Here is a 57,671-nt window from a genome sequence, read left to right as displayed (position 1 = left end):
CTCTCAGGGCGTCACCAACGATGATGGCGATATTATTTCCGAGCTGTTTCCTAACGAAGCCCAGGCGCGCGTTGAGTTGCAGGAAGAGAAAGGCGATTACAGCTCCGGCACAGTGCGCTTCCTGCGTGGGGCAGTGAAAGCCTGTCGCAGTGGGGTACGGCGCTGCCATCTGATCAGCTATCAGGAAGATGGCGCATTGCTGCAGGAACTGTTCTCCCGTGACGGGATCGGTACGCAGATCGTAATGGAAAGCGCCGAGCAGATCCGCCGCGCTACCATTAACGATATCGGCGGGATTCTGGAGCTGATCCGCCCGCTGGAGCAGCAAGGCATTCTGGTACGTCGCTCCCGCGAACAACTGGAAATGGAGATCGACAAATTCACGATTATTCAGCGCGATAACCTGACCATCGCCTGCGCCGCTCTGTACCCTTTCCCGGAGGAGAGAATTGGCGAAATGGCGTGCGTGGCGGTGCATCCGGACTACCGTAGCTCATCGCGCGGGGAAGTATTGCTGGAGCGGATCGCCGCGCAGGCCCGGCAAATGGGACTGAGCAAGCTGTTCGTGCTGACCACGCGCAGCATTCACTGGTTCCAGGAACGTGGTTTCACGCCGGTGGATATCGACCTGCTGCCGGAAAGCAAGAAAGAGATGTACAACTATCAGCGGCGGTCAAAGGTGCTGATGGCGGATTTGGGGTAGTGGTCGTTGCCGGATGCGGTATAAATGCCTTATCCGGCAACGAATTTTATTGATTAAACAACGCCGACAATCCGCTGCGACGTTCGGTGCGGGTGGCAATGGCGTTACTTAATATCCGCTCATCGGCATACAGTGACAGACGCCGGCGCGCGCGGGTGACGGCGGTATAGACCAGCTCGCGGGTAACCACGGGTGAATGCTGGCTGGGTAAAATCAACGCCGCATGGTCAAACTCAGATCCCTGCGATTTGTGCACGGTCATCGCCCAGGTGGTTTCATGTTCAGGTAAGCGACTGGGCTGGACTGATTTGATAGAACCGTCCGGCAGCGCAAACCACACCCTCAGGCCCTGTCCACGATCGAGGGCAATGCCGATATCACCGTTAAATAATCCCAGCGAACTGTCATTGCGCGCGATCATCACCGGTCTTCCCTCATACCAGCGGCTATGCGTTGAACGATGAATTTTACGTTTTTGCGCCATCACCTGCTCAAGGCGTTCATTCAAACCACCCACGCCAAACGGACCTTCACGCAGGGCACACAACAGCTGATACTCATTGAAGGCCTGAATGACCGCATCCGGCTCAGCGCCCTCTCGCAGTAAATCCAGATAGTGCCCATAACCCGCCAGCGCCTCATCCAACATCGCGGCGTAATCTTCGCTGCTATGTAGCGTGCGTTTTTCGATGTCGCTAAACCCCTGCTGGAAGACCGTTTTGAGCGCGGCTTTGTCACCACGATTAATCGCAGCAGCCAACTGACCGATTCCGGAATCGCTACCGAAACGGTAACTCTTTTGCAGCAGACATAAACTGTCGCGCAAAGCGGCTGCCTGAGTTCCCAGACCTGCCGGAATAGCGCTTCCGGTCAGACGACTGAGCTGGCGGGCACGTTCCGGGGTAAACCCGTCACCGACGAAAGCACAGATATCCCCCAGCACCGCCCCCGCTTCGACGGAAGCGAGCTGGTCACGATCGCCAAGAAAAATCACCCGCCCGTGCGGCGGCAGCGCATCGATAAGGCGCGACATCATCGGCAAATCAATCATCGAGGCTTCATCCACCACCAGCACATCCAGATGCAGCGGGTTTCCCGCATGATGGCGCAGGCGCTGACTGCCTGGCTGAGCGCCTAATAATCGATGCAACGTACTGGCGTCATCGGGAATGCGTTTCTTTTGCTCTTCGGTTAACGGCAGTTCTCGTAGCGCTGCGCCCAGCGAGGCAGTCAGGCGCGCTGCCGCCTTTCCAGTAGGAGCCGCCAGGCGAATACGGCAGCGTTCTCCCTCCGCCATCTGAATCAACGCCGCCAGAAGCCTCGCAACTGTTGTCGTTTTTCCGGTCCCCGGCCCGCCGGAGATCACCGATATACGACGGGTCAACGCCACCGCAGCGGCCACTTTTTGCCAGTTAACACCTTCCGCTGGTGGAAACAACGCCGCCAGCGTGTGGGTCAGCCGTTGTTCATCCACCTCAATGGCGTGGTTAACTTCACTGAAAAAGCGAGCCACCGCCCGTTCGTTATGCCACATCCGGTTCAGATACAAGCGATCGCCGTGCAGCACCAGCGGCGTGGGTTGCTCACCACGGCTTACCGCCCCGGAGGCCAGCAGACATTCCGTCCAGTCTTCTGGCTCCCCCACTTCAGCGAGCCAGGCGCTTAAAAGGGGATGGGCATCCTCGCTCAGGGATAACCGTGAAAGTGGTAAGCAGACGTGCCCTTCTCCTGCTTCACGACTGAGCAACGCCGCCGCCAGCGCAACGGCAGGGTTGTCATTTCCGGCAACCGCCAGCGCAAACTGGGCATCCAGAGGCCGGAGCTGTTTTTGCTCCACAGCTTCCAGTAATCGTTTCTGGATTGTCATGACATCTCCTCCAGTGGCGCACCGACAAACATCTCGTCCATCAAGGCGATTAACTCCCCGTCTGGTCGGGTCGCGTAAATTCCCTGTTGCGGATTTTCACTGTCAATGCCACGCAAGAAGAGATAGATAACACCGCCAAAATGGCGTTCATAATCGTAATCAGCAATGCGATGGCGCAAGTAGCGATGCAGCGCCAGGGTATAAAGTTGATACTGCAGGTCGTAGCGATGCGCCTGCATGGCAGAGGCCATCGCCTGCTGCGTATACGCTGAGCTGTCTTCCCCCAGCCAGTTCGATTTGTAATCGAGAAGGTAATAACGCCCCTGGTGGCGGAAAACCAGGTCAATAAATCCTTTCAGCATGCCGCGTACCTGCATAAATTCCAACGCAGGACACCCCGCGGAGAGCGGATCGTATTGGCGAATTAACGCATCAAGTTGGCTGGCCATCAGCGGCTGCGAAATCGGCAGGTAAAACTCCATCTCCACCTGTTTTTCACCCGCGGAAAGATGGCTCAAACTCACGCCCGTCTCGTTGAGAGGCGCCTGCAAAATGGCATCCAGCCATTCGGTCAAAACCGGCGTCCAGTGCGTGTCATAACCGCCCAACGCCAGTTTTTCCTCGACCCAACGCGGATCTACCGGTTGAGTAAAGTCGAGATCTTCAAACAGGCTATGCAAGAATGTCCCTGGCGAAGCGCCGCGCGGGAACTGATGCGGTGTAAGCCCTGACTCTTCAATAACCTCACCAACGCCTGCGGCATCAATATCCAGTCGCGGGATCAGATCCTGCGCGATTCCATGCCCACGCTGTTGCAGACCGGAATAACTGGTCACGCGCCAGCTATCGCCGGGCGTACGCTGCAGTATTTTCGCACTCAGTTCGCAGCTAACAGCCTGCGCAACTTGCCAGCGTTCACCGTCAGGCTGCGCAGGCGTCTGGCAGGCAATATCGTCGCTGCACAGCGCTTCAATCGCACTACGCAGACCCGCGGCATCCATCGGCTCACCTTTTTGCAACAGGCGACCAAGGGCGCTGTGATGTACATCGGTATCCCCTTTTTTATCGCCCCGACGTCGCACCAACGGCGCCACGCCAAGGCTGCAGTGCCATACCGAACGGGTTAGCGCGACATAGAGCAAACGCAGGTCTTCCGCCAGACGTTCCGCTTCAGCCAGCTCAACGCTCTCCTCGGCATCGCTGAGATCCAGCACGGCTTCAAAAGAGCTGCGATCGTGGTAGAAAGCCTGATCCTGGACGCGGAAATTCGTGATAAACGGCAGCCAGACCAGCGGATACTCCAGCCCTTTAGATTTATGGATAGTGACGATTTTGACCAGATGCTTGTCGCTTTCCAGCCTGAGCTGCTGGCTGGATGCGTTGCTGTCGGGTTCAAGAATATGCTGGGACAGCCAGCGCACCAGCGCATGCTCGCTTTCCAGCTGCGAGCCTGCTTCCTGCAACAGTTCGCTGATATGTAAAATATCGGTCAGGCGGCGTTCGCCCCCCGCCGTCGCCAGCAGGTTTTCCGCAATCTGGCGGGTTGTCATCAGCGCGCGCAGCATCGGCATCACGCCGCGTTTATGCCAGATCTGACGATAGCCATCAAACTCTTCGACCACCGCATCCCAGGCATTTTCATCGTTATTTAACGCTTCAAGATCCTGCGCATTCAGCCCCATCATTGAAGTCGCCAGCGCGCTACGCAGCGTGTTCTCACGCTCCGGCGTCATCACCGCCTGCAGCACCCACAGCAACTCCCGCGCTTCCAGCGTTTCAAATACGCTGTCACGGTTGGAAAGGTAGACGGAGGGAATTGCCAGCTGCGTCAGCGCATCACGGACCAGTGCCGCCTCCTGGCGGCTACGAACCAGTACGCTGATGTCCGACGCGCGTACCGGACTGGATGTTTTACCACTGACCAGTTGCGCAGCGCCAGACTGCCCGGCCTTAAGCCAGTCGCGAATTTGCGTGGCGCACACCTGGGCCATGTAGTTCTGGTAATCGCCTACGCCGCAGCTTTCCCCTTCCATCAGCCACATGCTCATGGCTGGCTGTGTCTCACCGTGTAAAACAAACCGAAACGACTGGTTTTTTTCTGCAAATTTTACCGGGCTAAAGGGGATTTCGCGGAACATAAAGGCGTCATCCATCTGGCTGAAAAGCGTATTTACGCTATTGACCATGCCGGGGGCCGAACGCCAGTTGGTATCGAGCGTATAGTGTGCGCTGACCTCGCTGCGCGCCTTCATATAGGTGAAGATATCCGCGCCGCGGAACGCGTAAATCGCCTGTTTTGGGTCGCCAATCAGCAGCAGTGCGGTATCCGGCTGATGCTGCCAGATACGACGAAAAATACGGTACTGCTGCGGATCGGTATCCTGAAATTCATCGATCATCGCGACCGGAAAACGGGTACGAATAGCCGTCGCCAGCGCATCACCGCTTTCACTGCGCAACGCCGCATCCAGACGGCTGAGCATATCGTCAAAGCCTAGCTCACCGCGGCGTCGTTTCTCCTCGGCAACCGCTGAACGGATCTCCGCCAGCGCCCGGGTGATCACCAGATCGCGGAGAGTTAACGGTTCGCTAAGCAGTTCATCAATAGCGACAAACAGCGGGTGCTGAGGGGTTATTCCGCCCGCTTTGGTGCGTTCTTCCAGAAAACGCTGTGAGAATTTCTCCAGCGCGTCAGGAAGCTGATAACTTTGGGTTTCTTCTTGCGCCCATGCGCTGATCTTTTCGATCCACTTGCCCTGGTTACCACGATTAAATTTACGCCGGTCAATCCCGGAGGCTTCCAGCAGGCCATCCAGCTCATCAACGGAATCACGCCATTGCTGCTTGATCTGGTTAATGCGCGTGAGAATTTGTTCGTGCCGGGAAGCCAGCGTTTCGTCATCAGACGGCGGAGCCTTGATGACCGGCGCTTCCCCCTGCAGATAGCGATCGATGTCTCTCAGCAGAGCCTGCGGTCCTTTCCACGTTTCAAAAATCACCTGCGCAATGTCGCGGGGTAGTGGATAGCAGTGTCGACGCCAAAAGTCCGCACAGGCCTGATAGCGCAGCAGCGATTCATCTTCTATCAGTTGCTGTTCGAACAGCATGCCTGATTCAAAGGCGTTGAGGCTGAGCATACGCTGACAAAAGCCGTGGATGGTAAACACCGCCGCTTCATCCATCTGTCTTTCAGCCAATAGCAGCCACTGAGCGGCCTGTTTTTTATCGGCGATTTCATCTAACAAACGGGCATATAGCGGGTTGTCGGTTGTTTCACGCAGGCAGGCAATTCGCAGTTCATGAATGTTGCTACGAATTCGACCACGCAACTCTTCGGTGGCCGCCTCGGTGAAGGTGACCACGAGCAGTTCTTCAACGGTCAGAGGACGAGGAAAGGCGGCAGAGCCGCCCAGTCCAAGCAATAAACGTAAATACAGGGCGGCGATGGTAAAGGTTTTACCGGTGCCCGCAGAGGCTTCAATCAGGCGCTCGCCCGTCAGGGGCAAGCGCAGTGGATCAAGGGACTCAGCGGCATCATTCATTCTTATCACTCATCAGGGGTAAGGTTTGCTGCAACGCGCTGACGGTCTGCCACACTTTCCAGCCTTCCGGGTGCACATATTCTGCTTTCCCGTTCTGACTGCCGGAAACCTGTGACAGTATCGCCATGCCTTGCGGCTCAACCACCGCCTGATGGAAGAAGTCGGCAAGTTTTTGCGGCGTCAGCAGTTTAATCTGAGCCACTATTTTATCACGTGAATCGAAGCGCATATTGCCGCGATCAAAATCTTTGCTTAACTGTGAGGCTTCTTCCCCCAGCGTTTGCGGCGCCTGCAGCATTTGCGCAATAATCGCCTGCTGAATTTGCGCAAACTCTTCAGGTTTCATCGCCCGCAGCTTCGCTTCCGCCGTCGGGAAGAACGCTTTATAACGCTCCCAAAGATAAGACGGCTGCTTATCATTGCTTTGCAGCAGGAACCCCATTCCCCACTGACGGCCGATACTCATCGGGAAAGCAAATACAGCGTAGCCTAACTGCTCTTCAGTACGCAGTTGATTGTAGAACCACGGCTGAACAATCTGCCCTAACATGGCGCTGTAGGCTGAACTGGCGTATTCATCGTATCCGGTTGGCACAAATACCGCCGCCAGCGCGGAGTCCGTGCTACTGCCTGCTTTTTCAAAGATGACGGACTGCTTCTTGTCCACAACCACATCTTTATTGCGACACCACTGTGACCCGTTAGCGCCAAGCTGTTGTTGGATATCCCGCGCCATAGTCGTCGCCTGAGCGGCGCTCATATTACCTATTACCAGGAATTCAGGCCGCGCACCGGTTTTTAAGGCGTCGCGGTACGCCATCACCTCTTTCAGGGTGATGGAAGGCAGTAGCTTACGGCGCTCATCGCGTGAGAAGTACGGCACCTGAGAAAGCATTTGCACTGGCATAATTGCCTGATCGTAGGCTTTACCCTTCTCTGCAGAATCCATCATCTGGGCATACCAGGATTTCGCCTGTTCCAGCTGTTCATCCGTTGAGGTGTAGCTGAAATAGCCGCTCAGCAGCGCCTGAAAAAGCTGCGGCAGACGTTGGGTATAGCCGTTGGCGTTAAGCATCAACCCATTGTTAGCGTTGGTAGAGAAACCAATTCCACCTACCGACGCCTGGTTGCTTAACTGATCGAGCGCAATCCCCGCCAGGTAATCGTTAAGTGCGAATAATACCTGGTTGCGAGCGCTGTCCATGGCCTTCGGGTTACGCAGGATCACGCTGACGTCAGCCTTCGGCTCACTGGCAAAATACTGGCTCGGCGCATACACCACGCGTAGATCCGGCTCATCAACGATCAGTTCCGGGTGCGCGTATTTTTTATCCGTTTTAATCAGCGTGAAATCATCCGGAATGTAGGGGTTCAACTCCGGTAACGACAGCGCAATGCCCTGCGCTTTTTGCTGCCAGTCGGCAAAGGTTTTGTCGCTGATTTTATCCACCTGGTAAGGCGCATCGACAAAATAAGCGGTTTTATTATGCGGTTCTTTCGCACTGATATACCAGATACGCGCATTCTGTGGCGTCATCATTGCCAGGCGTTGCTCAACGGCTTTCACATCGTACTGGTCGGCAATATTCACCGCATCCAGCGTATGTTCGACAGGAACGCGGATCATGGTATCAGCCAGCCATTCCACGTAGTCCATATCACGGGTGATGGAGGGATAACGGAAATCGAGATCCAGTACGTGCGCCAGTTCGTCAAAATAGCGTTTATCGACGCCTTTATCGCGTAACAGATTGAGATAACTGAAAATTGCCGCAACAACTTCATCGCGATTCGCCAGCCCTTTGTCGGTTAACGTCGCGGAAATGGCTAACACGCCGCTGTTCCCATTGACCACCGGATCGGAATCCGCACGAATACCTTCAACCAGTCCCTGCTTTTGCAGCCAGTCAGACAACGTGCCAGGGCTACGATTACCAATCAGATAGGTCACCAGCTCATCGGTTTTACTGCGGAACTGCGCGCTGTTGTTATCGATACGAAACTCGACGCGCAGTACTTTACGCGGCATTGCCGGAACATAGTGGATGATGACGCCCTTTTGCGCGTCGGTGACTACCGGTACGGTAATTTCAGGCTTTACGATATTTCTGTTCGGTACGCGTCCAAAGGTGTCAGCAGCTATCCGCGCCAGCTCTGGCAGCGGCTTATTGCTATAAATCACCGCCTTCATCAGGTTCGCGGAGTAGTACTTTTCATGAAATTTTTGTAATGCCTGCACCACCGGGTTTCCCGGTTTATCGCTTAATGTCTCGAGATTTCCGCCGGAGAAACGCGAGCCAGGGTGCGCCGGGTTGATGGTCTCAGCACTCACCTGCGCCATACGCATCCCGTCTCGGGTACGCGCCAGCGTCAGCTCGGAGTTAACCGCGTTACGCTCACGATCGGCATATTTTTTATCCAGCAACGGAGCGGCAATAGCGTCCGCCAGGCGATCCACCGCCCCCACCAACGCGTCGTTTTCGACTTCAAGATAGAAGGCCGTACGGTAAGGCGCGGTGCTGGCATTGTGGCTGCCGCCGTGCATTTTCAGGAATTCAGCCAGACTGTCCGGCTGTGGGTATTTTTTCGAGCCCATCAGACACATGTGTTCGAGATAATGCGCCAGCCCCTGATGCTCGTCCGGATCTTCCAGCGAGCCCACGGGAACCACCAGTGCAGAAAGGGATTTCACGGCCTGAGGATCGGATACCAGCAACACGACCATGCCGTTATCAAGGCGCACGGCCTGATACTGGCGGGTGTCTTTATCGCTTTTACGGATGGTTTCAGCTAAAGGCTGCCAACCGGTATCTGCCTGACTTACGGGAACCCAAAGGGCGACGAACAACAGTAATGCGCTGAACCAGGTGCTGCGGGGCATTCACAAACCTCATCATTAACGTATTCACCTGTTCACAGCAAAGCACGCATAAATACGTGGTCTGAACAGGGCAAGACTATGTGCTGAACGAGCCAGCATCCTCTCTTTGTAAGAATCAGTCCGTGACAGAATGCGCATCATAGTGGAAGCCATCGAGCTGCGCAATTTTTATACAATCATCATGACTGATTAAAGCGAAAAATCGGTAACAGGTAGCGCTGAGACTGTAAAACAATAGTCTCCAGCGTAGCCGCATCCAGCTGACGCCAAAGACGCTGATACCAGATATCATCACCTTCACCCCGTACCATCATGTTGCCTTCATAGGCCTGCAGAAACTTACTGCGCGCTTTTTGCAACGTTGCATCGTCATCTAACATGGCATCATTTACGGCGTCATAACAGGTTTTTATCCAGGCGCCGCCGCTTTCGGACAATACCAGCAATGGTGACGACATGCCTTCCCGATACCCGTCAATGAGCTGCGACAGGTACAGCAGCGCCTGCTCTGCATCCAGTGGCGGAAAACGCCATTCCCCGTCTTTACGCAGGAACAACCGGCTCTCTCCCGTACCGCCACTGGCACAATAGACAAGATGTTCCAGCCAAAGTTGCACACCCTGCGCAATGCTTATCAAAGATGGGCGCCAGCGCAACAAACCGTCCTCTTGCACCTGTGGCAGCCAACCGGTGATTTGCACGCCGTTACAGTTAAGATCGATTTCCATACTCTGGCAGGGCTGACGACAGGCGATAATGCGTTCAGCCAGCGACTGCATCTCCTGACGCTGCGTATCCCACAGAATTTCGCCAAATGGCCCATAGGGAAGCGTGCCCGCCGCACGAAAACGGCGAAACAGTTGTTCAGCATCCTTCTCTTCAACCAGCGTGTTAAGCAATTGCTGATTAAGCTGATAGCGGGTTAATCCTTCAAGAGTGAACGGTTCCGTTTCCGGGATCTCACTTTCTTCAGAGCGGAAGTTGACCCTCAGCCGCATCTGGAAAAAAGCCCTTACCGGATGAGCCCAAAATCGCTGCAGCGTTTCCAGCGTCAGCGTTTCAGGCATCTCAAAGGGAAGCGTCTGGACAAAATCCGTGTGCGCTTTTCCTGACAGGCTCGCCGCAGGCAGCCATTCCCGGGCATAGCTTTGCTGTTCGCCCGGCAGATAGTTTTGTGCATCAAAGGGCATACGGGTATGCAAACGGGTAATGTGTGCTTTTACCCGGGCTTCGCTTTGATCGCAGGTCAATGATTCATCGCCCGGCAGATAGTGGCTTTGCCCGATGTAGTCCATCAGTTCCTGCACCAGTACCGACGGGAAGCGCTCGCTGTTGTCCTGAATGGAGCGGCCAATGTAGCTGATGTAGAGCGTTTGCTGTGCTGAAATCAATGCTTCAAGAAACAGGTAGCGGTCATCATCGCGACGGCTGCGATCGCCCCTCATCGGTTTTTGACTCATCAAATCAAAGCCCAACGGTGCAAGCTGACGCGGATAAACGCCATCGTTCATACCCAGCAGGCACACCACCTTGAAAGGAATAGAGCGCATCGGCATCAGCGTACAAATGTTAACTGGCCCCGCCAGGAAGCGCTGGCTAATGCGCTCCTGGTCAAGACGCTGGGCCAGCTCATCACGCAATAGAGAAAGCGGTATGGCATCACCATACTCAGCCCCCAGACCTTCAGTGATAATGGCCTGCCACTGCTGTTCAATCAGCGTCATCGCCGCTTCGGTATCTGCATCCGGCAGGAAGAAATCATTAAGCATGTCCCGACAAACGGGCAGCCATTCTTCCAACGGGCGCTCCTGCGCTAACCCTCTACGCCAGAGATTGAGCTGCATCAGCAACGAGGCCAGATGCCCTACCAACTCGGCAATCAAACCGTTAGACTCATCGTATGGCAATACCGATTGCCACTCGCCCTGCGCGCTTTCCATCGCGTAGCCGAGCAGCATGCGCGTTAAACCAAATTGCCAGGTATGCTGACCTGTAGGCGGAAGTTCCAGTTCACGCACGTTATCGTCGTCAATTCCCCAGCGAATCCCGGATTCATTGACCCATAACCGAAGATAGCGCAGCCCTTCTTCATCGATATTGAAACGCGCCGCCAGCACGGGCACATCCAGTAATGCCAGCACATCCTCTGAGACAAAACGGCTATCCGGCAGCGACAGCAGGCTAATAAAGGCCTGTAAGACAGGATGAGACTGGCGCGCCCGACGGTCGGAAATCGCATAAGGTAAGTAACGCTCAGTTGGTGCGCTGCCAAAGACCGACTGAATAAACGGGCTGTAGCTGTCGATATCCGCCACCATCACAATAATATCGCGCGGCGTCAGCGTGGGATCCGCTTCCAGCATTGCCAGCAGACGGTCATGAAGAATTTCTACCTCGCGCTGTGGGCTATGACAAACATGGAAAGTCACGCTGGTGTCGTTCAGCTCAAGCCGTCGTTTATTATCGCTACGCGAATACTCTTCCAGCGTAACGCCCGCCACGGCATGACTTTCAAGTTCCAGAATATCCGATTGAATATTATGCAAAAGATTGTCAGGCGTAATATCGACAAACGCATCCAGCTCCTGACTATTTTCCAGTTCTGAAAGCAGATAAATGTAATCGCGCCCCAGTTTGCCCCACGAGGCCAGCATCGGGTTGCCCACATCCTGTTCACCATCGCTGTTAAACACCCCTTCGGCTTTCTGACTATCGCGAAACAGCGGTAGATGGCGTTCTTCAAAGCTGTGCCGACGCTGACGCGCCATCAGCTTCGCCAGCCAGGCGGGATCTTTTATATCTCCCCAGTAGTAGCGACAAGGGTTGGTAAACAGCAGATGAATATCAATGTGCTTGCCCAGCGCCTGCAATGCCTGCAAATAAACCGGCGGCAGCGCCGAAATGCCGCAAATAAAGACGCGAGAAGGCAGTCCCTGCGGGCACTCGGACGAGCTTTCCAGAGTCTGAATAAATCGTTGGTATAAATTGGCGCGATGCCAGCGCGGCTGGCCCAATTCCTCGGTGTGTTCCACCAGCGCTTTCCACAACGGCGCCTGCCAGGCCTGAGATTCGCCGAGTCCCTCAACCAGTCGCCCGGCTTCCCACTGGGTCAACCACTCAGGGCGATAGACTAAATACTGGTCAAAGAGGTCAGCCGCGCGCGAGGAAAGCTGAAACAGCTTACGTTTATCGGTGTCGTCCGTCAGATAGTGGCGCAGCAATGCGAAGTCATCGCCATCCAGCAATTGCGGCAACAGCGTCATCAACTTCCAGCTCATGCTCTGTTTGCTGAACGCGCTCTCTTTCGGGATATCCGGCAGCACGCGCACAAACATATCCCAGATAAAACTCGCGGGCAGCGGAAAATCGATGTTGGCGGCAATACTAAACTTCTGTGCAAGGGTCATTTGTAGCCACTGCGCCATACCGGTACTTTGAACCAGGATCATCTCAGGTTCAAAGGGGTCGTCCAGCCGCTCGCGCTCAACGATAAATTCCATTAACGCTTCCAACACATCCAGACGATTGGAGTGGTAGACCCTTAACATAGCGACTCCTGACTACTGACGATTCGGGCAATGCAGACGCGTCATCTGACCCTGCCTGCCCAAGGGTGAAGAAATTTTAACGTTGATGCTGACACATCCCGCGCTCATTGTCTGCATTCGGTTAACCTGCCAGTTCAAAGGCGATGAAAACTGATACAGCTGGGTTTGCTGCCAGGCGTGACGCCAGAGTTGCTGATACTGGTTTCTGATGATAAAGCTGTTCATTAGCGCCCGCTGGTATCCTGACAGCGCGGTCACAATCATGATCATCAGCACCATTGCCAGCATCACTTCCGGCAGGCTAAAGCCACGCTGTCTGTTCAGGGGATCTGACATAATGCCTGCTCCTTTAGCGGACAAAAATCGCTCCAGCCGTGCGCCGAGTATTCGATATTGTCATCAATAATCGCCCCCTGCCGCCATAACGATACCCCTTCATAATGGACTATAAGCAGCACGGAATTATTAGTGAGCTGTCGCAGACAAACCGCGGCATCCTGCGTGGTATAACGCCGACACTGTGCAGCGAGTTGTAAGCGCCAGGGCTGCATACGCCCCCATTCCATCGCAGATTGCACCACCGCCTGGCGCTGCAGAGCCTGACTTTGCGTGACCACTCGCGAAGCAAAACGGGACTCCTGCCTGCTAACGCCTTGCAGCAGAAGGCTACCGAGCACCAGCAGTAACAGGACCATCGCTAAAGATGAAACGCCCCACTCACGGTTCACAGGTTGAATCCTGTCACGCTGTAGACTGCTTCAATAACCTTTTGTGGTTCGACATTGTTCACTCCGCGCAAACGCAGCGTAAGGAGCGGGGAATATCCGCTGATATTCAGACGTTCGACCTGAAATGCCTCAATCTGTATCGTGGCTGGATCGGTCATTTTCTCCCACCCTTTTCCATTGCAGTCCGTTACTCCCCGCAGGGTCTCCAGTACCTTGTCCTGTAAACGAAATCCAATCGTATCGGCCTCTTTCGCGGGACTGCTCTCCCAAATGCCGTTGCTATTGGCATCCCAGCGCGCAATGACACAGTCGCCCTTAGCCGATATCTCCAGCCCTTCTCCGACACAGTTTCCGCGGCAGTACCCTGCCCGCTGAAGATGCTTCGCCACGGTGTATACCCGCTGCCATATTTCATCTTCAAGCGCTAACTGTCGCGTGTTGCGCAGGATCTCTCGCTGCAGCGCGGGTAAAAATCGCGCTGAGCTAAGCAATAAAACGCTGCTAATCGCCATAGCAATCAGCACCTCCAGGAGTGAAAAGCCCCGTTCGTTTACTGACATAGCCTGGCCTCACCTTTCTCGCAAAGCCTGATTCGCCCCCAGCCTGACACCACCACGCGCCATTCCCCTGTCGTATTTTTCAGGCGAATATGTCCAGCCCATGCCGTATTGCGCAGACCGAAAAAGGCCAGTGAAGGCGTTATCTCTGCCATTTCGACATCGTCCCAGGGCGGTGTAAAAACCAAGGGCGAAACAGGTCGACACGTGGTTTGCACAGCAACAGAGCTGACAAAACACCAGGATGTGCCATCCCGAATCACGCTGATGACGTGATCGCGGTTACGCCAGTTAGCATCTTCACGCAGTTGCAGCAGGTAATCTCGCACCTGAATGGCGGTTTGCCATAGCCGCTGTTGCTGCTGCCAGCGCTGCCAACCATACAGCCCCGAGGCGCCAAGCGCCGCGACGATCAGCATCGCAATCAGGGTTTCGAGAAGCGTGTAGCCGTGTTGTTTTTTCATGTTGCCAGTATGGCGTGAGGAAAATGAATAACGAGCGGGAAATTCGGTTTCTACGGCGAGCTACGAGGAATATTTGTCGCGTTGCAGGTCGTTGCAATATTTCAGGAACCCACGCCGAAGAACGCGATTTGAGACAAAAAAAACCGACGCGCACGGGCGTCGGTTGTGACAGCATGAAGCCGGTTAGATAGCCACTGGCGCTTTAATACCAGGATGCGGATCGTAGCCTTCAATTTCGAAATCTTCGAAGCGATAGTCAAAAATAGATTCAGGCTTACGTTTGATGACCAGCTTCGGCAGCGCGCGCGGTTCGCGGCTAAGCTGCAGATGCGTTTGATCCATATGGTTGCTGTACAGGTGCGTGTCGCCGCCGGTCCAGACAAAATCACCCACTTCCAGATCGCACTGCTGCGCCATCATGTGTACCAGCAAGGCGTAGCTGGCAATGTTAAACGGCAAACCGAGGAACACATCGCACGAACGCTGATACAACTGGCAGGAGAGCTTGCCATCCGCCACGTAAAACTGGAAGAACGCGTGGCACGGCGCCAGCGCCATTTTATCCAGCTCACCGACGTTCCATGCAGAAACGATAATTCGGCGAGAGTCCGGGTCATTTTTGAGCTGGTTTAACACCGTGGTGATCTGGTCAATATGGCGACCGTCTGGCGTAGGCCACGCACGCCACTGTTTGCCATAAACCGGGCCCAGATTACCGTTTTCATCCGCCCATTCGTCCCAGATTGAGACGTTGTTTTCATGCAGGTAGGCAACGTTGGTGTCGCCCTGCAAAAACCACAGCAGTTCATGAATGATCGAGCGTAAATGACAGCGTTTAGTCGTAACCAGCGGGAACCCTTCCTGCAGATTAAAACGCATCTGATGACCAAAAATGGAAAGCGTTCCGGTTCCGGTACGGTCGTTTTTCTGTGTGCCTTCATCCAGCACTTTTTGCATCAGTTCTAAATACTGTTTCATGGTTCCTCAGGAAACGTGTTGCTGTGGGCTGCGGCGGTACGCCCAAACCATCATAATAATGCCTGCGACAATCATCGGGATTGAGAGGATTTGCCCCATGCTGATGTACTGTACCCAGGTGCCGGTAAACTGCGCATCCGGCTGGCGGAAGAATTCAACGATAATACGAAACGCGCCATAACCAATCAGGAACAGACCGGATACCGAGCCCATCGGGCGCGGTTTACGAATGTAAAGATTAAGAATGATAAACAGCACAACGCCTTCCAGCGCCATCTCATAAAGCTGTGAGGCGTGGCGCGGCAGCGAGCCGTAGGTATCAAAAATTGACTGCCATTGCGGGTTAGTTTGCAGCAGTAAAATGTCTTCGGTACGGGAGCCCGGGAACAGCATGGTGTACTTGAAGTTCGGATCAACGCGTCCCCACAGCTCACCGTTGATAAAGTTGCCCAAACGCCCTGCCCCCAGACCAAACGGAATCAGCGGGGCAATGAAATCAGAAACCTGGAAGAACGAACGCTTGGTGCGTTTGGCGAAGATAATCATCACCAGGATCACACCAATAAGCCCACCGTGGAAGGACATCCCGCCGTCCCAGACGCGGAACAGATACAGTGGGTTATCGAGGAATAACGGGAAGTTATAGAACAGTACGTAACCAATACGCCCTCCAAGGAAAACCCCGAGGAAGCCCGCATACAGTAGATTTTCTACTTCATTTTTGGTCCAGCCACTGCCCGGACGATTAGCACGGCGCGTCGCCAGCCACATCGCAAAAATAAACCCCACCAAATACATTAAGCCGTACCAGTGAAGCGCGACGGGTCCGATTGAGAAAATGACCGGATCGAAATCCGGAAAATGCAGATAGCTACTGGTCATCTGTCACCACAAGTTCTTGTTATTTCGCTGAAGTCAGACAGCAATTGATAAGCGCGCCTGCATAATGCAGGCGCTCCAAAGGTGCGAATGATAGCACATGGGGATCGCAGCGGATGCCGATTACAGTTAAAAGATATGTATACCTACTGTTACCAGCCCTCGATTCACAATCCCCCGCGAATCAGTCCCCCCATGCCACGGCGTTCCATAAAAGCCGCCACCTGATGGCGTACTTCTGTCGCCATCTGCGCTTCCAGGCTGCGTTGCGCCAGCGTTTGCGCCTCATCAAAATCGATATGGCGCAGCAGATATTTAACGCGAGCCACGGAACGACCGTTCATCGACAAATGGCGAAAACCCAGGCCGATCAGAATGGCCACGCACATCGGGTCGCCCGCCATTTCACCGCACAATCGCAAATCGATACCGCTTCTTTCGGCTTCCTGCGCAATCATCGCCAGCACACGTAACATACCCGGATGCAGGCTGTCATAAATGCTGGCCACCCGCGTATTGTTACGATCGACAGCCAGAATGTACTGAGTGAGATCGTTGGTTCCGACCGAGATAAAGTCTATCCGGTTTATCAGATGCGGCAGCATAAACACCATCGACGGAACTTCCAGCATGATACCAATGCGCGGTTTTGGGATCGCGTAGCCGATCATCTCTTCCACTTCGCGTCCGGCGCGTTCAATCAAACGTCGCGCTTCGTCCACTTCATCAATGCTGGTGACCATCGGCAGCAAAATGCTCAGGTTGCCGGTTGCCGCGTTGGCACGCAGCATGGCCCGAACCTGGATCAAAAAGATCTCCGGCTGATCGAGCGTTATGCGGATCCCACGCCAGCCAAGGCATGGGTTCTCTTCACTGATCGGCATGTAGGGCAGTTGTTTATCGGCGCCGACATCCAGCGTACGCAGGGTCACCGGCTTGTCGTTAAACATTTGCAGCATGCCCTGATACTGCGCAACCTGTTCTTCTTCCGAAGGAAAACCGCTTTGCAGCATGAACGGGATTTCGGTGCGATACAGGCCAATGCCGTCGATCCGGCTCCCCAGCTTCTCTTCATGCTCCGGGCTGAGGCCCGCATTGAGCATCACCTTCACACGCTCGCCGCTTTTCAACTGTGCTGGCTGGTTGACGTCGTCTTCCGCCAGGCGGCTCAGCTCAATTTCTTCACTGATAAGACGCTGGTATTCCTGGATCAATACCGGTTCTGGATCGACCAGCAGTTCACCGCGATACCCGTCCACTACCAGCGTACGGCGATGTAACACCGATGGCTGGATATCGGCCCCCATGACGGTAGGGATACCCAGCGCACGAACCATAATAGCCGCATGAGAGTTGGCCGCGCCGTCCCGGACAACCACACCGACTAAGCGGTCCTGAGGAAGTTCCGCCAGCGTGGTGGCGGAAAGCTCATCCGCCACCAGCACAAAACGTTCCGGCCAGGTATTCGGCCCCTGGATCGAGTCGTCAAGATGGAACAGTAGACGCTGGCCCAGCGCGCGTAAATCTCCGGCCCGCTCTTTGAGGTAGTTATCACTCAGCGCGGCAAACTGTTCGGCAAACTTTTCAATGATCGTTTTAACGGCCCACTCGGCCACCGAACCGTTATCCACTTCCGCAAACAGCTCACGGCGCAGACGAGTATCGGAAAGCAAGTGTGAGTAGAGATCAAAAATCGCCGCCGTTTCTTTTTGCGCCCCAGCGGTAAAGCGTTTGCTGTAGCGGCGGAATTCATTCGCCGCCTCTTCCAGCGCACCGGTGAGTCGCTCGCGCTCAAGCACCGGATCCAGCGTTGAAGCCTGATAGACCTGCTCCATCAGCGGCAGCGTCGCATCCTGCCAGCCTTCGGCTATTGCCACACCAGGGGCGGCGGGCAATGCGCGGATGCGCGTTTGCCGGTATTGGCCGAACAGCGCGTTAAGCTGCGACTGCGAAAGAATCGCCGCCATTTGCGTGGCGAGCGTGACGAGGAAAGACTCTTCACTTTCATCGTACTGGCGCAATTCGCGCTGCTGGACCACCAGCACACCTAACAGCTGACGGCGCTGAATAATCGGTACGCCTAAGAACGCACGAAAGCGCTCTTCTTTTACCGAAGGGATGTATTTAAAGCTGGGATGTTTTTGCGCATCGGCGAGGTTGATAGGTTCCGCCAGCCTGCCAACCAGGCCAACGATACCTTCATCAAAGGCGAGTGCGACAGTACGACCACGCGGTTTCTTCAGTCCCCGGGTCGCCATGAGGTAATAACAACGTCGATCGTGATCGGCCAAATAAACCGAACAGACCTCTGTATCCATCGCAAGACAGATGTCGGTAACCAGAATATTCAGCGCTTCATTCAGACGCGGAGCACTGGCCACCTTTTCGACTATTTCGCGCAGGCGGGTGAGCATAATTTGCGTAGCTTAACCTCTTTTACGTCTGTACGCAGGTGCGCTTTGCGGCTTAGGAGTGCTTTCCTGAAGCGCCATGACAACACTTGCGAATTCTTTCATCACCCTGCGATAGACATCGCGTTTAAATGACACCACCTGTCGAACCGGATACCAGTAACTCACCCAGCGCCAGCCGTCGAACTCAGGTGTACTGCTGGTTTGCATATTGATTTCAGCATCGCTGCTGACCAATTGCAGAAGAAACCATTTTTGTTTCTGGCCGATACAAACCGGCTTCGTGTCCCAACGCACCAAACGTTTCGGTAACTTGTAACGCAACCAGTTACGAGTAGAAGCAAGGATCCGTACATCTTTACGACTGAGACCCACTTCTTCAAAGAGTTCCCGGTACATCGCCTGCTCTGCTGTCTCTCCTGCATTTATCCCACCTTGCGGGAATTGCCAGGAGTGCTGACCAAATCGCCGGGCCCACATGACCTGCCCCTGGCGGTTACAAATTACTATCCCTACATTCGGGCGGTAGCCATCGTCATCAATCACCGGACTACCTCAATATAAACCTTATATACAAACGATTGTTTCACACTCCAGAGAGGCGGTAAACCACTCTGTTAAGGGCGCGATACTCTAATAACAATTGAATAACTCACAGCTAAGGGCGGAGTTATAAACAGAAGAAGGGCAAGCAAGGCGATTTTATTCACCTTTTCTGTGGATATAGTTGTGAAGAAGTACGGAATTACTATGGGAAAACCCAGAACAGTCCGAATAAGACATTCGTCACATATCAAAAATAGTCTTCTATATTCATAAAGTTAAAACCGTTCAGCGCAAATAAACCCATAGAAACGTGACGTATATCACGCACACGATCTTCAGGCTGATGAAAGATCGACCAGCGTTGGTTTTATCCACAGATTATGCCAATAAGTTAGGCACAATTTGTGTGAAAATTCGATTTTCGTCGCACGTCAAGGCTGTAAATTGAAACAGTAGTGGGGGTTTTTCACAGTTATCCCATCTTTCTGTGGATAACATGGTGTAAGATCCTGTTCATTGTCAGTGACCAGAATTGGAAAACCCGCTTCGCTGTTGCGCAACTCTGCGTATGTGAATCTAAAAACCAATATAAATCATAGAATTGAATAAAGCATGTGGAAAAAGATAAACTCTGTCCACACGGTATAAAATCTTTGCTCATTTTTTCACCTAAGGGTTAACCCGATGTCAAAACTCCATCCGCTGCTTTCTCCCCCTGAATCTGAAGCCCAGTTGTTGAGCCAGGCACGGCTGCTTTCGGGCTACGCGCTGGGAGAGTTGGCGGCAATGGCAGGACTCGTCGCCCCCAAGGATCTCAAGCGCGATAAAGGCTGGATTGGCGTGTTACTGGAAATCTGGCTCGGCGCTAGTGCGGGCAGCAAACCGGAGCAGGATTTTGCGGCGCTGGGCGTGGAGCTGAAAACAATCCCAGTGGATAGCCTTGGCAGACCGCTGGAAACCACCTTTGTGTGCGTGGCACCGTTAACCGGCAATACCGGCGTTACCTGGGAAACCAGCCATGTGCGGCACAAACTTAAACGCGTTCTGTGGATCCCGGTAGAAGGCGAACGCAGCATCCCGCTGGCAGAGCGCCGCGTCGGCTCTCCCCTGCTGTGGAGCCCGAATGAAGAAGAAGACCGGCAATTGCGTCTGGACTGGGAAGAGTTGATGGATATGATTGTGTTAGGCCACGTCGAACGCATCACTGCCCGCCATGGGGAAGTGCTACAGTTGCGTCCTAAAGCCGCCAACGCCCGAGCGCTTACCGAGGCCATTGGCGCCCATGGCGAACCCATCCTGACCCTACCTCGCGGTTTTTACTTGAAAAAGAACTTCACGCGCGCATTGCTTGAGCGACATTTCTTGTTCCAGGCGCAATAGGCACCGTCCGGTCTTTCACCCGCCGCGTTACGGGCCTATAATTACCGCTTCTTTTTTTGGCAGGACTTTGTTCGATGTTATTTGCATGGATAACCGATCCTAACGCCTGGCTTGCGCTCGGTACGCTGACGCTGCTGGAGATCGTTCTTGGGATCGACAATATTATTTTCCTCTCTCTGGTTGTAGCCAAACTCCCGACAGCGCAACGCAATCATGCCCGACGTATTGGGCTTGCAGCGGCGATGATCATGCGTCTGGCACTGCTGGCCTCTATCGCCTGGGTAACGCGTCTGACAAACCCGCTATTCGAAGTGTTTGGCGAGGCAATATCAGCGCGCGACCTGATCCTTCTACTGGGGGGATTGTTCCTGATCTGGAAAGCCAGTAAGGAGATCCATGAATCCATTGAAGGTGAGGAAGAGGGACTGAAAACCCGCGTTTCCTCTTTTCTGGGCGCGATTGTGCAGATCATGTTGTTAGACATTATCTTCAGCCTGGATTCCGTGATTACTGCGGTAGGCTTGTCCGATCATCTGTTTATCATGATGGCGGCAGTGGTGATTGCCGTGGGTGTGATGATGTTTGCTGCACGCCCGATTGGCGATTTTGTCGATCGCCATCCTTCGGTAAAAATGCTGGCGCTCTCGTTCCTGATTCTGGTCGGTTTCACGCTAATTCTGGAAAGTTTCGACGTCCACGTTCCGAAAGGATATATCTATTTCGCCATGTTCTTCTCTATTGCGGTAGAGACCCTGAACCTGTGGCGTAATAAAAAAAATCCGCTCTGATGAAATCCATCGCTCCCCGCACGGGGAGCGAATGCGCGCCACACCTACCTCTTCTCACAGTTTAAGATTTTACTGCTTTCGCCATGCACAACTTCGCGTTATTACTAAACTATTGTCAGATGCAGGCCATGTGAGGATAAGCAGATGAAAAAATGGGCAGTTTTGATTTCCGCCGTAGGACTGGCTTTTGCCATTTCCGGATGCAGCAGTGATTATGTAATGGCGACAAAAGATGGTCGAATGATCCTGACCGATGGAAAACCAGAAATTGACGATGATACCGGTCTGGTGAGCTATCACGACCAGCAAGGCAATGCGATGCAGATTAATCGCGATGATGTGTCTCAAATCATTGAACGCTGATGGTTGAGGTCAGCAGTGCGCTGGCCTTAACAATTTTACTTCCCTTTTTCTCTTCCCTCAGCCATTTTTATAATCCTTATGTCGTGATTATAAAAAGGAAACGGCTATGCAATATCACCGTATACCCCACAGCTCGCTTGAAGTCAGTACACTGGGGCTGGGCACAATGACGTTTGGTGAACAAAACAGCGAAGCCGACGCACATGCACAGCTCGATTATGCCGTAGAACAAGGCATAAATTTGATCGACGTTGCCGAGATGTATCCGGTACCGCCGCGTCCTGAAACCCAGGGTCTCACCGAAACCTACGTAGGTAACTGGCTCGCCAAACACGGCAGCCGTGAAAAGCTAATCGTTGCTTCTAAGGTCAGTGGACCTTCACGTAACAACGACAGCGGTATTCGACCGAATCAGGCGCTGGACCGTAAAAATATCCGTGAAGCGCTGCACGACAGCCTGAAAAGACTGCAAACCGATTACCTGGATCTGTATCAGGTTCACTGGCCGCAGCGCCCGACCAACTGCTTTGGTAAGTTAGGCTACAGCTGGACGGACCCTGCGCCAGTCGTTTCGCTGCTGGATACGCTGGACGCGCTGGCAGAGTTTCAGCGCGCGGGGAAAATTCGCTACATCGGCGTGTCCAATGAAACCGCGTTTGGCGTGATGCGCTACCTGCACCTGGCGGACAAACACGATCTGCCGCGCATCGCCACCATCCAGAACCCCTACAGCCTGCTGAATCGCAGCTTTGAGGTTGGACTGGCGGAAGTGAGCCAGTATGAAGGCGTTGAACTGCTGGCCTACTCTTGCCTTGGCTTCGGTACATTAACCGGTAAATACCTGAACGGCGCGAAGCCTGCCGGTGCACGCAATACGCTGTTTAGCCGTTTCACGCGTTACAGCGGCGAGCAAACGCAAAAAGCCGTTGCGGCCTATGTGGATATCGCGAAACGCCATAATCTGGATCCTGCGCAAATGGCGTTGGCATTCGTGCGTCGTCAGCCGTTTGTCGCCAGCACCCTGCTGGGAGCCACGACGATGGAGCAGCTAAAAACCAACGTTGAAAGCCTGCATCTGGAGTTGAGCGAAGAAGTACTGGCAGAGATTGAAGCGGTGCATCAGGTGTATACCTATCCTGCACCGTGACGGTTAGTACCTGACGGCGCTACGCTTATCAGACCTACAAATTGCTGCTCTCTGTAGGCCAGATAAGGCGACGCTGCCATCCGGCACATTCATTGTTCACTCATCTCGTACCAGGCTGGCGGCGCTGCCAAATCCACAGCGCCGCAATCGCCAGCGCAAACAGCGCGCCGAATCCAATACCAATCGCTACCGCCGGGATCCCCACCAGCACTGCCAGTGAGTAAATCCCAAGCATCAGCAGCATCGCGCTGTTTTCGCCCAGGTTTTGCACCGCGATCGCATTACCCGCACCGACACTTTTCTTGCCCCGCTCCTGCAGCAACGCATTCAGCGGTACCACAAAGAAGCCACCTGACACGCCGATAAGCATCAGCAACGCGTAAGCCGGAAGCAGCGCATGCTGAAGTGAGAAAATCAGCACCACGACGCCAATCAGGATCCCCGCTGGCATACAGCGCGACACGGTTTCCAGCGTCACCAGCTTCGCTGCCGCCCCCGCACCTACGACAATCCCAATCGCTACCATGGCATTGAGGTAGGTCGGCGTAGCGTTATCGGTGATGCCGAGCGCCACCGGAACCCACAGCACCAGCAGAAAACGCAGCGTGACGCCCGCGCCCCAAAAAAGGCTGGTTCCGACCAACGAAAAACGTGTTTCACCGTTGCGCCACAGCGAAGAGGCGGCGCAGAAGAAACTGCGCGTCATTTTCCCCAGATGCCAGGATTGGCCAGGACGAGCCGCGGCCAGTTTCGGGATGTACAGGTTAGCCACCACGGCGCCAGCATAGGCCAGCGCACAGGCAGAAAGCGCGGCAATCACATGCCAGTCGGCCAGAACGCCGCCGGCGACAGAACCGAGCAAAATCGCGGCGATGGTGGAGGCTTCCATCAGACCGTTGGCTTTCACCAGTTTGTCACCGGTGGTCAGTTCACCGAGAATGCCATACTTGGCCGGTGAATACGCGGCCGCGCCAATCCCCACCAGCGTATACCCGAGAAACGGATTAATGCCGAAGCAAATACTCGCCGCGCCCAGCAGTTTCAGGGCGTTCGCGAACATCATCACTCTGCCTTTGGCAAAGCTATCCGCCACCTGTCCAACAAATGGCGCAAACAGGATGTAAGCGCCCACAAACACCATTTGCAGGATTGGCTGGCTCCAGTCCGGATAAAATTGTTCCTTCAGCAGCGCCAGCGTAGCGAACAGCAGTGCGTTATCGCCAAACGCCGACAGAAACTGCGCGGCGATGACGGACATCATCCCTTTGGACCAGATTGAAGTGTTAGTGTGCGCTGACTCAATCATGTTGTTTTTCCGGCTCATCGACCCAGCTTTTCAGCGTAACAAAATCCGGCTTACCGCTGCCGAGTAATGGGAGTTGCTTCAGGTGGCGAATATCACGCGGTACGGCAAGTTCAGGCACGCCATGCGCTCGCGCATACTGCTGTAGTTTTTCACGTGTGAGTTCGCTGTCGGTAGTGAACAGCACCAGCGCCTCACCTTTGCTGGCATCGCTCTTGATCGCCGTGGCGTGCATTTTGTCTGCAGATACCGCCAATGCCAGTTGCTCAACCATTTCCAGCGAGACCATCTCTCCGGCAATTTTAGCAAAACGCTTGGCGCGCCCCTGGATCTGTACAAAGCCGTTTTCATCAAAGCGGACGATGTCTCCGGTGTCATACCAGCCGCGCTCAATCTCACCCTGCGCATTTTCTGCCGTCGGCACTTCCAGCACGCCAGGTTTTTCGACGCGCAAATAGCCGCTCATAATATTCGGGCCTTTCAGTTGTAAACGCCCACCGTCCTCAATACCCGGAACAGCCAGCAGTCGGGCATCCATGCCAGGCAAGATGCGCCCTACCGTTCCTGATTTTGCCGCCATCGGTACATTGATCGATACAACCGGCGCACATTCCGTCACGCCATAGCCTTCAAGGACGCGCAGACCAAATTTCTCCTGCCATAGCTGTTTTGTGCTGTCTTGCAGTTTTTCCGCGCCTGCCACCACATAGCGCAGGCGGTGGAAATCGTACGGATGCGCGAAACGCGCATAGTTACCGAGGAACGTTGAAGTACCAAACAACACGGTGCAGTTCCGGTCGTATACCAGCTCCGGCACAATGCGGTAATGAAGCGGGCTGGGATAAAGAAATACTTCTGCACCGGTCAGTAGCGGCGTGAATAATCCCACCGTCAGGCCAAAGGAGTGGAACAGCGGCAGCGCCGACATAAAGCGGTCATCGGCGGTGAAATCGGCAATTGTTTTAATCTGCTCAACGTTCGCCAGAATACTCTTGTGGCTGTGGACCACGCCTTTCGGATGGCCTTCCGAACCAGACGTAAAGAGGATCACCGCAGCCTCTTCCGGCTGCTGTTTCACCTGCGCCAGATGCGGTGCCAGCAGATGTGAGAAAATCCACAGCTTATCGCTCAACTTCACATCGGCTTTTAAATCTTCCAGATAAACCCAGCGTACCTGGGTGAGCTGTTCCGGTAGATGCCAGAGTTTGCCTTTATCGAGAAACTGTCGGGAAGTGAAGATCGTTTTGATTTCAGACGCAGTAATGGCGCTGGTTAACCCTTTCACGCCCGCCGTGTAGTTCATCATGGCCGGAATGCGTCGACGCGCAATGGCACCAAAAATGACCGCCGCGCTGATCCCCGCATTTGGCAGCATCAGGCCGATTTTTTCACCTTCGGCGCTGTATTTTTCCAGAATACGGGCCACAAAGAGCGTCTTAGTCAGCAGTTTGCGGTAGCTGTCCGGCGTAAAGTTAACATCTTCAATGCAGTTTTTGCCCGCGCCAAAACGGTATTTTGCCGCCAGCAGCGACTCGTATAGCGTTTCACGCGGGCGTACCGCCATGCGAGCTTCCATCATAATTTGATGCAGCATTTCACCGGCGATTTTGCGGCGATCGCGCGCTCGCGGGGCTTCCGGCATTGGCATTTGAGTCGGCGGTAGAATGTGCAGTTGGATACGCGGGAAGAATCGCTGTTTAACCAGACCTTTCAGGCGGCTGAAGTGGGAAAGCTCTGCCCCCTCAATGCGGACAGGAACGACCGTCGCTCCCGACTTCGCGGCGACAAACCCGGCACCGTCATATATTTTCATCAACGAACCGGTGGTCGAAATGCGTCCTTCGGGAAAAATCACCACCGGACGGCCCTGCTCGACCAGACGGACCAGATGCTTAATCGACATCGGTTTGGTTGGGTCTAACGGCACGAAGTCAATCAGCGGGGTTAGCCAGCGCATATACCATTGCTGGCTGATCGAGGTGTAAACGGCGAAGACGGGACGAATCGGTAAAAATAGCGCCAGCAGGATGCCGTCTATAAATGAGACATGGTTGGGAGTGATTAGAACGCGTTCTCCCTGTAGCGCGCTGACATTGCCCGTGACGCGAACGCGGAAAAGCACGCGAAACAGATTACGAAAAAAGCCAAATAGCATCTCAACTCCCTGTGCCATTAATTATAGAAACATTAATGGTGGGAGAGTATACGAGTTGGGGAATGGGCGCGACAGGTAAACAGGTAAATACAGTCCGAAAAAAAACCTGCGCATCCGCGCAGGTCGGTGCAAGAGACAGGTACGAAGTGCGTACCGAATAATCTCACCAATCAATACCTCTGGGATCTTGATTGTGGTCGTCAGCAGCCAGATACGCCAGTACGAAAACGCAAAGGAATGAACCCAAATGCAACGAGTTGTGTAAATTATCGGTTACTGTTACAGATAGGCTGAAGGCAAAAAAAAACCTGCGCATCTGCGCAGGCTGGTGTAATTCTAGTGATCAACCCGAAAGTTGATTTCACCTATCAATACCTCTGGGATCCCAATTTTAGCAATCCGCTCAGTTCTCCCACCAGCGAACAATCGCAACAGCACATCGCAAAGTGTAAGCAAAAATTAGCATTTTCTATTTTCTGTCTTACTTCGCTCGCGCGCGCTCACATTTGCGAGGTCCTGACGGGCAATCTGCTTGAACAGCCAGCCATTTTCCGTAACACTGACGGAATGTAAGCGTTTACCCACAACAGGTACTATCATGGCGACCATAAAGGATGTAGCCCGACTAGCTGGTGTATCAGTCGCCACCGTTTCTCGAGTGATCAATGATTCCCCCAAAGCCAGCGAAGCATCGCGTCTGGCCGTAACGAGTGCAATGGAATCACTCAGCTACCACCCCAATGCGAATGCGCGTGCACTGGCGCAACAATCCACAGAAACCATCGGTCTGGTCGTTGGTGATGTGTCCGATCCATTCTTTGGGGCAATGGTTAAAGCTGTCGAGCAGGTGGCCTATAACACCGGGAATTTTTTGCTGATTGGCAACGGCTACCATAATGAACAGAAGGAACGTCAGGCGATTGAACAGCTCATTCGCCACCGCTGCGCGGCCCTTGTTGTCCATGCCAAAATCATCCCGGATGCGGATTTGGCTTCATTAATGAAGCAAATCCCCGGCATGGTATTGATTAACCGTATTCTGCCGGGATTCGAACAACGCTGCGTTGCCCTCGATGACCGTTTCGGCGCATGGCTCGCTACCCGACACCTTATTCAACAGGGCCATACGCGCATTGGCTACCTGTGTTCCAATCACAGTATTTCTGATGCGGAAGATCGTCTGCAAGGCTATTACGACGCGCTGGCGGAGAGCAATATACCGGTAAGCGATCGACTGGTGACGTTCGGCGAACCGGATGAAAGCGGCGGTGAACAGGCCATGACCGAGTTACTTGGTCGTGGCAAAAACTTCACTGCGGTAGCCTGCTACAACGACTCAATGGCGGCTGGCGCCATGGGCGTATTGAATGATAACGGCATTGATGTGCCGGGAGAAATCTCGCTGATTGGCTTTGATGATGTGCTGATTTCCCGCTATGTGCGCCCACGTCTGACCACGGTACGCTATCCCATCGTGACGATGGCAACCCAGGCCGCTGAACTGGCGCTCGCGCTGGCGGAGAAGCGACCCGCACCTGAAATTACCCACGTCTTTAACCCAACTCTGGTGCGTCGCCATTCCGTTTCGGCGCTGACAGAGCCGGGGAACTCATCGTCAAACGATTAACCAGGATTGCGTCATGACTACGATGTTGGACGTTTCACGACTCGCAGGCGTCTCAAAAGCGACCGTTTCGCGCGTACTAAATGGAACGGGTCAGGTAAAAGAGAGCACGCGCCAGAAAGTGTTCAAGGCCATGCAGGCACTCGATTATCGGCCCAACTTTTTAGCGCGCTCTTTAGCGAATCGCACCAGCAACAGCATTGGTCTGGTGGTTTCCACATTTGATGGATTCTACTTTGGCCGCCTGCTGCAACAGGCCTCGCGCCAGACGGAGTCTCACGGCAAGCAGTTGATCGTCACCGATGGTCACGACACGCCGGAGCGTGAGCAGGAAGCCGTGCAAATGCTGGCCGACAGGCAGTGCGACGCCATTATTCTCTATACCCGCTATATGAGTGAAAAGGCGATTATGTCGCTGATGAACAGCATTGCGATGCCCTTGCTGGTCATCAACCGTGATGTCAGTCAGGCCCGCGATCGCGCGATTTTCTTTGAGCAGGAAGACGCGGCGTATCAGGCGGTCAATTATCTGATCTCACAGGGGCACAGCGATATTGCTTGTATCACCGTGCCAGGCCATACGCCAACCGGTAAATCCCGCCTGATGGGGTATCGTAAGGCTCTGGAAAAAAACGGTATTCCCTGGGATCCTGATAAGGTTAAATACGGCGACTCCACGATGACGCGAGGCTATGAAGCCTGTCGAGAACTGCTGGAGGAAGGGGTGAAATTCAGCGCCCTGTTCGCCTGTAACGATGACATGGCATTAGGTGCATCAAAAGCGTTACATCAGGCCGGACTGAGGATCCCGACGGACGTCTCGCTGTTTGGTTTTGATGATGCGCCCAGCGCCAAATGGCTGGAACCGGGGTTATCTACCGTTTATCTGCCGATTGATACCATGATAACCACGGCAATCGACCAGGCTATACGTCTGGCCAACGGTGAGAGCGTGGAGCCGATCCCTCCGTTTACCGGCAAACTGGTATTACGTGACTCAGTAACGCTCGGACCGTACTTTAAGTAATATGAAAAAGAGCCGGATAGTGACGCAAGCACCTTATCCGGCCAGCTTTACTCAGATTAATTCCAGCGCTAACAGCTCATCAATGGTCTGGCGACGACGAATCATTCGCGCCACGCCGTTATCAAACAAGACCTCCGGCAGCAGCGGGCGGCTATTGTAGTTTGACGACATTGACGCTCCGTACGCCCCGGTATCATGCAAAACCAGATAATCACCCGGCACCACCGCAGGCAACAGACGGGTTTCCACATTTCCGCCTTCCTGCTGGGTAAACACGTCGCCTGATTCGCACAGCGGTCCGGCCACCACGGTCTCCCGTTGAGGAGTTTGTTGCAGAGAACGACCATCCCCCGCCAGCGCGGAGATATGGTGATAGCTACCGTACATGGCCGGGCGCATCAGATCGTTGAAGCCCGCATCGATCAGCACAAAGTGACGGCTGCCCATCTCTTTCACGCTGCGCACCTGCGCCACTAACACGCCGGCTTCCGCGACCAGGAAACGCCCTGGTTCGATCTCCAGTTTGACGGCATGACCCAGATGACGCGCAATACTATCGCGCGCGGCGTTCCACAATCCAAAATAGTGATCGGTGTCGATCGCCTCTTCACCTTCGCGATACGGGATTGATAAACCGCCGCCTGCGGAGATCGCCTCCAGATCCTGACCAAATTCCACCACCTGACGCACCATCGCGCCGCACACCTGCTCCAGATGCGCGTAGTCCACGCCAGAGCCGATATGCATATGAATACCCACCAACTTCAGCTTATAGCGCTGAATTACCTCCAGCGCCGCCGGAAGATCGCTGTACCAGATGCCGTGCTTGCTGTTCTCACCCCCGGTATTGGTTTTCTGACTGTGTCCATGCCCAAAGCCAGGGTTTACGCGGAGCCACACGCGATGGCCCGGCGAGAGCTGACCCAGTTGTTCCAGCATATCGACCGACCCGGCATTTACCGGAATGCTCAATTCATGCACCCGGGCGAGCGTCGCTTCATCAATCATATCGGCGGTAAAGACAATCTCATCTTTGCCCGGTACAAAACCTGCCGCCAGCGCGCGTTCAATTTCGCCAAGCGAGACGGAATCGACCTTCACGCCCTGCTCGCGCATCAGGCGCAAAATATGAATATTCGAACATGCCTTCTGGGCAAAACGCACCACGTCAAACTGACTCAGTTTGGCAATCTGCGCGCGAATAATCTGCGCATCATAGACCCACACCGGGCAGCCGAATTCGGCAGGCAGGCGCAACAGGTTGTCGGCGGTCAGGTCAGTGTCTGTGTTGTTGAGTGGGCGTGGCATGGTGTGCTCCGGTATTGGCTTTTTTATGATTACGCCACAGCCCAAAAAGAATAAAAAATATCGTTTTATCGTGAGTCTATGCAAAAATGATATGGATTAGCTCATTCGAGGATTGCTTATGCCCGCGGTTAACCTGCGTCACATTGAAATTTTTCACGCCATCATGACCGCAGGCAATCTGACGGAAGCCGCGCGCATGCTACATACCTCGCAGCCCACCGTCAGTCGGGAACTGGCCCGATTCGAAAAAGTCCTGGGATTAACGCTGTTTGAACGCACGCGTGGCCGACTGCATCCAACCGTGCAAGGCTTACGTCTGTTTGAAGAGGTACAACGTTCGTGGTACGGCCTGGACAGAATTGTGAGCGCCGCCGAAAGCCTGCGCGAATTTCGTCAAGGTGAATTGTCGATTGTTTGCCTGCCGGTATTTTCGCAGTCCTTTTTACCGCCGCTGCTGCAGCCATTTCTTGCGCGCTATCCGCAGGTCAACATTCAGATCGTGCCGCAGGAGTCACCACTGTTGGAAGAGTGGCTGTCGGCGCAGCGCCACGATCTGGGGTTAACGGAAACGCTGCATACGCCAGCCGGAACGAAACGCACCGAATTGCTGGCGCTGGATGAAGTGTGTGTACTGCCGCAGGGGCATCCGCTGACCGAGAAAGCGGTATTAACGCCGCAGGATTTTCAGGGAGAGAACTATATCAGCCTGTCGCGGACCGACAGTTACCGTCAGCTACTGGACACCCTGTTTAACGAACATCAGGTGAAGCGCCGCATGGTGATTGAAACCCACAGCGCCGCTTCAATTTGTGCAATGGTGCGGGCGGGCGTGGGGATCTCGGTGGTTAACCCACTGACCGCGCTGGATTATGCCAGCAGCGGAGTGGTTATCCGCCGCTTCAGTATTTCGGTACCCTTTACGGTCAGCCTGATCCACCCACTTCATCGCCCTGCCTCGGCGCTGGTCGATGCTTTTACGGCGCATCTGCAAGCCCATCTCCCGAGACTTATCGATCCGCTGGAGGCTATTTTGTATCCACAGACGAAAGCATAAACGCCACCGCATCTTGCGCATGGATTGCCGCGGTGTCGAAAACCGGTAATGGACTTAGCTCGGCTGGAACCAGCAGACCAATCTCGGTACAGCCAAAGATAACCCCTTGAGCGCCCTGTTTAGCCAACTGATCAATTACGCTCAGGTAGTAGTCGCGGGAAGCGTTGCTGAACTCACCGAGGCACAGCTCGTCGAAAATAATCTGGTTTATTTTCTGACGGTCATCAGCCTCAGGAATAAGCGTGCTAATACCAAATTCAGTCTGTAGACGTCCGCGGTAAAAATCCTGCTCCATGGTGTAGCGCGTACCCAGTAGCGCCACGTTGCTCATCTGCTGTTTTTGTATGGCCCGACCCGTCGCATCGGCAATATGCAGGAACGGCACGTCACAGGCGGTTTCAATCGCCTCAGCAACTTTGTGCATGGTGTTGGTACACAGCACAATCCCTTCCGCTCCAGCTTGCTGAAGCCCTGCGGCGGCCTGCGCGAGGATTTCCCCAGCCCGCTGCCAGTCACCGCCAGCCTGACAGGCTTCAATCTCGTGAAAATCTACGCTGTGCAACAGAATCTGTGCCGAGTGCAGGCCACCCAGACGCTGTTTTACCCCTTCATTAATGAGTCGATAATAAGGAATGGTGGATTCCCAGCTCATACCGCCTAACAGACCGATCGTTTTCATCATTTCCCCTGATTTGTTGTTATCTCTCCAGTGAACCAAAGATGTGATCAACTTTCCACATCTGTTGGCGTGCATTTCTTTTTTTAATTTTCTGATATAGGTTTAATGAAACATTGTTTTAATTACAGGAATGCCGGATGTTTATTTTTCATAAAGAGACCACCCTTGAAGATCTGGGCAATGGCGTTACCCGACGTATTCTTGCTCACGACGGTAAAATGATGGCGGTTGAGGTGAACTTCGAGCAAGGCGCGATTGGCCCGATGCACAATCATCCGCATGAGCAGCTGACTTACGTTTTGTCTGGGGAGTTTGAATTTACCATCGGCGAAGAAAAGCATGTCGTTAGGGCAGGCGATACCCTATATAAACAGCCCAACATTATGCATGGCTGCGTCTGTTTAAAACCGGGAACACTACTCGATACCTTTACGCCCACGCGCGAAGATTTTCTGCCTGCGTAATTTTATCTGTTCGTAATCTGCCTGGCGGCATAATGTTGTTCCAGAGGGAATGAATATGTCGCCTCCGGTGTATTGCTACATTCACCTTATGTTTAACCGACAAAACCTGCCAAAGGGCAGGGTTTGTCAGTTCTGGAAAGCGAATTAACGCGCCAGCCAGCCGCCGTCTACCGCAACGGTATAGCCGTTGATATAGTCAGATGCGCTGGATGCCAGGAACACAATCGGCCCCATCAGGTCACTCGGCAGACCCCAACGACCCGCCGGGATACGATCGAGAATTTCTGCGCTACGCTGCTCATCAGCGCGCAGCTGTTGAGTGTTGTTCGTCGCCATGTAACCCGGCGCAATTGCGTTGACGTTGATGTTATGTTTGGCCCACTCGTTCGCCATCAGACGGGTGATGCCCATTACGCCGCTTTTAGACGCGGTGTAAGACGGCACGCGGATCCCGCCCTGGAAAGAAAGCATAGAGGCGATGTTGATAATTTTGCCGCCGTTACCCTGAGCGATAAAGTGCTTCGCCGCGGCCTGAGACATAAAGAACACGCTCTTAATGTTCAGGTTCATCACGTCGTCCCAGTCTTTTTCACTGAAGTCGATCGCATCGTCACGACGGATAAGACCTGCGTTGTTGACCAGAATATCGATATGACCGAATTCTGCCACTGCGCGCTCCAGCAACGCCGGAATGCCGTCAATTTGACGCAGGTCGGCGGTCAGACTTAAAAAACGGCGCCCCAGCGCGGTCACGCGTTCGATAGTTTCCGTCGGTTCAACGATGTTGATCCCCACGATATCGCAGCCCGCTTCAGCCAAACCCAACGCCATACCCTGACCCAGGCCAGTGTCACAACCGGTCACAACGGCGACCTTACCTTCAAGAGAGAATGCATTCAAAATCATTGTAAATCCTTAATTTTTTATAATGCCCGCCGCAGCAGGCACGGCTATCGCCCGCAACTAGCGCAGATCTTTGACCGCTACATGGTCCATATCATCAAAGACCTGGTTTTCGCCGACCATGCCCCAAATGAACGTATAAGCTTTTGTGCCAACGCCGGAGTGAATTGACCAGCTCGGAGAAATCACCGCCTGCTCGTTGTGCATCACAATATGACGCGTTTCCTGAGGCTGCCCCATCATGTGGAAGACGCAGGTATCTTCTTCCATATTGAAATAGAAATAGACTTCCATACGACGTTCATGGGTATGACACGGCATGGTGTTCCACAGGTTACCCGGCGCCAGTTCGGTCAGACCCATGCTCAACTGGCAGGTTTCCAGCACATCCGGCACAAAATATTTGTTGATGGTACGACGGTTACTGGTGAGGTCATCGCCCAGCGTCACTGGCGCAACGTCTGCTGGCGTGACTTTTTTGGTTGGATAAGTCGTGTGGGCCGGCGCGCAGTTATAGTAAAACTTCGCCGGTTTCGCCGTATCGATGCTGGCGAATACCACTTCTTTGGCCCCTTTCCCGACGTACAGCGCGTCACGATGACCAATTTCATAGCACTGGCCGTCAACGGTAATCGTGCCCGGGCCACCGATGTTAATCACCCCCAGCTCACGACGCTCGAGGAAGTAGGTTACGCCCAGCTGTTTGCCGACTTCGCCACCCACAGAGACGGTTTTGGCCACTGGCATAATGCCGCCAACAATGATGCGGTCAATGTGGCTGTAGACCATGGTGTATTCATCTGCGACAAACACTTCTTCGACCAAAAACTCATTACGCAGTTCCTGAGTGTCCAGGGTTTTCGCATGCGCACTATGGATGCTTTGTCTTACGTCCACATTTACCTCCAGTGATAAATTGACCGTGAATGCTTAAACGAATAGCAAAACGCTGTTCCGTTTTATCTTATGCGCTCATGATATCCCTCCCGGAATGGGTTTTCAATTACAAATAAAACAACGTTTCACTTTTTCTGCATCTTATTATCAAAAGTGTAATTGCGATCACGCTAGCGCATATAAATCGCGGAAGTAATTTCAATAAAATCATTTAAAACAATTAGATAGATAAAAATAAACAAGAGTAGTTCATGAAGGGTAGGGATAAGACATTGAAAATACAGCCAGCCTCACACGCCGTTCACACACCTTTTATAGCAAAGTGCGCTGTTAATCACATGAAATGAAACGCCGTTTTGATACGTTGGCAGAGTTTAGAGTGTATGTTTCTGTAACTGGCCTTGCCCTCCTGTTGGAGGGCTTTTTTATAGATGCAGGGGATATACAGCGGGAAAGGAGTTTAAGCAGAGAAAACTACGGGTGGTTAATCTCGCTCGATAGCGAGCGCCACGCCCTGACCACCGCCGATACATAACGTTGCCAGCCCTTTGTGCGCCCGACGCTTCACCATTTCATGTACCAGTGAAACCAGAATACGACAGCCAGATGCGCCAATCGGATGACCGAGCGCAATGGCTCCGCCGTTCACATTCACCCGCCGTTCATCCCACTCCAGCATTTTCCCAACGGACAATGCCTGTGCGGCAAAGGCTTCGTTGGCCTCGATAAGATCAACATCAGCCAGTTGCCAGCCCACACGCTCAAGGCAACGGCGCGTCGCATACACCGGCGCAATTCCCATGAGCGCGGGATCGACCCCGACGCTGGCAAAGGCACGAATGCGGGCCAGCACCGGCAAATTCAGCTCCAGGGCCTTAGCCTCGCTCATCATCATCACCGCAGCGGCGCCATCATTGATGGATGACGCGTTGCCCGCGGTTACTGAACCGAGCCTGTCGAAGGTCGGATCCAGACGCGCCAGCCCTTCTGCGCTGGCATCGGTGCGCGGCTGTTCGTCGGTATCCACCACGAACGATTGCCCATTACGCTGCGTTACCACCGGCACGATTTCATCTTTAAAGCGCCCGGCGTCAATTGCCATCCGCGCCTTGTGCTGCGAATGCAGTGCGTAGGCATCCTGCAGTTCACGGCTGATGCCATATTCCCGCGCCAGATTTTCCGCAGTCACGCCCATATGGTAATCGTTGAAAGCGTCCCACAGGCCGTCATGCACCAGGCTGTCGACCAGTTGACTGTTGCCCAACTGTGCGCCGGTACGGCTATCAGTAAGGACATGCGGCGCACGGCTCATATTCTCTTGTCCGCCCGCAATCACAATGTCGGCTTCGCCGCACTGGATAGCCTGGGTCGCCAGATGCAGCGCTTTCAGACCCGAGCCGCAGACATCGTTAATGGTGATGGCGGAGACGGTATTGGGTAGCCCACCATTGATGGCGGACTGACGCGCCGGGTTTTGCCCGGCACCTGCGGTAAGCACCTGCCCGAGGATCACTTCATCCACAGCGTGAACGTCCACGCCCGTGCGCTCCAGTAACGCCCTGACTACCATGCTACCTAATTCAACGGCAGAGTGGCGCGCCAGCGTCCCCTGGAAGCAGCCGATCGGTGTCCGTAACGCCCCGACTATCACAACCTCTTTCATCACCACCTCAGCGCAAAATAACACCGCAATAGTAGATGATTGTTAAAAAGAGTTATCAAGGTTGTTTAAAAACGGTGATTTTTATCACAAAGGAAATTCGTATCATTTATTGGTCATCTGAACGCCACTCTGCTGTAAATGGTCGCGCAGCCAACTTCCCGCCACGCCAGGCGGTGATTTCTTATTCCACAGCAGATCGATAGAGATAGCCTTTGGCCAGCCGGGCAGCATCAATTGAACCAGCGGTTTTTCTGCCGCAAACTCCTCCACCAGCGCACAAGGGAGCGCGCACCAGCCGAATCCCTGCACCGCCATACTCAGCAGCAACAAATAGTTAGGCGCCGACCAGACGGGGCCGCGCGCCACGTTGGTGCCGCTCTCCAGATAGGTATTCAGCCGCAGCTCTCGCCAGGTATGTAGCTGTTCCCACTGCAGTTTTTCTTGAGTCGCCAGTGGATGCGATGCCGCAACGTATAATCCCATCCAGGTTTGCATCGGCAGACGCGTGACGCCCATGTCGGTCGGGTAATCCTCCCGCGCTTCGATCAACCCAACCTGAGCACGTCCTTTTTGCAGCAGATCGATAACGTCTTCATCTTCGCCAATCAGACATTCAAACTCGGTATGGGGAAACTTGTGGTCAAACTGCACCATCAATTCTTCCAGCACATCCGGGTGCAGCGTGTCAGACAAAACGAAGGTCAGACGCGCTTCCGTTTCACCCGACAGCGAAATTGCTGCCTCATCAAGACGTTCGCTGGCCGTCAAAATTGCCTGCACATAGCCCAGCACCCGCTTACCTTCTTCGGTTAGCGTCGGCTGACGTGATGAGCGGTCAAACAGCGCAAAACCAAGATCGGCTTCCAGATGCGCAATGGCCGTGCTGATGGTGGACTGACTTTTACGCAGCCGCCGGGCCGCAGCAGAAAATGAGCCGCAGGAAACGGTCTCCACAAATGCCGTTAACGCTTCAGGAGAGTAACGCATGAACTATCTACTTTATCGATGGATACTATCTTTTAGATATCACATAAAACGATAAAATTGCCACCATTCCGTTATCCGGGCATCAAAGAAGGTTTTAGATTATGCAACACGATACAGTCCAACGCCGCTCGTTACTGGAGCGAATTTTTCATGCCGTCTGCTTTGAAGGCATTGCCACCGCGATCCTCGCACCAACCACCGCATGGTTGATGCAGCGCTCGGTGCTGGAAATGGGCGGACTGACCATTCTTCTCGCCACCACGGCGATGATCTGGAATATCATTTATAACGCCCTGTTTGACCGACTGTGGCCGTCGCACCTGGTAAAACGTACGGCTAAAGTGCGGGCATTCCACGCCTTAGGCTTCGAGAGCGGTTTTATTGTCATCGGGGTGAGCATCGTGGCGTATGTGCTGAACGTCAGCCTGCTCCAGGCATTCACGCTGGAAATAGGTTTCTTCCTGTTCTTCCTGCCATACACCATGTTCTATAACTGGGCTTATGACACTTTACGCGAGCGCGTTATGAAGCGTCGCCAGCAGCGCGTTACTGCCTGATAATTCAAACAATAGCCGGAATCTTCTCGGTTCCGGCTTTTGATCCATTCACTCGCCCGCTTGTTGACACCTCCCCCAGCCCCTGCCATTTGTGGTAAATTGCGCTTCTTTTTGTTTATTTTATAGTTGATACGTTCAAATAATGTCGAAATTTTGGTCAAAAGAAGAGACTCTCTGGAGCTTCGCACTATATGGGACTGCCGTCGGCGCAGGAACCCTCTTCCTCCCCATACAGCTGGGTTCTGCAGGCGCGGTGGTACTGTTTATCACCGCACTCGTCGCCTGGCCTTTAACCTACTGGCCGCACAAGGCGCTGTGCCAGTTTATCCTGTCCTCAAAAACCTCGGCAGGTGAAGGGATCACTGGTGCAGTTACGCACTACTACGGCAAAAAGATAGGCAGCCTGATCACGACCCTCTATTTTATTGCCTTCTTTGTGGTGGTGCTGATCTACGCCGTGGCGATAACCAATTCACTCACCGAACAACTGGCAAAACATATCGCCATCGATCTGCGTGTTCGCATGCTGGTCAGTCTTGGCGTGGTGCTGGTGCTGAACCTGATTTTTCTGATGGGCCGACAAGCAACCATTCGGGTAATGGGCTTTCTGGTGTTCCCGCTCATCGCGTACTTTTTGTTCCTTTCGCTCTACCTGACCGGAAGCTGGCAGCCAACGCTACTCACCGGCCAGATGTCTTTCGATCAGCACACGCTTCATCAGGTTTGGATATCTATTCCCGTGATGGTTTTCGCTTTTAGCCATACGCCAATTATCTCGACGTTCGCCATCGACCGACGTGAGAAATATGGCGAGCAGGCCATGGGTAAATGCAAAAAAATCATGAAGGTAGCCTACGTCATCATCTGCCTGAGCGTGCTGTTTTTCGTCTTCAGCTGTTTGCTTTCGATTCCGACAAACTATATCGAGGACGCGAAAAATGAAGGCGTGACCATTCTGTCAGCGCTATCGATGATGCCAAACGCACCAGCATGGCTGTCGATTTCTGGGATCATTGTCGCCGTCGTGGCGATGTCAAAATCGTTCCTCGGCACCTACTTTGGCGTGATTGAAGGGGCAACCGAGGTGGTAAAAACATCGTTGCATCAGGTGGGAGTGAAGAAAAGCCGGGCCTTTAACCGCGCCCTGTCCATTATGCTGGTTTCGACCATTACGTTTATCATTTGCTGCATTAACCCTAATGCAATTTCAATGATTTACGCGATTAGCGGGCCGCTGATTGCCATGATTCTGTTTATCATGCCGACATTATCTACCTATCTGATCCCGGCGCTAAAGCCGTACCGTTCAGTGGGTAATCTGATCACCCTGATTGTCGGTCTGCTGTGCGTATCTGTGATGTTTTTTGGCTAGAACGTGTTTTTAACGGCTCATTCATCTGTATGTGGATGAGCCGTTAAACTGACTTATTTGATGTACGAATCGAGTACCTTCAAAACCACATCCAAATCTTCTTCGCGCTTAATTTCATCGCCCTGATGCACAATGTGCTCGGTCAGATGACCTTTAATCACCTCGCGCATTAACCCGTTTACCGCACCGCGGATCGCCGCTATTTGCTGCAATACCGCCGCGCATTCATGCGGTTCATCCAGCATGGTTTTCAACGCCGCTACCTGCCCCTGAATCTTACTGGCTCGGGCTTTCAGCTTTTGTTTGTCGCGGATCGTATGTGACATAGCAATACCTTTTCAACGTCTGGCTGTAGCGACAATACCATCGTCATTCTACTGGGGGGTAGTATTTAATACTGGGGGGGAGTAGAATCTGGCAAAATTAAACAACTAAGAATCATTCTCATGGGTGAGTTTTCTACGCTTCTTCAGCAAGGCAACGCCTGGTTTTTCATTCCCAGCGCGATTCTATTAGGAGTGTTACACGGTCTGGAACCGGGGCATTCCAAGACGATGATGGCGGCCTTTATTATTGCCATTAAGGGGACCATCAAACAGGCGGTGATGCTGGGGCTGGCGGCAACGCTGTCGCATACCGCAGTGGTATGGCTGATTGCGCTCGGTGGGATGTATATCAGCAAAGCGTTAACTGCCCAGGCCGTTGAGCCGTGGCTGCAGTTTGTCTCGGCGATTATTATTCTCGGAACCGCATTCTGGATGTTCTGGCGAACCTGGCAGGGAGAACAGAACTGGCTGACCCAGACGCATCATGACCACGATCATGAGCATCACCATGATCATGATGACCATCACCACCATCATAACCACGGTGAAGCTCACCATCATCATCACGAACATGACCACGATCATAACCATGCTGCGTTAGCAGGGCTGAGCGAGGGTTCGAAAGAGTATCTGGACGCGCACGAGCGGGCACATGCTACCGATATTCAGCGCCGCTTTGCAGGCAAAGAGGTCACCAACGGCCAAATATTATTGTTTGGTCTGACCGGCGGGTTGATCCCCTGCCCTGCCGCCATTACGGTACTGCTGATTTGCATCCAGCTCAAAGCCTTCACGCTGGGTGCCACCATGGTGCTGTGCTTCAGCCTCGGGCTGGCGCTAACGCTGGTAACGGTTGGCGTGGGAGCGGCAATCAGCGTGCAGCAGGCGGCCAAACGCTGGAACGGATTTAACACACTGGCACGCAAAGCCCCCTATTTTTCCAGCGCGCTCATCGCGATGGTCGGCTTATATATGGGGATTCACGGCTATATGGGGATCGTCGGTTAACGAGCAGAGAGCGCAGCAGCGATTGCCGCTGCGCATCAAACCAGGCTAGCTTGCGACGTTCCCCCACACCAGTTGGCCTTTATGGAAGGTCGCGGTGCGTGGGGAGATTCGCGCGACCGCTTCCGCTGAGCAGGAGGCATCCACCAGTACAAAGCTGGCTTCATCCTGCGCCTTCGGCCAGACGCGCTCACCTTTATAGTTAAGCGGCAGCACATCGCCGGTGGCGAGGAACAGCGCTCGCGACAGGTTGAGTTCATTGGGACGAATATACAGCTGCGCGTACAGATTAGCCTTCTCCAGCATGTCTCCAAGCCCGTACGGCGACCAATGGTCAATCACACTGTCGGTCCCGGTAATCACTTCCACGCCTTTGTCACGCAACTGCTTGAGCGGCATATGCAAGGTACCGATCGGCACCGTCGAGGCAATGGTAATCTGCTGCGCCGCCATGCGGCTCGCCAGCGCATCCACCTGCTGTTCGTTCAGCGTTGCCAGCGCAAATGCGTGGCTGATGGTCAGTTTGCCCTTCAACTGCGGCGTTTTCTCCACCGTTTCCACCATGTAATTCACCGCCGCAACGCCCGCCGGGCTGGTTTCATGCAGATGGATATCCACGCCTTTATCGTAATCCAGCGCAATCTGGAACATGGTGTCGAGGGATTTTTCCATCGCCCCGTCCACGCTGGTTGGGTCCAGACCGCCGACGTAATGCGCCCCCGCCTGCATTGCTTCACGCATCAACGGTTCAGACTTCGATAACAGCAGGCCATGCTGCGGAAACGCCACGATTTCACAGGCAAAACCCGGCTGGCGACGCGCCAGCACCGCCTGCAGATTTTCCAGGTTTTTCAGCCCGGAAACCGGTTCGATATTGCAGTGGCTGCGGGCGATCGAGGTGCCTTTTGATTGCAGCAGATCGATGAGCTTTTCCGCGCGCTCCTGCGTGTAAGGCTGGAGTTCAGGCAGCAGCTTTTGCTCAAGGCGGATCATATCCTGAATGGTGGTGCCAGCCGGGCGATTCAGCGAACGCCAGGGACCGCCGTAAAAGGTTTTATCCAGATGGATGTGCATGTCGCGCATGGCGGGCAGCATCAGCTTTCCACCCGCATCGTAGTGCGGCAGCGTCGCATCCGGATGCTGCTTATTCTCACGCAGGGCAACAATTTTCCCGTCCTGAATTTCAACGGTTTGCAGCGCGGTACGGGTATGCACCACCACCGAGTTTTCGTAATCAAACCCCGCTTCCAGCAGGACGTTATCCAGGTAATAGTGCTTATCGTTAATCGTCATTGTGCTCTTCGCCCCGCAGGTGTTCCCGACAGGATTAGCAGCATACGCGACCGGAGCCACTGCGCCAAACAGCGCGGCAGCGGTCACCATTTTTCCGCTCTGACTTAAAAATTCACGGCGGCTGTTACTTTCCTTCATTCACATTTCCTCTCAGGAATAGACAATATGGGTGCCCGTTTCGCCGCGCAGTGCGGCCGGCAGGCATTCCGGCGTGGTGATGATCACTCGCTTACCGCCACGCGCCAGGAATGCCAGACTGGCAACGATTTTGGGTAACATGCTCCCCGGCGGGAAATGTCCCTCCTGCATGTAACGGGTCATCGTTGCGACATCCACCTTATCCAGCGCCTGCTGGTTGGGTTTGCCAAAATGAATACAGACCTGCTCGACGCCGGTGGTGATCACCAGAATGTCAGCGTGGATCTCCTGCGCCAGCAGAGCCGTGGAGAGATCTTTATCAATCACCGCATCCACGCTCTGATAATCCCCCTGATCGCTACGCACCACCGGGATCCCACCGCCACCCGCGCCAATCACCACAAAGCCTTGCTGGGTCAGCGTTTTGATTGCCTCCGCCTCGACAATACGCTTCGGTTCCGGAGAGGCGACGACCCGGCGGTAGCCGCGTCCCGAATCTTCAACAAAGCGCCAGCCCGGATTGACCCGCTGCAGTTCATCGCGCTGCGCTTCGCTAAAGAACGCGCCGATAGGCTTGGTCGGGTTAGCGAAGCCCGGATCGTTTTTGTCGACCTCCACCTGCGTGACCACCGTAACCGCCTTCTGATCACCGCGCCGCGCCAGGCGGTTGTTCAGCGCCTGTTGGATCAGATAGCCGATCCCGCCCTGCGTATCGGCGACGCAGTTTGCCAGCGGGGTGAGCGGCAACCCTTCACGCTCATGCGCGATTTCCGCACGCCGTAGATCCAGCCCCACCTGCGGCCCGTTTCCGTGCGTCAGCACAATGTTGTAGTCCGATGCCAACATCTCCAGCACCGTGTCCGCCACCGCTTTCACCGCTTCAGCCTGGTGCTCAATCGACTGGCTGGCGTTATCTTTGATAATGCTGTTGCCGCCAATGGCAACGACCACAAGTTCTTTCATAGTGTTATCTTCCGCTTACAGGCGATTCAGGTCGTTTTCGTCGGTTCCTGCTCAGGCGCAGTCACCGCTTCACGGCTATCAAGAACATGCTTGAGGACAAACATGCCGCTCATCATCAGGTAGGCCACAACAAACATCATCGAACTGCCTTCTGCAAAGCCAACCGCCGGAGAGTGGATCACACCAAACAGCGATAACAGCGCGCCAAAAGCTGCGGCAATCGCCCCACGCAGCGGCTTATTCATAATGGCGAAGATAGCGACGCAGCCCCACAGCATACTGGCCAGCGGCGCGCCGCTTCCCAGATGCACCAGCCCATCGTAATAGACACCTTTGCTGTGCAGCAGGTCGCTGCCCAGTTTCCCCGCGGATGTTCCGGCGGCGCCCATCACGCTGTTGACGATGGTCAACGCCCAGTTAGCGATCCACGGGAACAAGCAGATAAAGATAACGGGAACCTCGACTTTGGGCGTCTCTCGCACCACCTGGTTGGCGGTCACCACGCCGATAAACACCAGAATCGGCACTATCGCAGTCATCGGAATAATCGCGAGCATAAACGCCCCCAGCCCAAACAGCGGTACCAGGAACATGGTGATGCCTGAAGCGAGGGTATAACCGATGCTGGCCCCCATCGCTTTCCAGCCCGCATGCCCAACATATACGGTCACCGGGAATGGGTTGCCCAGCATGCAGCCGAGCATGGAGGCAAAACCGTTCGCCATCATGACCTTACGGGTGTTGTACTCATCACCCGCCGCATGCGCACTTTCAATATTCTCAAGGTCAAAAATGTAGTTCGCCAGACCCAGAGGAACCGCAGAAGCCAGGTACGGCAGCGCGTGCGGCAAACCCTGCAGGAAGCTGTCGACATGGATTTCCGGCGGGTTGAAGCCAAAGGAAGACATCGAAGATTTAATGGCTTCCGGGCTTTGCAAACCGGAGATCCACGCCAACGCTGTACCGGCAATCAGCAGCAGCAAACCGGTGGGGATGCGGGCAAAAATCGGCTTCTTACCGAACCAGTTAATGAAGATCAACAACAAGACGATGAAAGAGACGGTCGGCGCTTCAAATGCCTGCAGCATCGGGTTCATCGCCAGCAGCAACAGTCCCAGACCGGACAGACAAGAAAGTAATACCGTACGCGGGATCATCTTGCGGATGGTCTCGCCCAGGAAGGAGCCGCCGACCAGGATCAACGCTTCTACAAAGCACCACACCAGGGCTATCTGGATAGCAAAGTTGGCATCTTTGGTTTGCTGATATACCGGCATTAGCACCAGGAAGGTCACGGTAAAAATTGACGGTGCGCTCGGCCCGGACGGCAGCGCCGTCACGTCTTTACGCCCGGTGTGCTTTGCCATCTGCAGGCCAAACCAGGCGTAGCAGACGCTGGCCACCAGCACCGCCAGACCAAAGGCAGGCGCAATGCGACCATAGACAATTTCGGTAGGGATCCCGACGACAAAAATGAGCAGCCCCATCATTGTCAGCAGGTTAGTCAGGTTGTTGGTCATCAGCCCAAAGTAAGCAGCCCAGTCACCACGTTTCCATTCTAGTTTTATGCTGTTCATGGAATATCCTTAACAGGTTAAGCATCGTTTGCGATCCCGGGGATCGCCCAGCCCTGCAGGTAAGCAACGTTTTTCGCTTCGCTACTGTGGGGCCAACTGCGTTAGCCCCGATTGTTGTTATTGGCAGTAGCGGTCGCGCCAGTTGAGGATCGCCTTTTCAAAACAGGCGAACGGCGGATGGACTATTCCGGCGCCGATCATGCCGATCCCCGCATCTTTGTGCGCAATTGCGGTGTTAATCACCGGCAGAATGCCGGTGCTACCCACGCGCGTAATGTCGATAGCGGTCGGTACGCCCATAAAACCAAGTAACGGAATGGTAACGTTGGGGTTTTCGCCGAGAGTGATTTCACGCATCTGGCGAGAGAAATCGACCGCCTCTTCAACCGTACCGCCCACCAGCGCCACGATGGCCGGTGCCGTTGCCATGGCAAAACCGCCGATGCCGTAGGTTTCGGTAATTGCGCTATCACCGATATCACGTCCGGAATCTTCGGGCTTATAGCCCGCAAACATCGGGCCAATCACCTGCTGCGCCGGACCGGTAAACCACTGACCCGGTAAGCCGCTGATGCGCAGACCGAATTCAACGCCGTTACGCGCCATCGTCGTAACTACGGTGCTGTATTCGATCCCGTGTGCGGCGTCCATTGCGGCTTTACACATCGCCATCCAGGTCGGTCCGGAGAAGTAATCGCTGCTGAGGACGAACTCGAATACCTCACGCTGCTGCTCAACCGGATAGCCGGTCTGAATAATCCACGGCGTCAGTGCCTGTATCAGTAGCGCCGTCCCGGCGTTATTGCGGTTATGACACTCATCGCCCATGTGCAGCGCCTGCGCCAGCATCAGGCGCAGATCGATTTCGCCCGCCAGCTTCATGGCGTCGCGCAGCATCGGTCCCATCACATCGCGCATCCAGTTCAGGCGATCGATAACGCTCTGATCGTTCGCGCCCATGCGCAGGATCTTCGCCATCTGCTCGCTCATATTGGTATATGCGCGGTTGCCGTAGGTTTTGTTCTCGACGATGTGCATAAACATCGACGCCGACGTCACACCCGCCATCGAACCGACACAGTCATGCTCGTGGCACGGTGAGAAGATGATTTCACCCGAGGCGGCCAGGTCGGCGGCTTCATCCAGATCTTTCGCCAGCCCTTCAAACACCAAAGCCCCGGTGACCGCGCCCTTCATTGCGCCGCACATTTTTTCCCAGCAGATTGGCGGTCCGGCGTGCAGGATGGTGTTGCGGGTCATGCCCGGCACGACGTTGATCGCCTGGTCATAGCCAATCAGCACCGGATGCGACTGGATAATGCGTTCCAGCGCCTGCTGGTTAGCGGCAGCGATTTTGTCAGCCAGCGGCGAATCGGCAATTTCGTCCAGTGCGGCCACGACCTGCATGTTGCCCTGGCCCGGCGGTGTCCAGTCGAGCTGGGTCACGGGAACATTCTGCTTTTTCAGGTCATCGCTGAACATCGCGATGCCGACGTTAATCACGTTCAGCGGCTGGTTAAACAGTGTCTGGCTCATCAGGCTTCCTCCCCTTTACAGATAAATTCACGCGCCAGCAATCCGGTATTGGTGCTACTGCTCGCCCAGATCACGCCTGCATCGGTCAGCATCTGGCACTGTTTTTCCAGCGACGGCGTATCGAGATCGGTTCCCAGCACGTAGCCGAGGATCTCAAGCGGACGCCCCTCTGCGGCGGCGATCGCTTTGGCTTCGACGATCGCCTCGATCATCACGCCAACCGGATCTTCATGTGATCCATATCCAAGAACGAAGTCCATAACGATCACGCCGACTTCAGGATCGCGTGCTTCCTGCAACAGACGACTAATGCGGTTGGTTGGATCGATCATCGGATGCGGTTTACCGTTGGTAAAATCGTCATCTCCGAAATCAAGGAAGGTATGTCCCACGCTGCGGTTGAGATCTGTCAGGCGAAAAGCCGGATCCGGATGAATGTTGCTGTAAACTTCCGCATGTTTTTCCATGGCAGCAAACATCGCCTCATCGCACAGCGTGCCGCCGCAGAATAAGCCGCGAATGTACTTTTGCTGCGGGGTCAGGCGGGCGCGGACCTCTTCAATCAGCGGCCAGTTGAGCGGATGCAGATCGAGGCTCTCTTTTTTCACGCCAGTCAGCAGTACCGCTTTCAGCGCCGCCTCTTTAGTGCCGCGTGCAAACAGCAGGCCGTTTTCATCCGCAGGCGCGGCTTCACGTCCGAGGAAACACACCACGACGGGCTTATGGCAGGCGCGCGCACGTTCCAGCACCTTGCGCGCCACTGTTGGCGCAGGAGGTTTGGAGATAAGCGCGATGATCTCGGTTTGCGGATCGGCCTCCAGCATACCAATCGCGTCAAGCATCATCAGGCCGCCAATCTTTTCGCTCAGATCGCGTCCACCGGTGCCAATCAGTTGGGAAATCCCGCCGCCAAACTCGTGAATGCGTACGCTCAGCTCCTGGCTACCGGTACCGGAGGCACCAACAATTCCGATGTTGCCGCGACGCACCGCATTGCCAAAACACAGCGCCGCGCCGTTAATAATGGCGGTTCCGCAATCGGGACCCATCATCAGCAGCCCTTTTTCATGCGCCAGTTGCTTGAGCGCCAGTTCGTCTTCAAGAGAGACGTTGTCAGAGAACAGCATCACGTTGAGGTTATTTTGCAGCGCCTGACGCGCTTCACGCGCGGCAAACAGACCATTGACCGAGATCACCGCCAGGTTGCTGTCAGGAACATGCTTCTTCGCACTGGCGAGCGTGGCATAGCGCGCTTCATGCTGCCCCCCCTGCTCTTTATGCGTAAACAAGTCTTCAATCGCCACCAGCGTCTGATCGTTCGCCGCCTCGCTGGCACCTTTAATGACAATCATCAGGTCGCCACTTTTCGCCTCTTCAAGTTCAGGCGTGAGCAGACCGAGATTCTTCAGTACGCCCTTATTCATTTCTGTCGCCATAGCCACGAACGCCTGCTCAACGCCATCGAGCTTATTTGCGCGTGTGGAGATAGACATCAGTGAGACAGAATCAAAATACGTGTTCTTTTTAACAACTATCCTGATCGACATAATTCCCTCCGGACCTGTGGCTCAGGGCGCAGGCATCCGCCATGCCATACAGCATGTCGCAGCCAGAACTTGAGCCGATATTTTTAATGTCAGTAATATATTGCGTAGAAACGGGTTGTTGCTCAGTAATAATATGGTTCAGCAGCCGTCCGACGCTTTCCCGATAACGTTGATGAAAGGCTTCCTCTAGCGTTATTTTGCTGAGTAGCGTGGTATTATTTCCGGCACGTTGTAAGGCTGCTAAAAAATCATCACGATATTTCCCCAACGGATGTCCCGGAATAAATAAAATAGTGCTTAAGCCCACTAAATAATCATCAGATGAAGGTGTCAGACCAATCCCCAGACCAATTAAATGGCTGACCGCTGTAGAGATATTTTCTCCTGTATGCAACGCCGCCAGTAATGTTTGCCGGCGATTAAGTAATTGGCGGGTGATTTCCAGATAAAACGGGTTATCCCCCTGGTACAGAAATAATGTGTCAGCGCTTCTTAGCTGTTGGCGGATAACCTCTTCCCAGCGCAGCCAGCGGATTGCAGCAAGGCTTATTGCATCAGGCCTCCACTGTGGTATGCGCCACGGCAGACAACCGGAAGTTTCTATCCATTTATCGTTGCCAACGGCTATCCCCGATTCGGTAAAACTGACTCTCTCACCGGGGTGAAACAGCTCTTCACAATGCGTCAGCGCCAGCCGACAGCTGTTAGGCGCGTTATCACAACCTTCACTCAGTAACGTCAGCAACCGCTGCTGTTCAGGTATCAACAGGTTTACCGCGCGGGAAAAAACCTGTTCAACCCGTCCCGTTCCCCGGAAAGCGAGAAACGCGCCGTCTGCGGTTAGCGCCCGTACGCATCGCCGTGATGGCGTGGCGATAGTGGCGATCCTCTGTCAGGCTCCGGCCGCAATCAGCAGCTCGGCAATTTCGTGGTATCCTTTCTCCCGCGCCAGCTCCAGCGGGGTTTTACCGTATTTATCCGTCATGTGCGGGTTTGCGCCATACTCGAGCAGCAGCTTGACGATTTCCTGCTGTTTCGCGCCGCCGTCATTAAGCACGATGGCTTCCAGTAACGGCGTCCAGCCGACAAAGTTGGTATGATTAACATTGATATCGGTACGCAGCAGCAGTTCGCGCACGATCTCTACATGACCTTTTTCGCTGGCTGGCGTAATACCGACGCCGCCAAAACGGCTCAGGCAATTAAGATCGGGATTGGCCGGTAATACGGTACGCAGCAGCGTTAAATCGTTAGTCAGACAGCTAATCAGGAATGGATTAAAACAGGTTTGATCCTGTTTATTAATATCGGCACCGGCAGAAATCAATAAAGAAACACAGTCATAATGTTTATTCAGGCTGGCAATAATTATGGCAGTGCACCCCTGGCGGTTAGTGGCATTAATATCCACATTTTTTGCCAGGCAGGATTTTAATCCATCGGCATCACCCTGCTCTGCCGCCAGCAGAAATTCAGTAATGAGTTCTTTCTCTGACATAATCGCTCTCCTGCAGTTTTTTAGACTTTTTAAATATCCGATAAGCTGAGAATAGCAACAGAGTGCAGAGAATAATATCCGCTTAAATTTCATTCATCGTAAGCGTGTCGATTATTGAATCAAATTTAACAATGAGAACAAAACGTGCTGTAGTGCAATCTTTTCCTTATGACAGAGCCGCTTTTAGCCATTAATCAGTTGTCAGGAAAATCAGGCGTGATGCTACACGGATAGCGGCCTGCAATTAATATACAGAAGTGTGATTGCCTTCAAATCAATTGTAAAACTAGTGTTAAATTCTGTTCAAAACTGATTGCTCTGCATAAGGATTACAAATACATTCAACAATCATCGCGTCGCGGATGTGCGTTTGTCGCCGGAGGGGAGGAAGATGAATTCAATTTTTACCGAGGAAAACCTGCTGGCATTTACGATGGCAGCCCGCTACAGCAGCTTCAGCAAGGCGGCTGAGGAACTTGGCTTAACCACATCAGCAATTAGTTACACCATTAAGCGCATGGAGCTGGGGCTCGACGTGGTGCTGTTTACTCGCAGTACCCGCAGCATTGAGCTGACTGAGTCCGGACGCTATCTGTTTCGCAAGGCGACCGACCTGCTCAACGATTTCCACGCCATCAAGCGCAGTATTGATACCATTGCTCAGGGCATTGAAGCCCGGGTACGCATCTGTATTAATCAACTGTTGTATACCCCTCAACATACGGCACGACTGCTGCAGGTACTCAAGAAACAGTTTCCAACCTGCCAGATAACCGTCACCACCGAGGTGTATAACGGCGTCTGGGATTCGATCATTAACAACCTCGCCAACATCGCTATCGGCGCGCCGGATACGTTACTGGACGGCGGGGGGATTGATTACACCGAGATCGGCGCGATCCGTTGGTCGTTTGCGATTGCCCCGGATCATCCGCTGGCTTTTATGCCTGAACCGATTTCTGAGAGCCAGCTGCGCCTGTACCCGAACATCATGGTGGAAGACACCGCGCACACCATCAACAAGAAGGTTGGCTGGCTGTTACACGGACAGGAGTCGATTCTGGTTCCTGATTTTAATACCAAATGCCAGTGCCAGATCCTGGGTGAGGGCATCGGTTTTCTGCCGGACTATATGGTGCGCGAGGCGATGGAAAAGTCGTTGCTGGTCACGCGGCAGATCCACAACCCGCGTCAGGATTCACGGATGCTGCTGGCGACCCAGCATTCGGCCACCGGTCGTGTAACCCAGTGGATTAAAAAAGAGTTTGGCCCACAAGGGGTATTGACGGGAATTTATCAGGATTTGCTGCATCGGGAGTGATGCGCCGGACTGCGGTCATGCCTTCCGGCGTACGTAAGATTATCAGGCGCGAATATCGTCATACTCGCGGGTTTTATCAAACTCATGTTTGGCAAACGGGCACAGCGGAATAACTTTGCGGTTTTCGGCGCGCATTTTCTCCACCACCTTCGCCACCAGCAGTTTACCGACTTCCTGGCCTTTCAGACTGGGGTCGACATCGGTATGTTCAATGATGCTCAGATGCTCACCCGTCGGCACGAAGACAATCTCGGCAACCTGATTGCCTTCGGCATCGTTAACATAAAATTTGTTGTGGCCTGCAAGAATTTCCATGGTCCCCTCACTCATTTCTGGCGATATTTCAGCGCACCGCTCGGACAGGTATCAATCACTTTAATGACCGTCGCGACATCCACTTCATCCGGAATGATCCACGGTTTACGCTTCAGGTTAAAAAGCGCTGCGCTTCCCCGCACGCAGTTGCCCGAATGTTGACATATCGCCGTATTGAAGTAGACGTCAATCTTCTCACCGGTATAGGCCCGGTAACCGGCATCCAGTAGTTCCTTATCCACAACATTGCCTCGCATTTTTTTATTGTCTGGGTCTAATCATAGACCTGTGCGAGGCTGAAGGAAGCAACTGAAAGTAGAAATATCACTCAGGCCTTTTCTGCAACAACGGCTGCGGCTCTGGCGGCAAATACTCCAGCATCGCAGGCGTCGGCGGCGGTAGACGGTTATCGGCGATATCCCTGTCCACATCGATATGACTGATTTCACCACTTTCATGATGGTGAACCGTCAGCACCCGCGCTTTGTTCAGCTCTGTCACCAGTTCCCGGGTAATACGTAAACTTTCCGCCAGCTCATGATCTTCCAGTCCGGGCCTGCGACTGCGACGTTCCACCCGAAAACGAAACTGGTTGTACTTCGCCCAACCAATCAGCACCAGTCCGTTGACCAGCGCGACAAGGATGTAAAACGTGACCGTATCCAGCGTGGTGAAAAAGGGTCGCACGCCTATATAAGGTGAGTGCGCCAGAGCGGTGATCAGCCCTTTATAGATCAAATATAAAAAGCCAACCCAGGCAAAAAGCGTTAACAACACGTCAATGATGCGCGGCAGCAAACGCTGCTCCGTAAAGATCAGCGGCTGGCTCATGATTCGATCCTCCCAATTCCACGATCGGGACTCACCCAACGCGCCCTGCCGCGTTTGCGTTTGAGCATTACTTTCGGGAAAGCGACCAGCGTGGTGAACAGGCTTAGCATCCAGTACACCACCGGGAACCAGATAATCCAGAACAACGACGCGCCAATGCCTTTTTCATAGCGCCGCTCAATCATCAGACTCACCGCAAACTGCAGCAAGCACACCACGCCGAGGATTAGCCCAGTAAAGGCCGGCGGGAACAGATGTTGTACATACAGCGAGTCCGGCATCGGGATCATCAGCCCTAACAGGAACAGCACGATACTGATCGCATAGGCAAACGCCCAGGTGGTAGAAAAACAGAACTCAAAAAACAGCGGCCACATACGGCGATATTCCCATGACCACAGGCGGCGCATGTTCACGATAAACACCTCCGCACCGCCTTGCGCCCAGCGCAGTCGTTGTTTCCATAACCCTCTTAACGTTTCAGGCATCAGGATCCAGCACAGTGCGCGCGGTTCAAAGAATATCGACCAGTGGCGCAATTGCAGCTTCCAACTGATATCGATGTCTTCGGTGATCATGTCCGGGCTCCAGTAACCGACCTCGGCCAGCGCGCGACGACGAAACGCAGCAACCACGCCGGAAACGGTAAAGATCTGCCCATAAACTCGCTGAGTGCGCTTAATCAAGCCGATAATGGAAGAAAACTCACCGACCTGCACCCGACCGATTAAGGTGGAGCGGGTTCGAATACGTGGGTTCCCGGTCACCGCACCGACGCGCGGGAACTGGATCAGCGGCGCCACAATATAGGCAACGGCATCACGGTCCAGTAACGCATCGCCATCAATACACACCAGGTAATCACTGCGCGCCGCTGCTGCCCCGGTCTTGAGCGCCAGCGCTTTGCCCTGGTTTTCAGCCAGATGAATCACCCGCAGACTGGGGTATTCCACCGCCAGTTGTTCCAGCACGTCGTGGGTGTCATCCGTTGAACCATCGTTGATGGCAATCACTTCAATATTTTTATATCGCTGCGCCAGCGCAGCCTCAATGGTTTCGCGCGCATTGATCCCTTCGTTAAAACAGGGGATCAGAATGGAAACCAGCGGATTCCCCTCCAGCGTCGGTGGCGGTGTGTCATCTCCCCATTTCCAGTGACGCTCACGGTAGAACCAGAAATAGACCCCGCCGCTTATCCACAAAGCAGACATAAACAAGGGCCAGAAGAAGACGAAGTTCAACATCACTTCACCTGTAAAGATGACCGCCACGCCAAACGGCAGGCTGAACATCAGGCAAAGTATCAGGAAAGCAATTATGCGATCGGTCATTTTTGCGGGTACCAGTATGAGGAGAACGTCGAGCGAATCTCTGACATCTCAGGTTTGTCGCTGATGAAATCATCCGGGTAATAGCCGTAGTTACCTGCACCGCTTAATTTCAGCTGGCGCATCCATTCGGCTATTTGTTTTCCGCTGATTTCAGCCTCGTCCCCGGATTTACGCCAGTCTCGTGCCTGTAGTTCAAACACGGTTTTGTCCAGCGCGCCGGGCGTTTGTGCAACGGCATTCACTAATCTGTCGAGCCAGGCGTTGGCATCATTAGCCGGGATCTGCTCCATGAAAGGCATCGCCATCGGTGCCGTCCAGTCATAAGTATTGAGGAAATCATTCAGGTTCTGCGCAAACCAGGCTTCACTCTCCGGCTCCAGTACCGGCATCGCGTAAATATTGCGCGCCGTTTGCACCTGCGGACCGCGAATATTACGCACCGCCTGGGTCAGTTGTTTGGTGAAGTCGATCAGCACCTTACTTTTCAGTCGCGTCCAGCGCTCGAACGCCTGTGGATTGCTACGGATTTGCTCAATGCTTCCGGGAAGCCCTGCGGCGCGGTAGGCAGCCAATGCCTCCGGTGACGCGTCTTCAAAGTCCGTCAGGAAAGCATCGTCATGGAACAAAATCCCTTTGAAGCTGGCGTGTTTGGCCAGGTCTTCATAGATTTCAGTGATGCGCTGACGCGCTTCGCTGCTCCAGGGGGACAGACGGACATAATTCTCGCGGTTGATCGCTGTACGTCCCGTTTTCGGATCCCAGGCGGTTACGCGTGGGATGGAAGCGTCGAGATCGAAAGCCAGAACCGGCATCCAGGCATACACCGTCACCCCTGCCCGCGTTTGTAACTGCCAGGAGATATAGTTAAAGAGGTCGGCACGCATCGGCAGCCAGCGGTTAGGGAAATAGAGCTCGCGAATATTTCCGTCGCCCTGCGGATCGGCGTAGGCCTGCAGGAAGACATGAGAAATACGCATGTCATAAACGCGCTGGATAAGTTTGTCGATGTTTCGCTTCTGCTGAGCAGGGTCCTTGTCATACACGTAATCCAGATCGACATGCATCACGCGCATCGTCTGCGGTTCACGTACCTGAGCGACCTGGCTGGCAAAGCGCTTAAGAGAGGGGTTATCAGAGATTAGTACGCGCGGGATGTCATCAAGAAACGCGGCATTCGCCAACCCTTCGTTGAGCGTGAAGGCCATCTTATAGCCATGCTCTTTAGCCAGGTTTAACGTTGTGCCATTGGCCGCACCGTAAGGCCAGACCCACGCGCGCGGTGATTTCCCGGTCACCGATTTGATCTTGTTGGTGATGAGAGAGATATCCGCGTTTATACGGCGCGTGTACTGTTCATCCGTTTCGTAAGTGCCGGTTTTCTTATCATACAGGCGGTTCGCCACCGCCGGTTCTTTACTTCCCTGCGGGTTGGCTTGTGCACCGAAATGCGAATTCCAGGTGTGCGCACCGACTTCCACCAACGGTGATTTGCCCATCTCTTCGACCATTTTCCAGGTGGCGAATTTATCTCGCGCCGTCATTAAGCCGCCAAAATCGACTTTTTTGTTGGCGGGAGCATCAACCCAACTCCCTACCGGTGCCCAGAGCGCAGGCCAGTTATAGGCTTTCAGCAGCGGCCAGACGCGGGTATAAAAACTGCTATATCCGTCATCAAAGGTGAGTAATACCGCTTTTTCCGGCAACACGATTTTACCGTCATGGGCGTCCAGGATTTGCTGCACGCTGATCGGGTTATAACCATTATCACGCAGCCAGGCCATTTGGTCGCTCAACGCGCTGGTGCGCACAGAAAGATAGCGTTGGTCGGCGGCACCATCCTCGACATCGTGGTAGCCGAGCACCAGGAAGCTATTTTTCGGCCACGGATGATCCGCCGTCAGCGGCGTTCTCTCTGCGGGAGGAACGTAGCGAGGCGTTGTATTGTGCGCGCTACTGCACGCGGTAATCATCAACCAGCCAGCGATTAATGCGCTAAGCCACAGGCATCTTTTCAGCATGAACAATCCTTAAAACCTGACATTTAAATCGAAAGCGAGGGAGATATTCCGCTCACGTTTACCGTCGTAGGGGCGTTTATCCCAAATCAGCATCACCCCGCCATCTACGACGTTGTTCCATTTGAGCCGTTGTCCGTATCCCACCTGAACGATGGCACCAGCGTCCTGGCCTTGCTGCCAATAGCCACCTACGCCAGCCAGACCTTGCTGCGTCCACACGGTGTCATAATGGCGGTAAAGAACCTGCTCCGCGCTCAGACCAGGTACCACGGAAAAATCACTCTTCGGGTTGTAATACGGCACATTCTCTTTGGTGTTGGTGCTCCCGCCGATGCCCGGGGTAAAGTCCAGGGTGAAGCGCGGCGTTGTCCACATGCGCTCTTTTCCGCTGAGTCCGTATTCGATGCGATCGTTACCATCTGAGAAATGTGATGCGGCAAACGACAGTTGATATTCACGTCGTTCGTTTTGATACCAGCGAACAAACATATCGCCGCCGTTGGCATACACGCCGCTACGCAGCGCGCGCAGTGGCGTATTACGCGACAAGCGCTCGGCCGAACCACCTACGCGCCAGTTATCATTGAAGTCATGCCAGCCGGAAAGACGACCGCCAATTTTCTGACCATCGCCATAATTTCGGCCAGAGACTTCCATTTCTGCCCAGTAGTCGCGGGAAGTCCATTCCGCCCCTGCCGCCAGATCGCGGCTGATGCCTTTACCTTCCTCAAATTCGCCAGTAGCAAAGTTGAATCCAGTAAACAATCGCCAGTTGTCGTTAATTGGCGGACTGTAAATGGCAGTATTGATGTTGAAGTCATTCTTACCGCTGACCGGGCTATCGGACGAGATCCCTTGTGTGCCGCTAATGCGCACTTCCGACATTTTGTGGACATCACGAATACGGGCGAGGCGCAGCGTCGCTTCATCATCCGGGCTACGGGCGATGACGTCATCCGTCAGTTCATCGGCCTGCCTCCATTCCTGGAGATCCAGCGCAACATAAGCCTGCTGACGTTCCAGTTCCAGGTTACTTGGCTCAATCACTTCCGCCAGCTTCAGCTCTTTCTCCGCCGCATGCGGCAAGCCACGTGCTTCAAGAACGGAGGCATAAGATATGCGCAGCCCCTGGTTACCTGAACCTGTTCGCGCCAGATGCTCTGCGAGCTTTTCAGCCTCAGGTAGTTCATTGGCAGCAATATAATATTGCGTCAGCATCGACTGTCCGAGCAGCCAGTTATCGTTAGGCTGCGGCGTTGGCGAACCATAGATGCGTCGCAGGTACGGACTATCTTTGATTAGGTTTTCGGCCTGTTTTTTAGCGGCATCAAAGTTTTCATTATCGATATGCGCGTAGAACAGATCCTGTTGATCCTCAGGACCAAGCGGCGTAACGGGAATCGGTCCATTCGGGTAGTAGATGCTCATCAGCATCGCTTCGGTTTTTTCTGGCTGGCGTTCGCTTAACCATGCCGATGCTACCCAGCGTTTTGCGTAGTTTGGCACTTCGCCGTTCGCAGAAAGCGATTCGTATTCCTTAATCACTTCAGACGTTCGCTTACGAACCAGCAAAGCCCCCATGCGGTCAATTCTCGCCCGACGGACATCATTCTGCGCGGACGGCTCATCCTTCCAGGCAGCCAGCAACTGGTCATAACGGGCCAGCGCTTTATCCGCCACGATAAACCGCTCTTCTTCATTACGTGCAGACGTATAGGAGGAACGTACCATTTCGGCGGCCGCATCAAGCTCAAGGCGGCGCTTCACAGGATCTGCCGTAGGCACTACCTCCGCCATATTTAAGGCGGGCCCGGAAACACGGTTTGCTGACAGAGCAGACAGCAGCGTGGATTTTGCATTTTTGTTGCCAGGATCAACGTCATCCGCCTGGCTGGCAACCAACAGCGCGTCCCAGTTTTTTCCCTGAGAATGATATACGTAGGCAAGTAGCGCATCGGAGTCAGCCCCCGGATGTGCCTGTGCCCATTTATTCGCTTCAGTAAGAGCTTGCTGATTGTAGCGAGCATCTGCCAACGTCATTATCCAGCCGGTGCGTACGTCAACGTTGTCAGGCTCTTCCTGTAAAACGCTTTCCCATACCGCCAATGAATCATTCCAGTTTTTCTGGTTACGGTACGCACGTGCAGCGGCGACTTTGCCGCGCGCAGGCACATCCATCTGCCCACGATAGCGCTGCCAGATTTCAATAGTGGCTTTATCGTTGTTATCAACCCAACTGGAAACTTGCAGCCAGTCGGCAACCTGATTTGGCGTTAGCGCGCTTTGCTTTCCCTGATTCTCTAGATAACGCAATAACGGTGCACTATTACCACCCCGCGCTTCAATAACCAAAGCGTCATAATCTGATGTCGCTGCAGAGATTTGCATAGGGAAAAGAACGCTTGCCGTAAATAAACAGCTTAAAGACTTAAAACGTTTAATGAAGTTGGCATGTCGACGCATACTTAACATATCTGCCCTTATAACTTACATCAGAGTAAAAATAAGCGTTTTCAATATATTACAGTCGGTTGCTAACGATACCCGACCATGTAAGATGCACTGCCGCTTATTTTGCAATAGGGTTATGAAGCAATTAATTCTTTCGTCTTATTGACTACCCGCGCCTCGCCCTCTAATCGTGGGAAAGCAGGCGTAAACTCGAAAATTTTATCACTCAGCGTAGTTCGTGGCTATGCGATACGAAAACTCTTAGACAAAAAAGTATTTTAGACTAAATAATCCTAATACTCTTGGGATTGAATTCTGGATTTAGATTAAGTTTGCATGACGAAACCTTGTGACGATGATAACTATTGCTGGTTGGCATAGCTACACCGCGCAACTGTTTGCATGGTAACTATTGTGTGCGGATAGAGAAAGTTCTGATAATAATGCCCCTGATAACAACAAAGATAACAATGTAAATAATATAACCTAATTTTAAGTTTCGAACAGGGTCGATAAAATGAAATTAAAGGTACAGTCATAAGCAGAACTAAGTACAGTAAAAAAAACAGTAAAAACTCAATAAAATCAAATGACTTCTTGACCTATCCTAGAAATCTACCAAAATTGGTATTTTGGTATCCGCCATAATACGTGCGCGAAGAATTGTGCATTGCTCAACTCGCTAAAGTATTTACCAACCTTGCGTATTATTGACAGTATCAACCACACCCCCTTTACCCTTACAA

47 protein-coding genes (1 of these 47 cut by a window edge) are annotated in these 57,671 nt (G+C 53.7%); 13 read left to right on the top strand and 34 right to left on the bottom strand.

The genetic code is table 11. From position 1 onward, the window contains the following. Positions 1–703 carry the 3' portion of an amino-acid N-acetyltransferase gene (gene argA / locus HVZ52_RS04405; RefSeq protein WP_008785703.1) on the top strand. Its footprint begins 629 nt before the window's first position, so the window shows 703 of its 1,332 coding nt (coding positions 630–1,332); the start codon falls outside the window, past its left edge; it ends in the stop codon at positions 701–703. Between the two features lie 46 nt (positions 704–749). Here the strand turns inward: argA and recD are convergent, their stop codons facing one another. The 12 genes from recD to rppH all read right to left on the bottom strand — a co-directional run bounded on the left by recD (position 750) and on the right by rppH (position 19,104). Further along, positions 750–2,570 (bottom strand): exodeoxyribonuclease V subunit alpha, encoded by a 1,821-nt coding sequence (recD, locus tag HVZ52_RS04400; RefSeq protein ID WP_149381204.1) that lies wholly within the window; start codon positions 2,568–2,570, stop codon positions 750–752. Further along, on the bottom strand, positions 2,567–6,112 hold the full coding sequence (gene recB, locus HVZ52_RS04395; RefSeq protein WP_181598916.1) for an exodeoxyribonuclease V subunit beta: 3,546 nt from the start codon (positions 6,110–6,112) through the stop codon (positions 2,567–2,569). The genes recD and recB overlap by 4 nt, the downstream gene beginning before the upstream one ends. Continuing rightward, a complete protein-coding gene (gene ptrA, locus HVZ52_RS04390; RefSeq protein ID WP_181598915.1) occupies positions 6,105–8,993 on the bottom strand; it encodes a pitrilysin in 2,889 nt (962 codons plus the stop codon). Before ptrA ends, recB begins: the two co-directional genes overlap by 8 nt. 179 nt (positions 8,994–9,172) lie before the next feature. Further along, positions 9,173–12,541, bottom strand: coding sequence for an exodeoxyribonuclease V subunit gamma (gene recC, locus HVZ52_RS04385; protein ID WP_181598914.1), 3,369 nt, complete (start codon positions 12,539–12,541; stop codon positions 9,173–9,175). A 12-nt stretch (positions 12,542–12,553) separates the two neighbouring features. Next, positions 12,554–12,877 carry a prepilin-type N-terminal cleavage/methylation domain-containing protein gene (locus tag HVZ52_RS04380; RefSeq protein ID WP_181598913.1) on the bottom strand — a complete coding sequence of 108 codons (324 nt, stop codon included), beginning with the start codon at positions 12,875–12,877 and terminating at the stop codon, positions 12,554–12,556. Then, on the bottom strand, positions 12,862–13,269 hold the full coding sequence (locus HVZ52_RS04375) for a DUF2509 family protein (protein WP_181598912.1): 408 nt from the start codon (positions 13,267–13,269) through the stop codon (positions 12,862–12,864). Before HVZ52_RS04375 ends, HVZ52_RS04380 begins: the two co-directional genes overlap by 16 nt. Further along, entirely contained in the window at positions 13,266–13,829 is a 564-nt protein-coding gene (locus tag HVZ52_RS04370; protein ID WP_049041909.1) for a prepilin peptidase-dependent protein, read from the bottom strand. The genes HVZ52_RS04375 and HVZ52_RS04370 overlap by 4 nt, the downstream gene beginning before the upstream one ends. Next, positions 13,820–14,290 (bottom strand): prepilin peptidase-dependent protein, encoded by a 471-nt coding sequence (locus tag HVZ52_RS04365; protein WP_181598911.1) that lies wholly within the window; start codon positions 14,288–14,290, stop codon positions 13,820–13,822. Before HVZ52_RS04365 ends, HVZ52_RS04370 begins: the two co-directional genes overlap by 10 nt. Before the next feature lie 183 nt (positions 14,291–14,473). Then, positions 14,474–15,268 carry a thymidylate synthase gene (gene thyA / locus HVZ52_RS04360; RefSeq protein ID WP_003033990.1) on the bottom strand — a complete coding sequence of 265 codons (795 nt, stop codon included), beginning with the start codon at positions 15,266–15,268 and terminating at the stop codon, positions 14,474–14,476. A 6-nt stretch (positions 15,269–15,274) separates the two neighbouring features. After that, entirely contained in the window at positions 15,275–16,150 is an 876-nt protein-coding gene (gene lgt, locus HVZ52_RS04355; protein WP_016157378.1) for a prolipoprotein diacylglyceryl transferase, read from the bottom strand. 164 nt (positions 16,151–16,314) lie between these two features. Next, positions 16,315–18,561, bottom strand: a complete 2,247-nt coding sequence (ptsP, locus tag HVZ52_RS04350; RefSeq protein ID WP_016157379.1) for a phosphoenolpyruvate--protein phosphotransferase — start codon at positions 18,559–18,561, stop codon at positions 16,315–16,317. A 12-nt stretch (positions 18,562–18,573) separates the two neighbouring features. After that, positions 18,574–19,104 carry an RNA pyrophosphohydrolase gene (rppH, locus tag HVZ52_RS04345; RefSeq protein ID WP_003825602.1) on the bottom strand — a complete coding sequence of 177 codons (531 nt, stop codon included), beginning with the start codon at positions 19,102–19,104 and terminating at the stop codon, positions 18,574–18,576. A gap of 684 nt (positions 19,105–19,788) precedes the next feature. Between rppH and mutH the strand changes: the two genes are divergently transcribed. The 4 genes from mutH to HVZ52_RS04325 all read left to right on the top strand — a co-directional run bounded on the left by mutH (position 19,789) and on the right by HVZ52_RS04325 (position 22,782). Beyond that, positions 19,789–20,484 (top strand): DNA mismatch repair endonuclease MutH, encoded by a 696-nt coding sequence (mutH, locus tag HVZ52_RS04340; protein ID WP_181598910.1) that lies wholly within the window; start codon positions 19,789–19,791, stop codon positions 20,482–20,484. A gap of 74 nt (positions 20,485–20,558) precedes the next feature. Next, positions 20,559–21,272 carry a TerC family protein gene (locus tag HVZ52_RS04335; RefSeq protein ID WP_016154277.1) on the top strand — a complete coding sequence of 238 codons (714 nt, stop codon included), beginning with the start codon at positions 20,559–20,561 and terminating at the stop codon, positions 21,270–21,272. A 144-nt stretch (positions 21,273–21,416) separates the two neighbouring features. Then, positions 21,417–21,635 (top strand): lipoprotein YgdR, encoded by a 219-nt coding sequence (gene ygdR, locus HVZ52_RS04330; RefSeq protein ID WP_181598909.1) that lies wholly within the window; start codon positions 21,417–21,419, stop codon positions 21,633–21,635. A 106-nt stretch (positions 21,636–21,741) separates the two neighbouring features. Continuing rightward, positions 21,742–22,782 (top strand): NADP(H)-dependent aldo-keto reductase, encoded by a 1,041-nt coding sequence (locus HVZ52_RS04325; protein ID WP_181598908.1) that lies wholly within the window; start codon positions 21,742–21,744, stop codon positions 22,780–22,782. Positions 22,783–22,882: 100 nt separating this feature from the next. Here the strand turns inward: HVZ52_RS04325 and lplT are convergent, their stop codons facing one another. Both lplT and aas read right to left on the bottom strand, forming a co-directional pair. Continuing rightward, complete coding sequence (gene lplT, locus HVZ52_RS04320) at positions 22,883–24,088, bottom strand: lysophospholipid transporter LplT (protein ID WP_016154279.1); 1,206 nt, start codon at positions 24,086–24,088, stop codon at positions 22,883–22,885. Further along, complete coding sequence (gene aas, locus HVZ52_RS04315) at positions 24,081–26,240, bottom strand: bifunctional acyl-ACP--phospholipid O-acyltransferase/long-chain-fatty-acid--ACP ligase (protein ID WP_049269337.1); 2,160 nt, start codon at positions 26,238–26,240, stop codon at positions 24,081–24,083. Before aas ends, lplT begins: the two co-directional genes overlap by 8 nt. 598 nt (positions 26,241–26,838) lie before the next feature. Between aas and galR the strand changes: the two genes are divergently transcribed. Next, positions 26,839–27,867 carry an HTH-type transcriptional regulator GalR gene (gene galR / locus HVZ52_RS04310; RefSeq protein WP_016157382.1) on the top strand — a complete coding sequence of 343 codons (1,029 nt, stop codon included), beginning with the start codon at positions 26,839–26,841 and terminating at the stop codon, positions 27,865–27,867. A 13-nt stretch (positions 27,868–27,880) separates the two neighbouring features. Further along, complete coding sequence (locus HVZ52_RS04305; RefSeq protein ID WP_181598907.1) at positions 27,881–28,891, top strand: LacI family DNA-binding transcriptional regulator; 1,011 nt, start codon at positions 27,881–27,883, stop codon at positions 28,889–28,891. 51 nt (positions 28,892–28,942) lie between these two features. On the opposite strand, the gene lysA is transcribed toward HVZ52_RS04305, so the two are convergent. Then, positions 28,943–30,199, bottom strand: coding sequence for a diaminopimelate decarboxylase (gene lysA, locus HVZ52_RS04300; RefSeq protein ID WP_101700189.1), 1,257 nt, complete (start codon positions 30,197–30,199; stop codon positions 28,943–28,945). 118 nt (positions 30,200–30,317) lie between these two features. Between lysA and HVZ52_RS04295 the strand changes: the two genes are divergently transcribed. Further along, entirely contained in the window at positions 30,318–31,253 is a 936-nt protein-coding gene (locus HVZ52_RS04295; RefSeq protein ID WP_016157385.1) for a LysR family transcriptional regulator, read from the top strand. On the opposite strand, the gene HVZ52_RS04290 is transcribed toward HVZ52_RS04295, so the two are convergent. Next, entirely contained in the window at positions 31,225–31,932 is a 708-nt protein-coding gene (locus tag HVZ52_RS04290; protein WP_131380014.1) for an aspartate/glutamate racemase, read from the bottom strand. The two genes, HVZ52_RS04295 and HVZ52_RS04290, sit on opposite strands and share 29 nt — an antisense overlap. A 137-nt stretch (positions 31,933–32,069) precedes the next feature. Between HVZ52_RS04290 and HVZ52_RS04285 the strand changes: the two genes are divergently transcribed. Next, a complete protein-coding gene (locus tag HVZ52_RS04285) occupies positions 32,070–32,396 on the top strand; it encodes a cupin domain-containing protein (RefSeq protein WP_181598906.1) in 327 nt (108 codons plus the stop codon). A 144-nt stretch (positions 32,397–32,540) separates the two neighbouring features. On the opposite strand, the gene kduD is transcribed toward HVZ52_RS04285, so the two are convergent. The 4 genes from kduD to HVZ52_RS04265 all read right to left on the bottom strand — a co-directional run bounded on the left by kduD (position 32,541) and on the right by HVZ52_RS04265 (position 36,846). Beyond that, complete coding sequence (gene kduD, locus HVZ52_RS04280; protein WP_046276126.1) at positions 32,541–33,302, bottom strand: 2-dehydro-3-deoxy-D-gluconate 5-dehydrogenase KduD; 762 nt, start codon at positions 33,300–33,302, stop codon at positions 32,541–32,543. Positions 33,303–33,359: 57 nt separating this feature from the next. Continuing rightward, the gene (kduI, locus tag HVZ52_RS04275; protein ID WP_016154287.1) at positions 33,360–34,196 is read right to left on the bottom strand and encodes a 5-dehydro-4-deoxy-D-glucuronate isomerase; all 837 of its coding nucleotides are present in this window, start codon (positions 34,194–34,196) and stop codon (positions 33,360–33,362) included. Positions 34,197–34,680: 484 nt separating this feature from the next. Then, the gene (locus HVZ52_RS04270; protein ID WP_016157388.1) at positions 34,681–35,859 is read right to left on the bottom strand and encodes an acetyl-CoA C-acetyltransferase; all 1,179 of its coding nucleotides are present in this window, start codon (positions 35,857–35,859) and stop codon (positions 34,681–34,683) included. 102 nt (positions 35,860–35,961) lie between these two features. Beyond that, entirely contained in the window at positions 35,962–36,846 is an 885-nt protein-coding gene (locus tag HVZ52_RS04265) for a LysR family transcriptional regulator (protein ID WP_016154289.1), read from the bottom strand. A 101-nt stretch (positions 36,847–36,947) separates the two neighbouring features. Here HVZ52_RS04265 and HVZ52_RS04260 point away from each other — a divergent pair, with 101 nt between their 5' ends. Together HVZ52_RS04260 and HVZ52_RS04255 are read left to right on the top strand one after the other, a co-directional pair. Then, positions 36,948–37,403: a multidrug/biocide efflux PACE transporter gene (locus HVZ52_RS04260; protein ID WP_016154290.1), complete on the top strand. Its 456-nt coding sequence runs from the start codon at positions 36,948–36,950 to the stop codon at positions 37,401–37,403. Between the two features lie 142 nt (positions 37,404–37,545). Then, on the top strand, positions 37,546–38,775 hold the full coding sequence (locus HVZ52_RS04255; protein ID WP_029139645.1) for an amino acid permease: 1,230 nt from the start codon (positions 37,546–37,548) through the stop codon (positions 38,773–38,775). Positions 38,776–38,828: 53 nt separating this feature from the next. Here the strand turns inward: HVZ52_RS04255 and rcnR are convergent, their stop codons facing one another. Further along, the gene (gene rcnR, locus HVZ52_RS04250; RefSeq protein WP_016154292.1) at positions 38,829–39,101 is read right to left on the bottom strand and encodes a Ni(II)/Co(II)-binding transcriptional repressor RcnR; all 273 of its coding nucleotides are present in this window, start codon (positions 39,099–39,101) and stop codon (positions 38,829–38,831) included. 120 nt (positions 39,102–39,221) lie between these two features. Here rcnR and HVZ52_RS04245 point away from each other — a divergent pair, with 120 nt between their 5' ends. Next, complete coding sequence (locus HVZ52_RS04245; RefSeq protein WP_181598905.1) at positions 39,222–40,109, top strand: nickel/cobalt efflux protein RcnA; 888 nt, start codon at positions 39,222–39,224, stop codon at positions 40,107–40,109. Between the two features lie 45 nt (positions 40,110–40,154). Here the strand turns inward: HVZ52_RS04245 and HVZ52_RS04240 are convergent, their stop codons facing one another. From HVZ52_RS04240 to HVZ52_RS04210, 7 genes are all read right to left on the bottom strand, one after another. Beyond that, a complete protein-coding gene (locus tag HVZ52_RS04240) occupies positions 40,155–41,537 on the bottom strand; it encodes an amidohydrolase family protein (RefSeq protein ID WP_181598904.1) in 1,383 nt (460 codons plus the stop codon). A 12-nt stretch (positions 41,538–41,549) separates the two neighbouring features. Further along, the gene (locus HVZ52_RS04235; RefSeq protein WP_181598903.1) at positions 41,550–42,500 is read right to left on the bottom strand and encodes a carbamate kinase family protein; all 951 of its coding nucleotides are present in this window, start codon (positions 42,498–42,500) and stop codon (positions 41,550–41,552) included. Between the two features lie 26 nt (positions 42,501–42,526). Beyond that, the gene (locus tag HVZ52_RS04230) at positions 42,527–44,077 is read right to left on the bottom strand and encodes a hypothetical protein (RefSeq protein WP_016154296.1); all 1,551 of its coding nucleotides are present in this window, start codon (positions 44,075–44,077) and stop codon (positions 42,527–42,529) included. Positions 44,078–44,194: 117 nt separating this feature from the next. Continuing rightward, positions 44,195–45,613 (bottom strand): DUF1116 domain-containing protein, encoded by a 1,419-nt coding sequence (locus tag HVZ52_RS04225; RefSeq protein ID WP_016154297.1) that lies wholly within the window; start codon positions 45,611–45,613, stop codon positions 44,195–44,197. Then, entirely contained in the window at positions 45,613–47,160 is a 1,548-nt protein-coding gene (gene fdrA / locus HVZ52_RS04220; RefSeq protein WP_016157393.1) for an acyl-CoA synthetase FdrA, read from the bottom strand. Before fdrA ends, HVZ52_RS04225 begins: the two co-directional genes overlap by 1 nt. Then, complete coding sequence (locus HVZ52_RS04215; protein WP_101700193.1) at positions 47,138–47,926, bottom strand: DUF2877 domain-containing protein; 789 nt, start codon at positions 47,924–47,926, stop codon at positions 47,138–47,140. The genes fdrA and HVZ52_RS04215 overlap by 23 nt, the downstream gene beginning before the upstream one ends. 126 nt (positions 47,927–48,052) lie before the next feature. Next, a complete protein-coding gene (locus tag HVZ52_RS04210; RefSeq protein WP_181598902.1) occupies positions 48,053–48,658 on the bottom strand; it encodes an ankyrin repeat domain-containing protein in 606 nt (201 codons plus the stop codon). Between the two features lie 391 nt (positions 48,659–49,049). Here HVZ52_RS04210 and HVZ52_RS04205 point away from each other — a divergent pair, with 391 nt between their 5' ends. After that, the gene (locus tag HVZ52_RS04205) at positions 49,050–49,979 is read left to right on the top strand and encodes a LysR substrate-binding domain-containing protein (protein WP_016154301.1); all 930 of its coding nucleotides are present in this window, start codon (positions 49,050–49,052) and stop codon (positions 49,977–49,979) included. A 42-nt stretch (positions 49,980–50,021) separates the two neighbouring features. On the opposite strand, the gene HVZ52_RS04200 is transcribed toward HVZ52_RS04205, so the two are convergent. The 6 genes from HVZ52_RS04200 to pgaA all read right to left on the bottom strand — a co-directional run bounded on the left by HVZ52_RS04200 (position 50,022) and on the right by pgaA (position 56,946). Then, positions 50,022–50,294, bottom strand: a complete 273-nt coding sequence (locus tag HVZ52_RS04200) for a GNAT family N-acetyltransferase (RefSeq protein ID WP_181598901.1) — start codon at positions 50,292–50,294, stop codon at positions 50,022–50,024. A gap of 11 nt (positions 50,295–50,305) precedes the next feature. Beyond that, the gene (gene yjdI / locus HVZ52_RS04195) at positions 50,306–50,536 is read right to left on the bottom strand and encodes a 4Fe-4S mono-cluster protein YjdI (protein WP_016154303.1); all 231 of its coding nucleotides are present in this window, start codon (positions 50,534–50,536) and stop codon (positions 50,306–50,308) included. An 82-nt stretch (positions 50,537–50,618) separates the two neighbouring features. After that, complete coding sequence (gene pgaD, locus HVZ52_RS04190) at positions 50,619–51,125, bottom strand: poly-beta-1,6-N-acetyl-D-glucosamine biosynthesis protein PgaD (RefSeq protein WP_016154304.1); 507 nt, start codon at positions 51,123–51,125, stop codon at positions 50,619–50,621. Further along, a complete protein-coding gene (gene pgaC, locus HVZ52_RS04185) occupies positions 51,122–52,456 on the bottom strand; it encodes a poly-beta-1,6-N-acetyl-D-glucosamine synthase (RefSeq protein ID WP_016154305.1) in 1,335 nt (444 codons plus the stop codon). The genes pgaD and pgaC overlap by 4 nt, the downstream gene beginning before the upstream one ends. Continuing rightward, entirely contained in the window at positions 52,453–54,474 is a 2,022-nt protein-coding gene (pgaB, locus tag HVZ52_RS04180; RefSeq protein ID WP_016157399.1) for a poly-beta-1,6-N-acetyl-D-glucosamine N-deacetylase PgaB, read from the bottom strand. The genes pgaC and pgaB overlap by 4 nt, the downstream gene beginning before the upstream one ends. 9 nt (positions 54,475–54,483) lie before the next feature. Further along, positions 54,484–56,946, bottom strand: coding sequence for a poly-beta-1,6 N-acetyl-D-glucosamine export porin PgaA (gene pgaA, locus HVZ52_RS04175; RefSeq protein ID WP_181598900.1), 2,463 nt, complete (start codon positions 56,944–56,946; stop codon positions 54,484–54,486). Positions 56,947–57,671 lie beyond the last annotated feature (725 nt).

The organism is Citrobacter sp. RHB36-C18 (assembly GCF_013814485.1).
GTDB lineage: Bacteria > Pseudomonadota > Gammaproteobacteria > Enterobacterales > Enterobacteriaceae > Citrobacter > Citrobacter braakii.
Note: the sequence above shows the minus strand (reverse complement) of the source record. Positions and strands in the feature narration are given on the sequence as shown.

Coding starts and splice junctions, on each gene's coding strand:
- lgt (WP_016157378.1), bottom strand. CDS start 16,150: ATGACCAGTAGCTATCTGCATTTTCCGGATTTCGATCCGGTCATTTTC.
- kduD (WP_046276126.1), bottom strand. CDS start 33,302: ATGATTTTGAATGCATTCTCTCTTGAAGGTAAGGTCGCCGTTGTGACC.
- pgaA (WP_181598900.1), bottom strand. CDS start 56,946: ATGTTAAGTATGCGTCGACATGCCAACTTCATTAAACGTTTTAAGTCT.
- pgaD (WP_016154304.1), bottom strand. CDS start 51,125: ATGAGCCAGCCGCTGATCTTTACGGAGCAGCGTTTGCTGCCGCGCATC.
- ptrA (WP_181598915.1), bottom strand. CDS start 8,993: ATGCCCCGCAGCACCTGGTTCAGCGCATTACTGTTGTTCGTCGCCCTT.
- HVZ52_RS04270 (WP_016157388.1), bottom strand. CDS start 35,859: ATGAAAGAGGTTGTGATAGTCGGGGCGTTACGGACACCGATCGGCTGC.
- HVZ52_RS04325 (WP_181598908.1), top strand. CDS start 21,742: ATGCAATATCACCGTATACCCCACAGCTCGCTTGAAGTCAGTACACTG.
- HVZ52_RS04200 (WP_181598901.1), bottom strand. CDS start 50,294: ATGGAAATTCTTGCAGGCCACAACAAATTTTATGTTAACGATGCCGAA.
- HVZ52_RS04235 (WP_181598903.1), bottom strand. CDS start 42,500: ATGAAAGAACTTGTGGTCGTTGCCATTGGCGGCAACAGCATTATCAAA.
- HVZ52_RS04305 (WP_181598907.1), top strand. CDS start 27,881: ATGACTACGATGTTGGACGTTTCACGACTCGCAGGCGTCTCAAAAGCG.
- HVZ52_RS04210 (WP_181598902.1), bottom strand. CDS start 48,658: ATGTCAGAGAAAGAACTCATTACTGAATTTCTGCTGGCGGCAGAGCAG.
- HVZ52_RS04295 (WP_016157385.1), top strand. CDS start 30,318: ATGCCCGCGGTTAACCTGCGTCACATTGAAATTTTTCACGCCATCATG.
- HVZ52_RS04285 (WP_181598906.1), top strand. CDS start 32,070: ATGTTTATTTTTCATAAAGAGACCACCCTTGAAGATCTGGGCAATGGC.
- ptsP (WP_016157379.1), bottom strand. CDS start 18,561: ATGCTCACCCGCCTGCGCGAAATAGTCGAAAAGGTGGCCAGTGCTCCG.
- recB (WP_181598916.1), bottom strand. CDS start 6,112: ATGAATGATGCCGCTGAGTCCCTTGATCCACTGCGCTTGCCCCTGACG.
- pgaB (WP_016157399.1), bottom strand. CDS start 54,474: ATGCTGAAAAGATGCCTGTGGCTTAGCGCATTAATCGCTGGCTGGTTG.
- HVZ52_RS04225 (WP_016154297.1), bottom strand. CDS start 45,613: ATGAGCCAGACACTGTTTAACCAGCCGCTGAACGTGATTAACGTCGGC.
- recC (WP_181598914.1), bottom strand. CDS start 12,541: ATGTTAAGGGTCTACCACTCCAATCGTCTGGATGTGTTGGAAGCGTTA.
- HVZ52_RS04365 (WP_181598911.1), bottom strand. CDS start 14,290: ATGAAAAAACAACACGGCTACACGCTTCTCGAAACCCTGATTGCGATG.
- HVZ52_RS04260 (WP_016154290.1), top strand. CDS start 36,948: ATGCAACACGATACAGTCCAACGCCGCTCGTTACTGGAGCGAATTTTT.
- HVZ52_RS04370 (WP_049041909.1), bottom strand. CDS start 13,829: ATGTCAGTAAACGAACGGGGCTTTTCACTCCTGGAGGTGCTGATTGCT.
- recD (WP_149381204.1), bottom strand. CDS start 2,570: ATGACAATCCAGAAACGATTACTGGAAGCTGTGGAGCAAAAACAGCTC.
- thyA (WP_003033990.1), bottom strand. CDS start 15,268: ATGAAACAGTATTTAGAACTGATGCAAAAAGTGCTGGATGAAGGCACA.
- aas (WP_049269337.1), bottom strand. CDS start 26,240: ATGCTATTTGGCTTTTTTCGTAATCTGTTTCGCGTGCTTTTCCGCGTT.
- lysA (WP_101700189.1), bottom strand. CDS start 30,199: ATGCCACGCCCACTCAACAACACAGACACTGACCTGACCGCCGACAAC.
- HVZ52_RS04245 (WP_181598905.1), top strand. CDS start 39,222: ATGGGTGAGTTTTCTACGCTTCTTCAGCAAGGCAACGCCTGGTTTTTC.
- pgaC (WP_016154305.1), bottom strand. CDS start 52,456: ATGACCGATCGCATAATTGCTTTCCTGATACTTTGCCTGATGTTCAGC.
- ygdR (WP_181598909.1), top strand. CDS start 21,417: ATGAAAAAATGGGCAGTTTTGATTTCCGCCGTAGGACTGGCTTTTGCC.
- HVZ52_RS04290 (WP_131380014.1), bottom strand. CDS start 31,932: ATGAAAACGATCGGTCTGTTAGGCGGTATGAGCTGGGAATCCACCATT.
- HVZ52_RS04230 (WP_016154296.1), bottom strand. CDS start 44,077: ATGAACAGCATAAAACTAGAATGGAAACGTGGTGACTGGGCTGCTTAC.
- HVZ52_RS04205 (WP_016154301.1), top strand. CDS start 49,050: ATGAATTCAATTTTTACCGAGGAAAACCTGCTGGCATTTACGATGGCA.
- HVZ52_RS04380 (WP_181598913.1), bottom strand. CDS start 12,877: ATGTCAGATCCCCTGAACAGACAGCGTGGCTTTAGCCTGCCGGAAGTG.
- HVZ52_RS04240 (WP_181598904.1), bottom strand. CDS start 41,537: ATGAAGGAAAGTAACAGCCGCCGTGAATTTTTAAGTCAGAGCGGAAAA.
- fdrA (WP_016157393.1), bottom strand. CDS start 47,160: ATGTCGATCAGGATAGTTGTTAAAAAGAACACGTATTTTGATTCTGTC.
- HVZ52_RS04265 (WP_016154289.1), bottom strand. CDS start 36,846: ATGCGTTACTCTCCTGAAGCGTTAACGGCATTTGTGGAGACCGTTTCC.
- HVZ52_RS04255 (WP_029139645.1), top strand. CDS start 37,546: ATGTCGAAATTTTGGTCAAAAGAAGAGACTCTCTGGAGCTTCGCACTA.
- lplT (WP_016154279.1), bottom strand. CDS start 24,088: ATGATTGAGTCAGCGCACACTAACACTTCAATCTGGTCCAAAGGGATG.
- galR (WP_016157382.1), top strand. CDS start 26,839: ATGGCGACCATAAAGGATGTAGCCCGACTAGCTGGTGTATCAGTCGCC.
- mutH (WP_181598910.1), top strand. CDS start 19,789: ATGTCAAAACTCCATCCGCTGCTTTCTCCCCCTGAATCTGAAGCCCAG.
- rcnR (WP_016154292.1), bottom strand. CDS start 39,101: ATGTCACATACGATCCGCGACAAACAAAAGCTGAAAGCCCGAGCCAGT.
- HVZ52_RS04335 (WP_016154277.1), top strand. CDS start 20,559: ATGTTATTTGCATGGATAACCGATCCTAACGCCTGGCTTGCGCTCGGT.